Genomic DNA, 57,671 nt, shown 5'->3' with positions numbered 1-57,671 from the left:
TTGTTCTTTTTGATCACCATGTTTATACTTGAAATGTGCGGCATATCCCTTTTCAGCAATCTCATGCATGCGCTCACTTCTAATTTGAACTTCAACCCATTTTCCTTTGGGTCCCATCACAGTAATATGCAAGGCTTCATAGCCAGTAGATTTAGGAGAGGATATCCAATCTCTTAAACGCACTGGGTTAGGAGTGAAGTGATCGGTTACAATGGAATATATTTTCCAAGCAAGAAACTTTTCATTTTGTGTGTCGGATTTATAAATAATTCTGATAGCGAACTTATCATAGATTTCCTCGAAGGTTACATTCTGGGCAATCATTTTTCTTCTCATTGAGAAAATAGATTTCATTCTGCCTTTTAGAATATAATTAAGTCCTTCTTTATTTAATGAATTGTCAATGGTGGCGGCAAAAGCATCAATATAAGCTTGCTGCTCTTCTTTGCTTTCTTCAATTTTATCCTTTATTGAATTATACACTTCGGGCTCGGTATATTTTAAGCTGAGGTCTTCTAGCTCGCTTTTAATATTGTAGAGTCCAATTCTATGTGCTAAAGGAGCGTAGATGTATAATGTTTCAGATGAAATTTTAACCTGTTTATGCTCTGGCATGGAATCCATAGTGAGCATATTATGGTACCGATCTGCAATCTTAATTATAATAACGCGTACGTCATCATTTAAGGTAAGAAGCATTTTCCTGAAATTCTCCGCCTGCTGGGAGATGTTCATATCCTTCTTTAAATGGGATATTTTTGTAAGGCCATCAACAATACGTGCAACGGTTTCACCAAAAATGCGATCAATATCGTCTAAGGTGTATTCGGTGTCTTCAACGACATCATGTAGTAGTGCAGAGGCTATAGAAACAGCATCAAGGCCAATTTCAGAGGCTACAATTTTTGCTACTGCAATAGGATGAAATATATAGGCCTCACCAGATTTTCTTCGTTGGTTCTTATGGGCATCTACTGCTACTTCAAAGGCACTTCGTATTAGCTTCTTGTCCTCATCCGTTAGGGTTTGGTAACTAATACGCAATAGTTCCTTATATTCACGGGCTATAAGCTTATTTTCCTCTTCAATTGCTGTCTGTGTCATACTAGATTAAAAATAAGGTAATCTTTAACGATGAACAACAAAAATTAAGCCTTTAAATTTCGAATGCGATCGATAAGTGGCGGGTGAGAATAATGCATGAATACATATGCCGGATGCGGAGTCAAATTACTAAGACTATTTTTGGAAAGTTTTTTTAAGGAAGTTACCAAAGGCATTGCTGCATAAGTGTCTTTTGCATAATCATCGGCTTGATATTCGAATTTTCTAGAAAAGTGGTTCATTAATAAACCGGTAATCTCAGAAACCGGACTATATAATATACCAAATCCGATTAATGCAGCGTGGAAACTAGGCCTATCAACTCCTATAGCTAGTGAAACCTCTGGATGGTTAATGAAAAGGGATAAAAGTAGCAGCATAAATCCCGTAAGTAAAATAGATGTTGCCAGATTGAAAATTATATGCTTGCGCTTATAATGTCCGATTTCATGAGCTAAAACAGCAACGATTTCTTCTTCTTCCAGATCATTGATGAGTGTATCATAAAGCGTTACCCTCTTTTCTTTTCCAAAACCAGAAAAATAGGCATTGGCTTTTGTTGACCGTTTAGAACCGTTAATTACAAAAATGTGCTGTAAGTCAAAACCAACATTGGTAGCATAGTGTTCGATTTTTTCTTTTAAACTTCCAGACTCCAATGGTTCTTGTTTATTGAATAAAGGAACTATTAGTTTGCTGTAGAATAAGTTCATGAATAAAGTAAAAAGTATAACTAGAGCCCATGTATACAGCCAGAAATTAGCACCCGCCCATTGAAAGAATAATATTACCAATGATAAAATTCCACCACCGATAACAACGGTCATAGCCCATTGCTTTAACTTATCTACTAAAAATGTTTTACGTGTGGTTTTATTGAAACCAAATTTTTCTTCGATAACAAAGGTCTGGTAATAGGAAAATGGAATATTGAAAATGTCACTCCCAATCATTATTATTCCGAAAAAAATCAATGCCTGTATAATTATATTATCAGTCATATTTTGTGCCACTTGATCAACCCAAGCAAATCCACCGAAAATTAAAAATACTAGAATCAGAACTAAAGAAAATACGGAAGTTAGTATACCGAATTTGTAATTGGTATGTTTATAAGCCTGTGACTTTTTATACTCTTCTACATTATACACATCATCAAGGTCTTTTGGAATAGGGTCTTTGAATCGTTTGGCGTTGAGGTAATTTAATACGGTAGCAAGAATGAATTCACTAAAGAGAATAATAAGGATACAATAAAATACAAGTGTTTTATCCATATATAATTTTAAAAATATAATCTTTTAAATTGATTATTAGTTTGTTAAGCCTTTAAGCTTCGCTGTCTTTTGGCTTCAAAGATAAGTATTGCAGCGGATACCGAAACGTTCATAGAATCTATTTCACCTTCCATAGGTATGATGATATTCTGGGTTGAATTATTGAGCCATTCTTCACTCAGTCCAGAATTTTCGGTTCCAACAACAATAGCTGTTGGTCCATTAAAATCTACTGTCGTATATGGTTTTGAAGCAGATAGGGAAGCACAGTATAACTGAAATCCGTCTTTTTTTAAAAATGCTATTATTTCCTTGGAACTGCCAACTTTAACATTTCTAGAAAAAACACAACCAACACTCGACCGTATAATGTTGGGGTTATACAGATCTGTTTTTGGATTTGCAATAAATACAGCATCTAGGTTGGCGGCATCTGCTGTTCTTAATAAGGCGCCAATATTACCTGGTTTCTCAGGAGCTTCCGCAATAAGAACTAAAGGATTTGGCCCATTAAACTTGAAAGAAGAAAGTTCATGTTCTTTACTTTTGGCAATTGCCAATACCCCTTCAGTACTATCTCGGTGGGCTATTTTTTTGTAAACCTCGGTACTTACCGAAATTAATTTATCTGCAGAAAAGGACTGTAAAAGGGTGTTGTTCTGGGCATCTTTCAAAATAGTATCACAATAGAAAATTGTGAGTATTTCGTATTGAGCACGATTTGCAATTTGTAGTTCGCGCATACCTTCTAAAAGAAAGAGTCCGGTTTTCTTTCGCTCCCTAGATTTGTCTTTTAGCAACAAAGCCTTTTTAATTAAAGGGTTGTGTGCGCTGCTGATGTGTTTTTTTGAATGCATGAGTTACAAAAGTAATCTAATCTGTTAAGTACACCTTAACTTATCGACTAACGGGTTTCTACAAAATCAACAAACTAAAGATTTCCATATATGAATAAAGTGCTAATTGCAGCAACGACCTTTCTCGTCTTCGCTTGTAAAGAAGAACCAAAGAAACAAATTAAGATGGATTTTTCTGAGGAAACGGAACAGGAAACAACCCAGAATAAATACCCTGAAAATCTTTTTAAGGTATTTGAAGCGCACGGCGGATTGGATAAATGGAAGGCGTATAAAACGCTAAGTTTTGATATAATGAAACCAGAATTTACTGAAAATCAAATTATAGATCTTTATCGGAGAACTGATAAAATTTCAACTCCTACTTATAGTTTAGGATATGATGGTGATAATGTGTGGTTATTAGATATAGCGGGTACGTATGAAGGGAAGCCTAAGTTCTACCATAACCTTATGTTCTATTTTTACGCTATGCCCTATGTTTTTGCTGATGCGGGACTTAATTATGAAGAAATACCTTCGCTTGAAGTTGAAGGTGTAACGTATCCTGGGTATAAAATTTCTTATAATTCTGGTATTGGAGCTTCTTCAAAAGACGAATATTATTTGCATTATGATGCTGATACGTTTCAAATGAAATGGCTGGGCTATACGGTGACTTACTTTAGTAAGGAACCTTCAGATAAAATAAGCTGGGTCAATTATGGTGATTGGTTGAAAGTCAATGAAATATTACTTCCACAAGCTATAACGTGGCATGTCGTAGAAAACGGTGAAATAAAAGAGCCTGCAAAAATGGTTGATTTTGAAAATGCCAGTTTGTCAAAAGTAGCAAGACCAAAAGATTTTTATACGAATCCAGAAAATGCAAAATTAATTGTGGATTAGTATCCTATGAATATTTTTATTTAGTTAAATAAGGTGTCATTTTTATGGCACCTTATTTTTTATAAGTAACTTGAAATTCATCAAATTTAGAATGAAAATGAATGTGCTTTTTTTTGGAATAGCTAAAGACATTGTAGGTAATTCAGAACTTATATTTTCGGAAGAGCTGAACAAACCTAGAACGGTCGCGGCCTTAAAAAAACAACTAGTAGACTCCTATCCAGAGTTTTCAAAATTAAACGCATTGGCAGTAGCTGTAAATAGCGAATATGCAACCGATGATGTAACTTTGAATGGTAGTGAAGAAATTGCAATTATACCACCCGTAAGTGGAGGCTAATGAAAAAGATAATAGAAATAGTTGACACGATAGAAACAGCCCAAGTGTATGCTGAATTAAGCGACGCAAAAAGTGGCGGTATCTGTGTTTTTGTGGGTACTGTACGTGAGTTTACCAATGAAGAAGAAGTGGTTGCTTTAGAATTTGAAACCTATAAAACCATGGCCTTGAAGGAAATGGAGAAAATAGCGGATAGGGCCATAGAAAAATGGAACCTAAACAAAGTTGTATTGCGACATGCTGTAGGGGAAAAAGGAGTGGCGGAGCCTGTAGTAGTAGTAGGAGCTTCTTCTGCTCATAGAGATGCATGTTTTGAGGCTTGTCGGTTTCTGATTGATACGCTTAAGGAAACCGTACCTATTTGGAAAAAGGAGAAATTCAAGAATAAATCGGTATGGGTTTCAGCACATCCATAAGTTGGGTGGGCTGCAGGTAAAAAGTGGTAATGTAGTACAATAAATGTTGGATGCATATTAAAAATCAAATAGCACTAATAATTCTGTTTGAACTTGAACTTAATTTTTGAATAATATAAATGCTAGTAGATAATCATAATAGAACCATTAATTACCTAAGGTTGGCCGTAACAGATCGTTGCAACCTGCGTTGTAATTATTGTATGCCAGAGGAAGGAATCAGTTTTGCTAAAAATGACAACCTGTTCACTATTGATGAACTTGTTAAATTAAGTGAGATTGTAATTTCTCAGGGTATTGATAAAATACGAATTACCGGTGGTGAGCCATTTGTAAGAAAAGATTTAATGGTATTATTTCGTAGGTTGTCAGAATTGGAAGGTCTAAAAGATATTTCAGTAACTACGAACGCTACCTTGATAGGTCCACATATTGATGAATTGAAGGAGTTGGGTATCAAGAATATCAATGTGAGTATGGATGCCATAAATCGCGAAGCTTTTGAGCGTATTACCCGTCGTAATCAATATGATGTGGTCTATAATAATATGATTCGCTTAATTACTGAAGGGTTCAATGTTCGTATTAATTTCATAGCGTTAGAGGGTCAGAATACGGATGATATTCTACCAATGTTAGAACTGACTAAACACTATAATGTGTCGGTTCGGTTTTTAGAGGAAATGCCATTTAATGGTGGGTCTAAAGAATTTCAAACTATAAAATGGGATTTCAAAGCTATATTGGAACATATCAAAGAAGCCCATCCAACATATTATAAATTAGAATCGCCAAAAACATCTACTTCTATAAATTATAAGATTCCAGGTTTTAAAGGAACATTTGGTGTTATACCTTCCTTTAGTAGAACATTTTGTGGAAGCTGTAATCGTTTGCGAATTACGGCAACAGGTGATGTCATTACTTGTTTGTATGCTAAGGCAAGCGCTAATTTAAGAGATATTATGAGAGCTGAAGGTGTGGATGAAAATATTAAATCAGCCATTTTGAAGGCTGTGGGCAGCAGAGCTAAAACTGGTTTTGAAGCCCAAGAAAAGTATAAGGACGTTTTTAGTAACTCAATGACTTCTATAGGTGGATGATGGAGAAAAAATTGTCACACATAGATGAATCTGGTAATGCAACCATGGTCGATGTTTCCCAGAAGGAAGCATCGGTTCGAACTGCAATAGCAACGGGAACGGTACATTTTCCTGCAGAAGTTTTTAAATCTTTAACGGACCAAGATTTTGTAGGTAAAAAGGGAAGTATCGTACAAACAGCTGTAATTGCAGGTATTCAAGGTGTAAAGAAAACCGCAGAATTAATTCCTTTATGTCATCAAATCAATCTTTCTAAAATTAATGTTGAAATAGAGCCAAATATTAATCAGTTTAAGATTTCCTGTACAGTAAAATGTAACGAAAAGACCGGTGTAGAAATGGAAGCATTGACAGGAGTGTCTGTAGCAGCGCTTACCATTTACGATATGTGTAAAGCACTTTCGCAAGATATAATTATAGGGAACATTCAATTAGAACAAAAAACAGGAGGCAAAAATGATTTCAAACGCTAAACTATACGGATTGGTGCTTTCCGGTGGGAAAAGCACTAGAATGGGAGAGGATAAAGGATTGATAACCTATCACAAACTGCCGCAAAGAGAGCATTTATATCATTTGTTGAAAGGGGTCTGTAATCGAACATTTATAAGTGTTCGAAGTGATCAAGAAAAGGGAATCTCGCAAGAGTTTGAAACCATGATCGATAAGGACGAATATCGTGGTCCTTATAATGGATTGTTATCTGCGCATGCAGAACATCCAGAAGTTGCTTGGTTGGTATTGGCTTGCGATTTGCCATTGGTGGATAAAGATGCATTACAACAATTGATTGATGGAAGAAATTTGAATAAAATAGCCAGTGCATTCGCCGACGTTGAAAATCCATTACCAGAACCATTGTGTGCTATTTGGGAACCCGAATCTCTCAAACAATCTGTAACTTATTTAAATTCAGGTAATGGTTCATGCCCTAGAAAATTTTTAATAAATGCCGATGTGAATTTGGTGTTTCCAAAAAACAAGGAGGTGCTTTTAAATGCAAATTCGAGGGTAGAATATGAGCAAGCACTACAAAAATTAGCATTATGAATCAGGATAGATATCAACGACAAACAACGCTAAAAGGTTTCGGTCCTGAAGGGCAACAAAAACTTAAATCGGCCAAAGTTTTGGTTGTTGGTGCTGGTGGTCTAGGTGTTCCTGTAATGACCTATTTAAATGCTATGGGAGTTGGAACACTAGGTATTGTCGATGCTGATGTAGTTTCACTATCAAATTTACATCGTCAAGTTCTTTACACTGAAAAGATGGTTGGTGTGCCGAAAGTAGTAGCGGCTAAAACTCAATTGTTAGCACAGAATTCAGATACTAATATTGAGCTATATCAAACTTTTTTAACCATTTCGAACGCACTTGAGATTATAGCTAAATACGATATAGTGGTTGATGCTACAGATAATTTTCCCACAAGATATTTAATAAATGATGCCTGCGTACTTTTAAACAAACCATTTATTTACGGAGCGTTGCATGGGTTTGAGGGGCAAGTCAGCGTGTTTAATTATAAGGGCGGCCCAACCTATCGTTGTTTATTTCCAGAAATGCCAAATGCCGATGCTGTACCGAATTGTAATGAACATGGAGTTCTTGGAATTCTTCCTGGGATAATTGGAAACTTACAAGCCTTGGAAACCATCAAAATACTTACTGAAATTGGCGATGTGCTGTCTGGTGTTTTAGTATTGTTCGATGGACTCACGCAGCGTTTTCAACGAATGAAACTAAGTTTAAATCTAGAAAATCAAAAAATCAAAAACTTAGCAACTAGCTATGACTTTGATTGTGAACTACCAATACAATCAGTAGAAGCGAAAGACTTTCAAAGTCTTTATACTGATGGGAAGATTGAATTGATTGATGTTAGAACAAGTAAAGAGTATGTGAGAAACCATTTAGAGGGTTCTAAACATATTCCTATAAATGAACTTATAGAACGGGTTGATGAGGTAGATATGAAATCACCAGTTTATGTTATATGTCAATCTGGAATTCGAAGTAAAAAAGCAATACTTCAGTTAAACGAGCTCTTCCCTCAAAATAAATTTATCAATGTTGCGGGCGGTATGAACCATATAGTTACCTATGCTCATACCAATTGAACAATTAGCGCTACTATGTGTTGGTTTTTTTATCATTGCCACGCTTTATTCTTCCGTAGGTTTTGGAGGTGGCTCTAGTTATTTAGCATTATTGACGCTTTTTTTAACTAGTTTTTTTGCCATACGTTCTATTGCCTTGGTCTGTAACGTAGTAGTAGTATCGGTTAGTACTTATTTATACTTTAAGAACGGCCATGCTAAATTGAAGGATTTTCTGCCCTTTGTTATTGCAAGTATTCCGTTGGCGTTTATTGGGGCATCTTTTCGATTAAAAGAAGAAGTTTTCTTTATGTTTTTAGGAAGTTCTCTTATACTTTCGGCCGTTTTTTTGGTATCACAAACGTTTACTTTAAAGAGTAACCACAAAGAAACTAAGGAATATTCTAGTTATTTAAGCTATGTATTAGGTGCGGGTATTGGTTTCTTATCAGGATTAGTAGGTATTGGTGGAGGTATATTTTTAGCGCCAGTCTTAAATCATTTACGGTGGAACAAGGCAATTAAAATAGCCGCCTTGGCCAGCTTTTTTATATTGGTCAATTCGATTTCTGGATTATTTGGACTAATGACTAGTGACTCTTTAGTGCTTCCATGGAGGGAGACCCTTTGTTTGGTTGTTGCGGTGTTACTCGGCGGTCAATTAGGAATTCGAATCAGCTTAAAAAAATTATCTGCAAACGGTATCAAAAGGGTTACGGCACTTCTTGTATTTATGGTAGGAATAAGAGTGCTTTTGTTAAATGGATTGGGTGTTTTTTAATTTTTTAGGATTAGTCCTGTACGTATCTAACTTTTTTTCAAGTTAGTTTTATCTTTATCAACATGATCACATTCAAGGAAGCATATCAAAAAGTAATGGATTATCCTTTAGACTTAGGAACAGATGTTGTTCCTCTTATGAAAAGTTTGAATAGAATTTTGGCGGAGGATATTTGTGCGGATCGTGATTTTCCTCCTTTCAATCGTGCTACTAAAGACGGTATTGCTGTCAGCTTTTCAGAACTATTAAATACAGGACATAAGTTTAAAATTGAAGGAGAAGCTGCGGCAGGTGTTCCGCAACAAATTTTAAAAAATACCGGTAACTGTTTAGAAGTGATGACCGGTGCAGTTGTACCAGAAAATACAGATACGGTTATCATGTACGAGCACATAACCATTGCAAATGGTGAGGTGACATTAAACGAGAAAGTTACCAAGGGTCAAAATATTCATTACCAAGGTAGTGATGAAAAAAAAGGAACTATTATTCTTGCTGCCGGTACTAGAATTACTCCTGCTGAAATAGGTGTTATGGCGTCGGTTGGGAACTCACTGGTAACAGTAAAAGGTAATCCAAAAATATGTACAATAGCTACGGGTAATGAATTGGTTGAGGTTGATGCTTTTCCGTTACCGCATCAAATTCGAAAATCCAATACAATTACCTTAGAAGCAGCTTTGTCAGTCGCAGCAATTGAGGCTACTTCACTTCATTTAATTGACGAAAAGGAAATCATTCATCGTGAACTTAAAAACGCTTTAATTAAAAATGATGTACTATTATTGAGTGGTGGAGTCTCTAAAGGAAAGTTTGATTTTATTCCAGAAGTGATGGAATCTTTAGGAGTAGAAAAGGTGTTTCATAGGGTGGCTCAACGACCAGGAAAACCATTTTGGTTCGGAATTCATAAAGAGCTAAAGACAGTGGTTTTTTCCTTTCCAGGCAATCCCGTTTCTACGTTTGCTAATTATCATCTATACTTTTTGCCATGGCTTACTACTTCATGGGGTTTACCCGTGACTGAACATAATATTAAACTTGCTGCCGAATTACAAATAACACCTCCATTGACACGATTTATTCAAGTTAAAACAACATGGAAAGAAGGAACTTTATGGGCAAGTTCTGTTACTGAAAATGGTTCAGGAGACCTTACAAGTTTGGCTAAGGCAGATGGGTTTATTTGTTTAGAACCTAGAGATGAAATCTATAGGGTAGGGGAGTTGGTTAACTTTATTAAAACGAAATAATTAACCCTTAAATAAATTTATATGAAGCCTATTCTAAAAAATATTTTGGCCATCGTTGCCGGATTAGTTGTGGGAAGTATTATTAATATGGGCATCGTAAGGATAAGTGGATTCGTAATTACACCACCGGAGAGAGGGGATATTACTACTATGGAAGGTTTGAAAGCTACTATGCACCTATTTGAACCTAAGCATTTTTTTTTCCATTTTTAGCACATGCAATGGGTACGCTGGTTGGAGCTTTTGTTGCAGCGAAAATAGCGAGTACTAACAAGATGCTTATGGCGTTAAGCGTTGGATTATTATTTTTGATTGGCGGAACGATTAATATTACACTGTTAGGAGGACCAATGTGGTTCAATGCCCTTGATTTGATTGTTGCATATATACCAATGGCCTACCTAGGTTGGAAATTGGCTAAGTGATATTAAATAAACATTGTTTAGTCGAACAAAAAATACTGATCGTTAGCCAATATCAATTATAATGAGTGCTCATCTATTGAATATTTAAGCTAGTACAACTAATAATATTACTTATTCACTCCCTCACTGGCACTATCATTATCTTACTTACCGCTACCGAATCAATTTTAGTCTTGGAATAGTACACCGGAAAGTATTCGTCCTTAGCCCATGGTTCAAAAAGATTATCATAAAATGGACTATTTGGATTGCCGGATTGCCCAGGGCCATTGGTGGCAATGGCAGCATCCCAGTCCCCTGTATTTACAATCATCCTAAATGAGGCACCACTAGTTTGTCTTAGATTTCCACCGGTAGAACCAACCGTATATCCATTCCCGCCTCTAGCTATAGGGCCTAGGTCTAGGTTGGATCTTGTGTCCTGATTTACTACGCCACTTAGAGCATGTTCCATATAAGTGTGTTTATTATTTTTTTGACCATATTGCCATTGGTTGATATCCGATCCAAGTCTAGTTTCCAAATTAGTTACGGCGGTATTAAATGCTTTGCTCAAGAAATCATTCCTGCTCAAAATTGGGGTTGATCCAAATTTAGAATTAGGATGTAGTAGCCAATCAAGAACTGTTTTCATTTGAAGATCAGGTACAAGGCCTTTTCCTTCCTGTGGTACAAATTTTTCATGTGCGTTATCTAAAATTTGGTTTTCCCATTCTACATAAATGGTAGCTGAAATAGAATTGGCTTCAAGATGATAGTCCCACTTTTCTAACTTTTCTTTGGCTAACGAGGCCTTTTTCTCAAATGCTATGCCATCAAGCATGGGTACTAATGTACGGGCAGGAATAGAAAAATAATCTGTCTGAAGTGCCTTCATGTCTTCCATGGTCATCTTTTTAGCTCTTTCTAAGACCTCTGCTATACGCTCACCACGATAAGGGTCTGCCCAAGAGAATCCTATTGCATCCCAGTTTGTATAATCTGTAGGGGTTACATTTTGATTGGCTGTGGCCAAAAATCCTTTTTCAGGATTTACATCATTGGGTTTTTCTATAATGGGTAAATACCCGTCCCATTCAAAGCGACCATCGCCGGGCACAGGAACAAGTCCGCTAAAATTTTTGCGAATGGGAGCAATTCCAACTGCCTGCCACCCAATGGTACCCGTTGTATCTGCCCAAACCATATTTTCCCCAGGGATATGACTATAATTGCAAGCCTCCCTGAATTCTTCCCAAGTACTTGCCTGATCCATGCGTAAAGAAGCCAAATATGGAGATCCTCCTGGTTCTAGCCAGGCACAACGTACAGCATAGGCAACATTATTCTCCAAATCGGTAAAGGTAACAGGCCCATGATGCGTAAAAGAAAGATCTACAATACTATCCTTTTGACCTTTAATTTTTATGGTTTCCTTAATATGGGTCATATCTTTCCACTGGCCAAGGTGCTTATATTGATTCGAATTTTCAGGATTTAGTTCATATACATAAAGATCTTCACCGTCCGTTTTAAAAACGGTAAGGCCCCATGATCCAAATTGGTTGTGACCTATGGAAATACCAGGTATTTCTGGTTCTCCACCTCCTATAACGTTCCATCCAGGTGCTACTAGATGGGTCATATATCGTAGAGAAGGAATAGCAATGGTTCTATGAGGGTCATTGGCCATATAAGTATTTCCATCTTCGGTAAGACTTCCATTTACCACCCAATTGTTACTGCCAATACCTAAAGAATCAGATTTGGTTTCTGATAGTGATAATAAGGCTGTTTCTTCTTTGGTGTTTTTATATGCAGAACTGATATCCTCAGTTTTAAATTTTACGTTTTTACGATAGGCATTATAGAGCTCGAGTATATCATCATCGAATAATGTGGTGTCAATAATTGGGTCTATTGCTAAGGATGGGTCTTTTGGATGCAACCAAAATAAATCCTTTACGGTTTTTGCCCCCAATTTTGCCACCGATCGACCTATTTGTAGTTCGTCTCCAATATTGCCCAATAGGCCTTGGTGTCTTGAAATCACAACCTCTGGCGTCCATTTTTCTGGCTGTATATTTAATATTTTAAATTCGACAGGCAAGAGTTCTGGAGTTTTTAAAATTTCTTCTATGTAGGCATTGACCCCATTTGTATAAGCTGTAATGATTTCCGCTCCATCTTTATGATAGTGATTCATTTCTGTGGTCATGTCCCCTCTAAACTTAAAAAGTCGGGTGCCAATATCACGCTTAAGTTCCCGTTCCCCTAATATTTCGGCCACGGTTCCTGTAGCTTGTCGTCGCCATATTTCAAATTGAAAAAGTCGGTCTTGCGCTGCAGCATAACCTTGTGCAAAAAATAAATCATGTTGATTTTTCGCATAAATGTGGTTGATACCCCATTTATCCCTTGTGATTTCAACAGGTTCTTGAAGTCCCTCCAAGGTTATCTCAGGCGAAGTTTTTGTATTTGATTCCTTGCATGAAAATGTAATGACTAGTAGACTTAATAGGATTAATTGCTTCATGGTTATTAATATTTGGTTGGTCATAAAAAAAGGCCCGATAGCGAACCGGACCTTTTTTAGTTTGTAGCATTCTATAAACTTTTGATTTAAGCCAGTACGTATCAGCTTAAAAGTACAGTTTTATAGTTGTATTAATAAATCAATTTTATTTTCCTTCATATTTACCCATATACCTTTTCCAAAGTTCGGTTTGGTGAGTTTCCAAGGAAATGTCCCTACCGTCGATGAAAGCACGGGTCAATTGATTTCCCGCCATATCCAAAGCATCACCTTCCGAGATGAAAAGGGTCGCACTCTTTCCATTTTCTAAAGTACCATAAAGGTCATCAATACCTAATATTTTAGCGGTATTTCCAGTCAAAAGCTGCACTGCAGTTTCTTTATCTAGCCCTTGCTGAACTACCTGCCCCGCATAGAAAGGTAAATTTCTAGTTTGAAAGTTCGATTCATCGGAATTCTGAATTGCTACTAATAAACCTGCATCTACCAATAATTTTGGAAGTTTATAAGGTAGGTCATAATCATCATCATCAAAAACAGGTAAGTTGTGGGTGTACTGAACCAAAACAGGAATATTGTTACTTTTTAAGAACTCTGTAATTTTATAGGCATGATATCCACCTACCAATACGATTTCCTTCGTGCCGTTTGCTTTTAGAGTATTAATTGCATCAATAATTTCCTTTTCACCATCTGCATAAACATATAGTTTTTGTGTACCATCAAAAATACCTTTCATTGCAGCAAAAGTAGGATTCACTTCTTTAGATGCGGCATTGCCGTAAGCCATTGCATTTTTTAAAAAGGCAATTACGTTTTGTGTCTGTTTGGTATATTCCTTATTCGGTTGGTAGCCTCTCTCTTCACCAGCCCACGAGCGACCTTGCCTAAAGGTATTTGGCCAGTTTAAATGTACACCATCATCAACTTTAATCGCTGCATCTTCCCAGTTCCAAGCATCAAATTGAACGATAGATGAGGTTCCTGAAATCAGCCCTCCTGTGGGTGCTATTTGCCCTAATAACACTCCGTTGGGGCGCATACTTTCCACAACTTTAGATTCAGCATTATACGCTATTAAACTTCGTACATGCGGAATTAAATCTCCAATTTCGTCATCATCGTTTGTAGCTCTTACGGCGTCAATTTCAACTAATCCCAAAGTTTTTGCAGGAGCAATAAAACCTGGATATACATGCTTTCCAGTAGCATCGATTATCTTTCCTCTACGGGCAATTTTCATTTTAGAATCTCCAACGAAAGTTAGTTTACCATCTTCGAACATGATTAACGAGCTTTCTATAACTTCCCCGTTTCCCAAGTGGGCAGTTGCACCTTCAATGGTAATCGCTTCCGTTTGTTTAGGCGCTGGTGTTTGTTGTGCTATGACTTGCATGACAAAACCGAAGGCAATGAATAAGGTTATATATTTTTTCATTTTAATTGTTTTAATTTTTGTGATACTTCGCATCTGTTACGCTGATTATAGACTTTCGCAGGTGAAGTTTCTTTTTACACTTTGCTTTGGTTCTTGCGTTTTCTTGCCACCACTTTTTTCTTTTAACATCATGGTGACTAATTCATTTCTCTCTTTTTTAATAGTTTCACGGTTTTTTTTATCTACTTCTATATCAAAATAAGTAGTTCCTTCAATGATAGTTTTCTCCGCTTTTGAATATACTGAAAGCGGATTTCCTGACCATAAGACTATATCAGCATCTTTGCCTTCCTTTATGCTTCCTACGCGATTATCTATATGCAATAACTTAGCAGGGTTGAGAGTTACCATTTTCCAAGCTTCCAATTCGGTCATGCCACCGTATTTGATGGTTTTAGCAGCTTCTTGGTTTAATCGTCGAATCATCTCTCTGTCATCACTGTTAATTGCCGTAACAACACCTTGTTTTTGCATTATAGCGGCATTGTAAGGGATTGCATCATTTACTTCATATTTGTACGCCCACCAATCACTAAACGTGCCGGCTCCAGCTCCATGCTCTGCCATTTTATCTGCGACCTTATATCCTTCTAGAATATGTGTAAACGTATTTATTCTAAAGCCAAAATGTTCAGCAACTTTCATCATCATATTAATTTCGCTCTGCACATACGAGTGACATGATATGAAACGTTCACCGTTTATGATTTCTGCCAAAACTTCCATTTCCTCATCATAACGATACGGCTCACCACTTTTCTTTTTAGTGTCGTACTCTTTTGCTCGTTGAAAATAGTTCATGTAAAGTTGTTCAACACCCATACGAGTTTGTGGGAAACGTGAAAAGCTTTGCCAGTTACTTTGCTTTACATTTTCACCTAAGGCGAACTTGATGAACTTTGGCGAATTGTCGTAAATCAATCCGTCAGCTTCTTCACCCCATTTCAATTTTAAAATAGCAGACCTACCACCAATTGGGTTAGCGGAACCATGTAATAACTGTAATGAAGTGACACCTCCTGCAAGTGAACGATAAATACCCATATGTTCTGGGTCAACTACATCTTCCATTTTTACTTCAGCGGTACTATTCTGTCCTGATTCGTTTACGGCTAATGCTGCAATATGACTGTGTTCATCGATAATTCCCGCAGTTAAATGCTTGCCTGTGGCATCAACAACCTTTGCACCACCGGCGCTTAAATTGGTTCCAATTTTAGCAATCTTACCATTTTTGATTAGGACATCGGTGTTTTCTAAAATTCCCGCATCTTCACTCGTCCATACCGTAGCATTTTTAAATAAAATATTTTTTTGCTTTGGTTTTTCAGCAAAACCATAACCTACATTTGGGTAGGTGACAGGCATCACTTTTGGAGTTTCGATGGATTTGTCATTATTGTCCCCTTTCGGCTCAAATGCTTTAGATTTTGTAGCCATAAATTGTGATTCGGTACCGTCGGGTAATACCAATCGACCTGTAAGATTATCAGTTATATCGGTGATTGCACCGGTCATTCTATACGTTTTCTCATTTTCTTTTGTTGCAAATGAGAAAGTGACCCAATCATTGTCATAAGTCAATTTAGATGTTAGTTTCGTTGTGTCTTGCTTTACCTCTAATTTGGGTTTTGAAACTTCACCGGTAATTGACATATCATATGTTGTACCCAGTAATGAAATGTTGTAATCTCCACGAATATCTTTAGTATCCATAGGGTTGATTACACTTTTAGTACCCTGTACCCAATTTTCATAAAGTGTGGTGGAGCTGTCGAATAAATCTCCAGATGTGATTAAGAAGTTTGCAAGGGTGCCATTCTGTAAAGAACCTATTTCATTTGATTTTCCTAAGATTTGAGCAGGAACAGTAGTCAATGCCTCTAAAGCTTTGGTTTTATTTAGCCCGTACTCAATAGCCTTCATAAGTTTTTCCTTAAAATTTGAGGGCGATTTTAAGTCATAGGTAGTCAATGAAAACTGAACTCCATTTTCTGCCAGAACTTTTGGGTTGGTAGGGGCTTGGTTCCAAAATCTCATATCTTGCAAAGAGACATAGCCTTCAGCATACGGGTCAGAAACATCATAAGCTTCTGGAAAATTTATGGGGATAATAAATTTTGCATTGGTAGCCTTGATTTCCTCAATGCGTTCAAATTCATTTCCGCCACCCAGAATCGTGTATTGTATACCATATGTATCTCCAATTTTATCCGCTCGTAAATCATGTCCTTTGTCTTTAGCTTCAAAAATCTGTACCAAACCTTTGTTAGCGTTTAAAGCTTCTAAAGATAAATCGGTAGTGGTTGAGTTACCTTTTGAATACCAAGCAGCATCGCTATACATTTGTCGTAATAATGCCAATGTTCCCATTATGGAACTTGGGTATGACTGCTCTTTAATAATACTATTGTCCATTGAAAAGTATTGTGCGGATTGGTCATCTAGGATACGATTGGCATCTGTTCCTTGACCATTTAATGCAATTAATATTCCAGAACCTCTGGCAATACCATCTTGAATATGCGAGTTTACGACACCAAAACCTGCTTCACGCAAAGTTTTAGCCTCTTTGTCATCATATTTAAATTTGGTAATAGCCCTGTTTTCTGGCATAATATGATCGTTCCAGTAATAGCCTTCTCTAGATGGTTCGTATTGTGCAGATCTACCACTACCTGGTTTCTTTTTAGGCTGTTCTACCCCAAATTTGGAATAAACATCTATAAAGGATGGATAAATTGATTTTCCATCCAAATCGATAACTATAGTGTTTTTTGGTAGGTTGATCGTGCTTGAAGCATTTACTATTTTATCATTTTGAATTAATAAGGTTCCCTTATTTATTATCTGTGTAGGAGTTACATAGATTTTTGCATTTGTGAAAGCTGTGTAATTATTATTATTCGCTTTGACTCCAGCATTTTCCGGAAAATACTCTTGTGCAGTTAAAAATGAACCACATAAAAGTAGGCATAGTACAAAAATTAGTTTTTTCATTGTTTTTAGTTTGAATTAGTATTTTAAAAATACAGGGAATGAACAGTATCTTCGGCCTATTTCACTTTTGTTTAACACAAAGTTTAACCTAAAATGGGAATACGTAATTAATTGATAAAATCTCTAAATTAGAGTTGCTGTAATGGATTCTAATTTTGGAATTTACAGTTGGAAATTCAATATTACAGATAAGGATTTTGACTTAGTAAATCATTAAACTGTAACTAGGCTTTCTGTATAAAAAAAAGTAATTTTCTGAAATCGGTTTATAAGGGATATTGTTTGTGATAGGCTACCAAAAGCGATACCACGGCGTTGTAACTCTTGATGCCTTCAGGTTGATTATTTGCCTTTAAAAAAGAATTGAAAATAGATTTAAAAACGGGTTCCATCGGGTTCTTATACGAATTCCAGAAAATAGCCATTTCCTGAAAATTACTTTTTACACCTGGGTTTAAGGAGGGAATTAAACGGTCAAAAACTTCTTGATCTCCGCGTCTTATGTCATTTAAACAATACCCCAACGCATACGCATAGGCAGCATATTGAAAATACGCATCTTTATTTTTTGCAGTAACCAAGTACCCGATAAAGTTTGTTTCGTTCTCTGCAGAATAGCCCAGTTGATGACCAATTTCATGACCTACAACCACCGGGAACCTAAAATTGGGGAGAATGCCATTTGTTTGCGCTTCATTTGTAAAAGGATTTAGGTAACCGGCATAACCCATATAGGTTAATCCTGTACTGAATAGCGACGTCTTTACGCTGGGAGTGGTATACATTAAAAATGGATGTATTATTTCTAGGTTGTTATATCCGGCAACGGTCATATTAAAAATTTCGTTTTGTGTATAGGGGATAACTACAGCCAAGCTAGAATCCTTGGTTATTTTTAATTGCGCTTCATTTGTTTTTGTAATCAACTTTTGAGTGAAATCGACCAATTCTTGATAGTCTTTGGTTTCTATCAATTTCAGTTTAATTGCCAATGGTTCTCGGTAATAGTTTAGTCCCCACATCATATGGAACGTGAAATAGGTTACTGATAATACCATAGCAATGTCTCTCAGAAATATAAGTTTGTGTTGCCAAATAGATTTTCTTTGGGTTATCAAATAAATAAGAGCACTTAGTATTAGTGCGAAATAAAGTAGATCACCAACAGAAAAAGGAACCCAACCGAATAGAAATCTGAAAAATTTTGAAATAAATGGATATAATCCATTACTATAATAATCTTCTACTAAAGCCGCATGCTGCCCGAGCCATTTCACTAGAATGATTTGGGGAACCAATGAAAGTGCGACGGCATTTTTTAATGATATCTTCATTATCTCAAAAATAGCGAAATCCTTTTTCTATCAGTATTTTTGGCAACATTAACTATGAAATAATGCTATGAAGATTAATCAATTAGAACCTAAGTCGGTTTGGAATAATTTTTCGAAATTAAATGAGGTGCCTAGAGCTTCTAAAAAAGAGGAAAGGGTAATTGCCTTTATGATGGATTTTGGCAACAAACTTGGCTTGGAAACTTTTTCTGATGATACAGGGAATGTCATAATCAGGAAGCCTGCCACAAAAGGTATGGAGTCTAAAAAAATGGTTACACTGCAGAGTCATTTAGATATGGTGCATCAAAAAAATGGTGATACTCAATTTAATTTTGATACACAAGGAATAGAAATGTTCGTTGATGGCGATTGGGTTAAAGCTAAAGGAACCACATTAGGGGCCGATAACGGAATGGGAGTCGCAGCTATAATGGCTTTGTTAGAGAGTGATTCTGTTCCGCATCCGGCGCTTGAAGCATTGTTTACAATTGATGAAGAAACGGGTATGACAGGTGCTTTTGGATTAAAAGGAGGAGTTTTAAAAGGAGAAATACTTTTAAATCTAGATACCGAAGAAGACGATGAAATTGATATAGGATGCGCTGGTGGTGTCGATGTTACCGCCAAACGCACGTATAATGAAAAGTCTTGTGTACATGGTGATGCGGGACTTCAAATTACTGTGAAAGGATTGAAGGGTGGCCACAGCGGTATGGATATTTATAAGGGGCAGGGCAATGCCAACAAAATTATGAACCGTTTGCTTTATTTAGGGCTTGACTTTAACATGCGTATTAGTTCTTTGAAGGGTGGTAGTTTACGAAATGCAATCCCTAGAGAAAGTCTTTGCCAATTGAATATTGGTAGAAAGCAGGTAGAGGAATTCACGAATAAATTCAATGAATTGTCTGATGCCATCAAGACGGAATTAAAAATACAAGAACCTAATGTTATCATTAGCCTATCTGAAATAGAACCGGCGAAAAAAGTCATGGGTTTAGGTGCTCAAGGAAAATTGATAAAATCCATCTACGCTGCTCATAATGGAGTATATGCAATGAGTGCTGCTATTAAAAATTTAGTTGAAACGTCTAATAACGTAGCAAAAATAGTAGTTAAAGACGGTAAGATTATTATTGGCTGTCTTACGCGTTCATCCGTTGATTCTGCAAAATTAGATTTAGCCAATGCGTTGCGTTCGGTTTTTGAATTGGGAGGATTCGAAGTGGACCTTTCAGGTGATTACCCGGGTTGGAGTCCAAATCCGGATTCTGAAATCCTATCTATTACCAAGCATACATATATTAAATTGTTCAAAGAAGAGCCAAAGGTAATTGCATGCCATGCGGGTTTAGAATGTGGTATATTAGGTCAGAATTACCCACAAATCGATATGGTAAGTTTCGGACCTACAATATTAGGAGCGCACTCGCCAGACGAGCGTGTCAGTATATCTTCAGTACAGAAGTTTTGGAAATTTCTTATTGCAATACTAGCAGTTACACCAGAAAAATAAAAGCATAAAAAAACCCGTTAGAATGAACTAACGGGTTTTTTATAGTACACAATAATTATTGTACTATTCCTGTAATTTCTAAATCAAATACTAAATCAGCATCTGCTGGAATCGGGCCTCCGCCTTGTGCACCGTATCCTAAATGCGATGGTATGAATAAGCGAACTTTATCACCCACCTTCATTGTCAATAAACCTTCTCTAAATCCGGCAATTAAACGTGATTCAGGAGTATAGTCCATTGGGACAGGCATGTATCCCATCGCTTGTTCTCTGTTCAAATCAAAAGTACCGTACTTTTTTGCCACCTCTGCATAATTACTATCGAACAAGGTACCGTCCATTAAGTAGCCAGCGTACATAACATCAACCTTTTGGCCAATTGTTGGTTTTTCACCTGTTCCGCTTTCTAAGGTTAAAACTTTAAGTCCAGAAGGTAAAGCTATTGCTTTTGCTTTTTGGGATTTAATTTCTGCTAAAAATTCGGTTTTAATTTTCTGTACTTCAGCTAGTTTTTTAGCTTTTTCTTTTTCAATTACAGCCAACCTTTCTTCTTCTTTATCGAAATATTCCGTCATTACTTTGACCGCATCAAATTTACGAGCCTCTTTTCCATTGCGAATAATCTCAACAGTATTCATTATAACGGGTTCAATAGGTTTACTTCCCGCTCCAACGGGTACATTAGCAATAGAATCTACAACATCCATACCTTCAATTACTTCACCAAAAACAGTATGCTTGTTGTTTAACCATGGTGTAGCTTTATGTGTAATGAAAAATTGACTTCCATTGGTGGTAGGTCCTGAGTTTGCCATTGATAAAATACCTTTTTTATCATGCACCAAAGAGTCATTGAATTCATCCATGAATTTGTACCCTGGATTACCTGATCCTTGTCCTAAAGGATCTCCCCCTTGAATCATAAAATCTTTAATAATTCTATGAAATACAATACTGTCATAAAACTTTTTATCTTTGTACTCTTCACTAACAAATGGATTTGTTCCTTCTGCTAAAGACACAAAGTTGGCAACGGTAATAGGGGTTATGTCTTGCTCCAAACGAACGATAATATCGCCCATAGAGGTTTTTATATCTGCAAACAAACCATCGCCTAAATCGGCTCTTTTGCTAGTTTTACAGCTCGCCATAAGTAGACCTATAACTGCTAGTAAGTACATTTTTTTAATCATAATAGTCATTTTAATTTACTTAGTTTTTTATTGTTTTTCAATCTGTAAAATGGTGATGGTAGATTTTAAGGGAGTATTACTACCAATTTTATTTTCATCACCGTGATACCCAAATGCCAATGAAGACGGGAATAAGAACGTAGCACGTTCATGTACTTTTAATAATTTAACAGCATCTCGAAGGCCTTGAAAAAGTTCTTGTTTGTCTACTTTGTAAGTGACAACACCAATGTCTTTTTTGGAATAGATGGTGTCATTATTTAATGTTAATATGTCATAATTAAATACCACTAAATCATCTGTTTTCGGGGTGTATTCTGTTGTGTCATTAACGGCTAAGTAGTGATACCACGAACCGGAAGCACTATGGGAATAATGCTTTAAGGAGTCTAATTTTATGATATTTTGAATTTTACCTTCTTCGTCTTCTAATAATTTTTGGCTCCTTTCAATAGAGGCTTTGAAAAAACTGCCGCTTTTTGTCTGTACGGGCTTTCTCGGTTTTGGTCCGCCACAGCTACTGAAAATAATCATAAGAAATATAACAGAAACTAATCTCATGATTGTAATTGATTCATATATTGAGGTAATAACGATGTGAAATAAAGGATAGTATCTTCTATAGAGTCATCACTTTTTCCACCTGCGGCATTGGTATGACCTCCTCCATTAAAGTGCTTTCTTGCAAAATCATTTACCGAAAAATCACCTACTGACCTGAAAGAAATTTTTAAAATCCCTTCTTCTTTATTTTCAATAAATATAACAGCAAAACGTATTCCATCTAACGTTAGACCGTAATTGACGAAACCTTCTGTATCACCTTTTTGGTACTTGTACCTGTCTAATTCTTCTTGGCTAAGCGTAATGTATGCCGTTTGTTGCTCTTGCAGAATAACCATATTCTTTAGAGCACAACCTAATAAATGTAATCTGCTAGGTGAATTGGTGTCGTAAATGCGATGATGAATTTCTGTGCCTTCTGCACCTTTATCCATAAGTTCTGCTACAACTCTATGTGTGTTGCTGGTGGTTGCTGCGAACTTGAAGGACCCAGTATCTGTCATTATTCCTGTATAAATACAGTTGGCCATTTCTGAAGTAATACTATGGGTATCACCTAATTTACGAAGTAAGCTGTAGACCATTTCACATGTAGAACTCATGGTCACATCAGAATACATAATTTCTGCATAATCAGATGGTTCTTGGTGATGATCGATCATAACAAATGTAGCATTCGCTGATTCTAATATTCCACTCATTTGGCCCACTCGCCCTAAGTGATTGAAATCTAGCGTGAATATCACATCTGCATTATTGATGCATGATTTTGATTGTGTATTTTCCTTTTCGAAATTTAATATTTGATCCGCACCTGGCATCCATTTTAAAAACTTAGGAAAATCGTTAGGCGAGACAATACTTGCGTTATGGCCACCATTAATAAGATAATGCCAAAGTGCCAACGTTGAGCCAATAGCATCACCATCAGGATTTTTATGTGGAATAATCGCTATTTTCTTTGAAGAAGAAAGTAGCTCTTTAAGCGCATTTAGGTGCTCTAAATTCATGGCGGCAAAGATACAATTTAATAATATAGGCTTTAAATCGAATACCTTAATTTTGTTAAGACTTAATTATTTTACATGAAAATTTCTTTGATTTCTCTTTTGTTTACATGCTTATCCTGCACAACAACAAAAACGGCTTTAGGTGATGCAATTGAAACTGCCGATTTTGTACTGGCATTTGGTTCTTGTAATAGAACCGATTTACCTAATCTTTTATGGGACGACATTTTAAAAACAAAGCCAGATGTTTGGGTGTGGGGTGGTGATAATATTTACGCGGATACTGATGATATGCAGGTTTTAAGTGAAATGTATTCCAAGCAAAAGCAGGTAGAAGGGTACGCGAAATTAGTAGAGACTATTGATATTATTGGTACATGGGATGATCATGATTACGGTTTGAATGATGGAGGAGTGGAGTATATGGCAAAAGACGAAAGTCAACAGGAATTTTTAAATTTCATGAATGTCTCTCTTGATAGTCCATTACGAAAACAAGAAGGGGTGTATATGTCGAAAGAATATGTAGTAAAAGACGGAACTATACATGTGATTGTTTTAGATACACGTTATTTTAGAACGCCCCTAACGCCAGATACCGAAACTAATATGCGTATTAAGCCTAACGACTATGGTGTAGGCACCGTTTTGGGTGAGATACAATGGTTGTGGTTGGAAAATGAATTAAGCAATTCAGAAGCCGATTTCAACGTGATTGTCAGTAGTATTCAATACTTATCGAATGAGCATGGTTTTGAAACTTGGGGTAATTTCCCTCATGAGGTTAATCGCTTAGAGCGATTAATTGTAAAATCAAAGGCAAAGGGGGTAATTATATTGTCTGGAGATCGGCATATTTCTGAGTTCTCAAGAACCAAATTCAAAGGCATGAACTATCCTTTGATTGACTTTACAAGTAGCGGACTTACACATGCTTACAAAGGATTTTCAGGAGAGCCGAACCCATACCGAGTAGGGGAGGTTATTTCTATGGAAAGTTTTGGGGTTTTAGAATTTGATTTTAGCGCTAAGAAGGTTGATTTTGAAATCATTGGGGATAATGGGGTCGTTCTAGAAAAGTTAGAACAAGTCTTTGAATAGTTGTCAGTTATAGGGAAAAATGTATTTTTGCGCAAAAATTAAGATATGAGTACGAATAGAACATTTACCATGATTAAGCCAGATGCCGTTGAGAATGGGCATATAGGTGCTATATTAGAAAAGATTACAGCTTCTGGATTTAAAATAGTGGCTATGAAATATACACAACTTAGCTTAAGGGATGCACAAGAATTTTATGGAGTACACAGAGAGCGTCCTTTCTTTGGGGAATTGGTTGAGTTTATGACAAGAGGAACTATTGTTGCTGCAATTCTAGAAAAAGAAAATGCAGTAGAAGATTTTAGAGCGCTAATCGGTGCAACTAATCCTGCAGATGCTGCTGAAGGTACCATTCGTAAGTTATTCGCTACTGATATTTCAGCAAACGCAGTTCATGGTTCTGATAGTGATGAGAATGCTGCTATTGAAGGCTCATTTCATTTCTCAGGTAGAGAAATTTACTAAATATGAAAAACATAATACAGTAAAAAACCAGCCCTAGGGCTGGTTTTTTACTGTATCTATCCCGCTTTTAAAGAGAAATAGAATACGTATACAGGTTTGTTAAATCAACAACTAGCGTAGTACTAATTTTTTCACTAAATCTTTGCCGATTTCTTCATTAATCATCGAGATGATTTTCGATTTGCCCAAACTTAATTCTTCTCGAAGTACAGAAGAAGAAAGAGAGATAAAGAGGGTGTCGTTTCTTAGTTCTATGTCGGTAGTATAATTGTTGACACCATTTCCCATCAATCTAGCCCAAGCCTCTCTGGCATTTACCTTATTCATTCCTTTTTCCAATTTATTTTTTTGAATGAATGCAGATAGGGCATCTTTCATTGATAAATTGTCGTTCTCTCGTCTCGGCATTATGGCGTTATATTAATAGGTTCAAATCTTTTGTAATGATAAATAATTCCTTGGTCGTTCTTAACGGAGAAGTTACTTTGATTAAGGGATAGTAAAACTTCTTTCCAAGTGGTTAGATTGTTTTTATATTCCATAAAAATGGAATCATTTTCAATACGGATATACAAGGGTTCTGCATCATCAGAAGTTTCATATGTACCATTAAATTTAGGATTCACTTTTTTGCGAAAGCCTTTAAGGGAATCTAACATTATATAGTCAACTGTGCTATTAATTTTATATTCTTTCTTGGTGCCATCAGAAAACCGCACCTCTTTTATTTCCCAATAACCATTTAACAAATGTAACTGCTCCTTTTCTACCGAAGTAGTGCATGAGGTAATAAATAGCAAACTAAATAAACTTATGTATTTCATCATTATAACTTAAATATTTTGTAGGACTGATGAATTTTTTTCACCACATCTTCTGTTCGTTTTGCATGGGTGTCGCTAATGAATATTTGACCAAAATTTTCATTATTTACCAATGTGATTATATGTGATACTCGGTGTTCATCTAATTTATCAAAAATATCATCCAAAATTAAAATAGGGGTTACTTCACTTTGAGATTTCATAAAGTGAAATTGGGCAAATTTCAACGCAATCAAAAATGATTTCTGTTGTCCTTGGCTACCGAATTTTTTTATAGGAAATCCACTAATTTCAAAGTTGAGGTCATCTTTATGAATGCCTACACTGGTGTATTGCAAGGCACGGTCTTTATCAAGATTTTTCTCTAATAAACCAAGAAGCCCATCGTCTACTAATTTACTATCATAGGTAAGCCTTACATTTTCGGTGTTTCCGGTTATTGCTTTATATTGTTCTTGGAAAATAGGGATAAAGGCATCTATAAATGAATTCCTTTTTTTAAATATTTCGGTTCCGTAGGTATTCAATTGTTCATTGTAAACGGCCAAAGTGTCTTTGTTAAAGGTTCGGTTGGCTGCGAAATATTTTAAGAGTGCGTTTCGTTGAGATAGCACTTTGTTGTAGTTGATGAGGTGTTGTAAATAGATTTTATCCGATTGTGAGATAACCCCATCAATAAATTTTCTACGGGTTTCACTACCTTCAATTATAAGGTCTCGATCTGCTGGTGAAATCATTACCAAGGGCAGAAAGCCAATATGATCTGCAAAACGGTCATACGCTTTGCCATTTCTCTTGATAATTTTTTTATTGTTCTTTTTTAGACTACAGACTACTTTTTCGTCCCGATTGTCTTTTTCAAAAGTTCCATCAATTACAAAAAAATCAGACCCATGTCGTATGTTCTGAGAAGAAATAGGATTAAAATAGCTTTTTCCGAAGGATATATGGTATATGGAATCTAGAATGTTGGTTTTTCCAACCCCATTATCACCAACAAAACAATTTATTTTAGAATCGAATACAAGTTCTTTGGACTCAAAATTTTTATAATTAATTAATGATAATTGTCTCAGCAGCATTAAAATTCTTGAATTTTGGGATTTGATAAGCGAAAACTACCTTATAATATCCAAAAATAACGAATAAATACACCATAGGATTTCAATAAAAACTTTATTTTTGCGCGACCAATAAATATAGATATGGCTACATATAAGAAAAGAGGATATAAACCCGAAACTAAAGCTGAAAAGCAAGAATTCGATGAACAGGAAAGTACTACAGCAGAAGTATTTAGTTCGTTGGATGAAGGAGCTTCTAGATCAGAGGAGTGGGTTTCTAAAAATCAGAATTACATATTGGGTGCCATTGGAGTTGTAGCTATTAGCGTTTTAGGTTATTTAGCCTACAGCCAATTTGTGGTTAAACCTAAGGAGGCAAGTGCAGCGAATGAAATGTACTATCCACAACAATATTTTGATCAAGCCTTGGCTAGTACTACAGCTAAAGATTCGTTATTTACATTGGCTTTGGAAGGTGCTGAAGGTAAATACGGTTTTAAAGATATTATTGAAGAATACAGAGGTACCCAGGCTGCAAATTTAGCTAACTATAGTGCGGGTATGTCATATTTGAATATGAATAAATACCAAGAAGCAATTACTTATTTAGAGGATTTTAGCTCTGAAGACGCTGTTCTAGGTGCTTTAGCGAAAGGTGGATTGGGAGATGCTTTCATGCAATTAGGCCAACCCTCTGACGCTTTAGGGTACTATGAAGCTGCCGTTGCGCACAGCAAAAATGATTATACTACACCTAAATTTTTATATAAAGCTGGTGTAACAGCGTTGGAAATGGGTGAAAAGGATAAGGCCTTTGGCTTCTTTCAAAGAATTAAGGACGAGTATCCAAAATCTGAAAATGCAAATTCTATAAATGCTTTTATAGGAATGGCTAAAAGTGGAGCATAATGGCTACAATTAATAAAAATTTATCAGTTTACGATAAAACAACAATCCCAAATGCGAAAGGTCTTCGGTTTGGGATTGTTGTTTCAGAATGGAATGCTGAAATTACCGAAGGACTTTACTCTGGTGCTGAAGAAGCATTATTAGATTGTGGGGTCGAAAAGCAAGATATAACAAGATGGAATGTTCCCGGAAGTTTTGAATTAACTTTTGGCTCCAAGAAAATGATAAATACCCAAAATGTTGATGCCGTTATAGCAGTAGGTAGTGTTATACAAGGAGAGACTAAACATTTTGATTTTGTTTGTGATGCCACCGCACAAGGGATAAAAGATTTAAATATTATTATGGATGTTCCCGTAATATTTTGTGTGCTCACGGATAATAATATGCAACAAGCCATAGACCGTAGTGGAGGTAAGCACGGTAATAAGGGTGCTGAAGCAGCAATCGCAGCAATTAAAATGGCTGTTCTTGGCAGCTAGTTTTCTATTATTTTGACTTCATCTTGTTTTGCGTTCTAATTTTAACTCCCTACTTAGGCTTCATTGCTGTTAACAAATTTTAGCATTCCGAATAGCCCCTATTTTTCAATTTTAAGTAACTTTGGTATTATGGGGATGTTTAGTAAAATAACTAGGTTACAAAAAAACAGACAATTTGATTACAATCCTAGATTTTATGATAATAAGGATAAAGCTAATCCGTATAAAATAGAGCCAAAGTTTGACCAATTTCGAAGTACTCTCCAAACATCACGTGGATTAAAGAATAAAATCAATAGTGCTTTTGACGATACCAAACGAAAAGGTGATCGTAATATCAAAATTAGGATGGCCGTAATCTTAGCTATTCTAGTGTTTGTTTTTCTTTTTATTATTGATTTTGACCTCTCAATTTTCTTTTCTAAATAATGGCCGATATCATTAGACTATTACCGGATCATGTAGCCAATCAGATAGCTGCAGGTGAGGTGGTTCAGCGTCCATCTTCAGTAGTTAAGGAATTAATGGAAAATGCTATAGATGCAGAAGCAACTGAAATTCAACTTATTGTCAAGGATGGAGGTAAGACATTGATCCAAATAGTAGATAACGGCAAGGGTATGAGTGGTACTGATGCTCGTTTGAGTTTTGAACGGCATGCCACTTCCAAAATTCAAAAGGCTGAAGATTTATTTAATTTGCATACCAAAGGTTTTAGAGGTGAGGCACTTGCCTCTATTGCAGCGATAGCACATGTTGAAATGGTTACGAAGACTGAAGATGATGAAATTGGTACGCGAATAAAGATTGAGGGTAGTAAAGTAGTAACACAAGAAGTGGTGGTTGCCCCAAAAGGTACTTCGATGCTTGTTAAAAATTTGTTTTTCAATATTCCTGCGAGACGAAATTTTTTAAAATCGGACCAGGTAGAGTATCGACATATCACTGATGAATTTCATAGAATTTCGTTGGCGCACCCTCAAGTTGCATTTAGTTTTTACAACAATGGGAGTGATGTTTTTCAGTTGCCGGCCAATGATTTTAGAAAACGTATAGTTCATATTTTTGGAAGAAAGACAGACGAGAAATTGGTGCCTGTTGAAGAGGAAACTCAAGTAGTAAAAATATCAGGGTATATTCAAAAACCTGAATTTGCCAAAAAGAGTAGGGGAGAGCAATTTTTCTTTGCCAACAATCGCTTTATAAAAAGTCCATATTTACATCATGCTATATTAGGAGCTTTCGAAGGATTAATACGCCCAGGAACACACCCAGGTTATTTTATTAATTTAGAGGTAGCCCCTAGTACCATAGATATAAATATTCATCCTACTAAAACAGAGGTGAAATTCGATGATGAACATACTTTATACGCTATACTTAAATCTACGGTTAAGCATAGTTTAGGGCAGTTCAATGTAATACCTGCATTAGATTTTGACCAAAATCAGAATTTAGAAACACCTTATGGTGATCAAAGAAAGCAAGTTGGGATACCACAAGTGGTTGTAGATTCCTCATTTAATCCATTCGAAGACGTTAAACCTATAAAAGGTAGTTCAGCAGGTAATTATTCAAAGCCGAGTGTTAAAGGGTGGGAGAATTTGTATGCTGGTTTAGATGCAGGTGTTGAAGGTACTAACCATAGTACGATAGAATTTGAGTCTGAAGTGGTAAATAGTAGTATTTTTGATGGCGAGAATGAAGCTGTCGATCATATCACTACTACGTTTCAATTACGTAAAAAATACATAATCACCACCATAAAATCTGGTATGGTAGTCATCAATCAGAGTAGGGCGCATCAACGTGTGCTTTATGAAAAATTTTTAAAGAATATTACTATAAAAGAAGCTGTGAGCCAGCAACTATTGTTTCCACTTACATTATCATTTTCACCTAGTGAAATAAGTATCCTAAAGGAAATAAAAGAAAATTTATGTACAGTAGGTTTTGTTTTTGGAGCGATAGATGAGGATGGAGTTGAAATTAAGGGTGTGCCTGTTTTGGTAGCAGAAAGCGAAGTTCAAATGATAATGGAACAGCTGATGTCAGATTTTCAGCAAGAAGTGCCCGGTGATAGTTTTTCGCAAAGCGATATGCTTGCTAAAACACTTGCGAAGACATTATCTGTAAAGACAGGAGAAACGTTAGATGAGGTTTCTCAGGTTAAATTAGTCAATGACCTGTTTGCCTGTAAGGAAACAACATTGAGTCCGTTTAACAAGAAAGTATATATTATGATAACCGAGAATGATATTGAACGAAAATTTATTTAAATGGGTAGACTAACTGAAACAATCAAACACTTACTTATAATTAACGTACTGTTTTTTATAGCCACTCAAATGTTTGGCGAACAGATGTATGAGTGGTTCTCGCTTTACTTTCCCAAGAATGAGCATTTTCAGCTTTGGCAAATCTTAACGCATATGTTTATGCACGGTGGGTTTATGCACATATTATTCAATATGTATGCATTGTGGGCCTTCGGTACTCCTTTAGAACGTATGTGGGGGAGAAATAAGTTCTTGTTCTTCTACATATCGGCTGGTCTTGGAGCTGCATTGATTCATATAGGGGTTAACTATTATTATTACAATGCGGGAATGAGTGCATTAATCAACTCAGGATTAACCGAAAGCTATATATTGGAGATTATTAATAATGGACAATACAATACAGAATGGTACAGCATTGCGGGTAAATCAACTATCGACAATTTTCTAGGTGCTTTTAATACGCCTGTAGTTGGTGCTTCGGGTGCCATTTATGGTGTATTGGTAGCCTTCGGAATGTCTTTTCCTAATAGTGAGCTTTTCCTTATGTTTATACCAGTACCTATAAAAGCAAAATTCTTTATTCCTGTTCTTATTGCGCTAGACTTATTCTCAGGTGTTACAGGCTATAGTTTATTCGGACAAGGTATCGCACATTTCGCGCATGTAGGTGGAGCCTTATTTGGATTTTTGATGATGTGGTATTGGAAAAAAAATGAATTTAATAATAAGAGGTGGAACTAAGTTATGTCGCAACCCGATTTAAAATATCAGTATAGCAGGTTAAATATAGCTGAAAAGCTAATAGCAATAAACGTTTTAGTTTTTATCGTTAACGGGTTGGTGCCTTTTCTTTTGGGGATTCCAAAAAATAGTTTTGTGCAGTGGTTTGAATTGCCGAATGATATAGTAGGTATTGCATTTCAGCCATGGTCAATCGTCACATATTCCTTTTTTCACAGTGGTTTTGGGCACCTGTTTTGGAATATGTTGCTTGTTTATTTTGTAGGCCGCATATTTCTTAATCTGTTTGATGCAAAACGTTTCTTAAACGTGTATATACTGGGTGTCATTTTAGGTGGTTTGTTTTTTGTTTTAGGTTATAACATTTTCCCTGCTTTTTTTAATACCAATGCGTATCTAATTGGTGCATCGGCAGGTGCAAGTGCTGTGCTTATTTTTGTTTGTACCTATTTGCCCAATCAAGAAGTACGGGTTGTCTTTTTTAATGTTAAACTATGGTACATAGGTGCATTTGTTGTTCTTACAGATTTGATACAATTACCTTTAAGTAATTCTGGGGGCCATCTGGCACATTTAGGAGGGGCATTTTTGGGTTACTTGTACGCTAGTCAATTGTTAAAGGGAAAAGATATAGGATCCGGTTTTTCAAAATTCATGGACGCTTTTGTAAACGTATTCAAGAGGACAGAAAAAAAAGCACCAATGAAAACTGTTTACAAGAATAAACGAACTAGTAATAGTTCTTCTTCAACCGTGGATTATGATAAAAAGACGCATCAAAAAAAGATAGACGCCATTCTTGATAAAATAAGTAAGTCTGGTTATGAAAGCCTTTCTAAAATAGAAAAGGATTTTTTATTTAAGGTAGGTAAAGAGAATTGATCACTATGAAAGAAGTTTCTTTTTTTCATAAGCTGATGTTTCTAGTAAATATGTTGTTTTCTTTTTGCCTTTTACTCGCTTGCATAGTGCCATATACCTCTTCTGCTAGTTTGGCTTTTATAAGTTTAGCGGTTCCCTTATTAGTACTGGTCAATATGTTATTTTTTTTATTTTGGTTGGTACAGAATAAATTTTTAATGCTACTGCCACTTTCTATATTGGTCTACGGGTACTTTGCGTTAGGTACTTTTATTGGGTTTAATAGCACTACCACGTCTGATAAAAATGAAGATATAGTGTCTATTATGAGTTTTAATAGTTTAGGCTTTAAGGGGAAGAAAGATGAATGGGAAAGTACTGCTGGTGATACTATTGTTCAGTTTATCAAAAATGAAAATCCAGACATTATATGTTTTCAAGAGTTTGATTATCGAAAAGTAAGGTCTCATTATTTTGAAGAGTATCCTTATAAATATGTGGATTTTGACTCAGATAGAGAACGTGTCATACAAGCAGTATATTCTAAGTATAAGATTATAAAAAAAGACCTTTTAGAATTCCCGAAGTCCTCTAATAGTGCTATTTATGTCGATGTTAAATTTAAAACGGATACATTGCGTATCTATAACCTGCATTTAGAATCCCTAAATATTAGACCGAATAATATTAAAAGAGAACGTTCTGATAGATTATTAGCTAGATTAAGAAATTCATTCCAAAAACAGCAAGAACAGTCAGAAATTGTTCAGCAGCATATGGATAAGAGTCCTTTTCCAAATATCGTATGTGGAGACTTTAATAACAATCAATTTTCAAGGGTCTATTTCAATATAAAAGGTGATTTAAAGGATAGTTTTTTAGAGAAAGGACATGGATATGGTCAAACAATCAACTTTTGGAAATTCCCATTTAGAATCGATTTTATTCTAGCCGATACATCATTTCAAATCCTATCTCATAAGAATTATAATATTGATCTTTCAGATCATGAGCCAATTATGGCGACTATTAAAATTCAGAATGAATAAATAGGCAATCTACTATATCTGCAAGTATATGAAGCAGAAAAGCCAAGCCGAAAACTCTTGTTTTCTTAATAGAAAAAAGTACTATATATAATGCTATAGCCCAATAGTTATGTAATGGATGAAAATTTATACTACACCGATTAGGGTCAAACATCGGATTTGCTAAGATATGGTCCACGTCAATAAGTATGCCCGACAATAGAATGATTGCAACCCAAACTCGATTGTCTTTGTAAAAGTAAAATGTGATTAAAATGGGAACAATAAAATGTATCCCATAATGAGCTAAAAACCTAATCATTTTCTTTAGGTGGTATGAATTCTTGATTTAGGTAGTTCACGGCATTAGGGCCTACATTGAACAGGAGGTCTAAAATGCTTAAATTGTTTAGAAACCCATGGCGATCACCAAATACCTGAACATAAGGTTCTATAGATAATTGATGTTTAAATTTCGCACTAGCTAAAGATCTAAAATCTTTTTTATTGGCTGGTATTTCTTCAAAAATTTCTGAAGTTGTTTTAGGCATCTCTAATTGAAGACAATCAAAAATTATTTCTATGGTCTTTAAATTGAAATCCAATAATCGTTCAAAAGTTTGCGTATACAACGTTTTAATTTCATCCTCATAGAATTCAAAAAACGGTGAAGTTCTGTAGGCCGTTTCTAATGTACGCCAATGTTGTCGTTGCCAAGGGTATGAATTATCTATTATTACATCCTTATATTTCTTTCGCCCATTGGCTTTGCCTGCATGAACAATAGGGATACTCATAATATGTTTACCTCTATCAGTAGATATATAGGTTCTATTTCTAAAGGTCTGTTTTTGGTAATTGTCTTCTACTTCCCAACATATAGAATGATGCATGATATAACTGAACGTGAGTATGTTCGGAAAATAGGTAGGATGAATTAATTTCATCTGTTTAGTTTTATTTTTTAGTAGTCATATCTAATGTTCAATTAAGAAGCATCAATTCATCTCAATACTACTTAATACCATTATTATAGAGTCAATTAGTTTTTCTACGTTTCCAGAACCAATTTCCTACGAAATATGCCGCCAATAATCCTAAGAAATATTTAAAGTATGATTGCGGTTCACCTTCACCATTTACTGTTGTAAAAATACGGTCCCATCTTGGTTTCCAATTGCTAATTCCCTGTGTGAAATTATCAAAGCTCATCCAAATGAAAATAGGGGTGCCTACAATATGGTTTTCTGGAACATAGCCCCACGCTCTGCTATCTTCAGAGTGATCTCTATTATCACCCATCATCCAATAATAATCTTGCTTAAAAGTATAGCTGGTTGCGGGTTTACCGTTAATATTTATTTGATTACCAGAAACTGAAATTTCATTTCCTTCATATTCTCTAATGATTTTTTTATAAAGCGGTAAAACTTTAAGATTCAAAGCAACTGTAGCTCCTTGTTCTGGAATGTAAATAGCTCCCATCTGACTATAATTCCACGGATAGTCTGGACTTTGAGGAAATAAATTGATGCCCCTTCTTCCTTTCAAAGAGACATTTTGAACAACTGAGTCGATAGTAGAATCATTTCTAAGTATTTCAACCATATTAGCTGTTAAGGGTACAAGCCGCTCACGGTCGGTTACTTCTTTTAATGATAATCTATATTTTGATATAACATTGGCGGGTATACCAGTGCTTTCGGTATAGAGTTCGATTTGTCCGTTTGCTGACTGATTATAACCGATGAGATAACTTCTAAGACTATTAACTTGCTCTTGGTTTAGAGGGTCTGAAAGATACTTTCTTGTATAACCTGTCATGTCGAGTTTCTCAAACAATCGAGATGAAACCCCTTTTGAGCTATATATATTATAATCAAATTGTGGTTTTGCACTGCCAGGGAGCTCCAATTGTTGGCCGTTTATAAAAACATAACCATTGCGCACCTCCAAAGAATCTCCTGGAACACCTACGCATCGCTTTACGTAGTTCGACTTTTTATCTATAGGTTTGTTTACCCCTTTTTCTTTTTTAAAGAATACACGAACGGTATCGGCTGGCCAACTGAAAACCACTATATCATTCCTTTTTACCTTAGTAAATCCTGGAAGTCTAAAATAAGGTAATTGTGGTTTTTTTAAATAGGAAGGTATTCCTAAACCAGGTAAAGTGTCATGAACCATGGGTGCGGCAACTGTTGTCATTGGGGTTCGTGCACCATAATGAAATTTACTTACGAAAAGAAAATCACCTACCCTTAAAGTGCGCTCGAGAGACCCCGTTGGTATTACGTAAGGTTGTATGAAATAAGTATGTACCAAGGTCGCTGCAATAATGGCAAACAAAATGGAGCTCACCCATTCACCCATCGCTGTTTTGGGTTGCAGACTTCTATCATTAATGTATATGATATCTAAAGAATAATTCACATAATAAATGTAAAATCCACATGTGAATACTACTAACCAGGTTTCCAACCTGCTGTTTCTGCCAAAACTTCTAATGGTTTCCACCCAAATAATAGGAAACATCAATAAGTTGATTATAGGGATGAACAAAAGAATTACCCACCACTTTGGTCGATTGATAATTTGCATTAGTACAATGGCGTTGTAAACAGGGATAGCAGCTTCCCATGCCTTTCTGCCAGCTTTAACATATAATTTCCAAGTACCTAAAAAATGTATTACTTGTACAATGAGTATGAAAATAATCCATTGGGTAGCGTTCATGAGTTTTGTTTTTTATAAAAATAAAATGAATTTTATGTACTGCTATTTGATAACATCAATGCCCCATCAGTCTTCTTGTTTGACTATTGTTACGTTAATTAACCAAGGTTTAACACATCGCGCATAGAGAAGACACCTGTTTTGCCAATTATCCATTCGGCTGCGGTTACGGCACCCAAAGCAAAGCCTTGTCTATTATGAGCGGTATGTTTGATTTCGATGCTGTCAACAGTGTTGTTGTAGGTGACTGTATGAGTGCCTGGGGTATTGCTAATTCTTTTAGAGACTATGGGTAATGAACCATTGGTGTCTTCATCTAATTTCCATTGCTCGTAAGCTGAATTCGCAATAACACCTTTAGCCAAGGTTATTGCCGTACCACTCGGAGCATCTAATTTTTGCGTATGATGAATTTCCTCTAAAGTTGCTTTATATTCGGGTAGCTTCTGCATCATTTTGGCTAAATAATTATTTAGCTCAAAAAAAATATTTACCCCAAGGCTGAAATTTGATGCATAAATAAAAGCACCATTCTTTTCCTTACAAAGCGAAATGGCATCGTCATACTGATCTAACCAGCCTGTTGTTCCAGAAATAATTGGAATAGTATTATGTAAACAATTAGTAATGTTGCCATAAGCGGCTTCGGGCATGCTGAAATCTATAGCTACATCTATAGTGTTGAAATCAATATTCTGGGATTCTTTATCTATTCTGGCTACAATTTTATGACCACGTTCCAAGGCAACTTGCTCTATCATTTTACCCATTTTTCCGTATCCAAAAAGTGCGATTCTCATTTTTAAAATTTTATGGTTACGACCATACCGTAATTGGGACTATTGGTCACTTGATTTAAATCAAAATAAGGTTCGAAATCTATACTTAGGTCATCATCAATATTAAATTGCTTTAAATGCGCATCCACATTTGCATCAACAATATTAAACGCATACATACCTATTGCAACAACTAGCCAAAGATCACGATCGCGTTGAAAGCGTTCTTGTTGATACTCAAGATCGTCAAGATCTAAATCTGGATCAGCGCCAACGGTATTGTCCCCGTTTATATCATAAAATTGATCGTCGGTAAAACCGGCTTGTCTTCTTTTAAAAGCAGTTCTAAAGTTTTGATAATTGTCATTGTTATAGGTGTACATATAAATACTACCACCTATTGCGCCAAAGACTAAAGGGACTTTCCAATATCTTTTATTATAAATCTGTCCAAGACCAGGGAATAAAGCAGATAAGAAGGCCGCTTTGCTAGGAGCAAGCGGATTAAATTCTTTCTTACTCTTGATAAACGAAACTGAATCTTGAATAACCATATCTTGTTCGGCAAGAGCGGTTTGAATACTATCTGTTTCTTTGGTAGGTACAGTCTCCTGTTCTTCTTGGGAAAAGCAGAAATTAATAAAAAATAGCAGAATAATAAATAGTATTGATTTGTTAAGCACCTGTAATCAATTTTTTGATACGATCAAATTCTTCCTGAGATTTAAAAGGAATGGTGATTTTCCCTTGAGATTTATCCGAGGCTTTTATATCTACCTTTACAGAAAGGGCATCTGTAAGTTCTTTAATACCTTTTCGAACAAAGACCGCTGGGTCATTTTTAAGTGTTTTTTTTGTCTCTTTCGGAGATTCTTCAGTATGATAAGCTTTTACGGCGCTTTCTGTATCCCTAACGGAAAGGTTATTGCTTATGATTTTTTCATAAAGTGTAATTTGGTCTTGCTTATTTTGAATATTGACCAAAGTTCTTCCGTGTCCCATGCTTAAAAACCCATCGCGCATTCCTGTTTGAATGATAGGGTCTAATTTTAATAAGCGTAAGTAATTAGCAATAGTCGATCTCTTTTTACCAACTCTATCGCTTAATTTTTCTTGAGTAAGATTAATTTCATCAATAAGACGTTGGTAGGATAGCGCAATTTCAATAGGGTCTAAATCTTGACGCTGAATATTTTCCACAAGAGCCATTTCTAAAGACTCTTGGTCATTTGCAATACGTATATACGCTGGTATAGTATCTAATCCTAATAACTTGGATGCGCGAAACCTTCTTTCCCCAGAAACCAATTGATATTCGTTAAACCCTAACTTACGGACAGTAATAGGTTGAATCACCCCTAGTTCTCTAATAGAAGTGGCCAATTCTTTTATAGATTCATCATTGAAATTAGAACGCGGCTGAAATGGGTTTACCTCAATATGTTCTAAATCAAGTTCGATTATATTCCCTACTACCTTGTCTGCGTTTTTGTCAGTTGCAGATTTTATATCATTTTCCGGATCTTTTAGAAGTGCCGAAAGTCCTCTACCTAAAGCTTGTTTCTTTGTCGCTTTTGCCATACTAAACCGTCTGCTTATTTTTTTTGACTATTTCATCAGCCATATTTAAATAATTGGTCGCTCCTTTGCTTGAAGCATCATATTTGATAATACTTTCTCCATAACTAGGAGCCTCACTTAAGCGTACATTTCGTTGAATAACCGTTTCAAAAACCATATCACCAAAATGTTTTCTAACTTCGTCTACCACTTGATTAGATAAGCGTAACCTAGAATCATACATAGTCAATAACATGCCTTCAATGTCCAAATCTGGATTGTGCAGGCGTTGAACACTTTTAATTGTGTTTAAAAGTTTGCCAAGACCTTCAAGTGCAAAATATTCACATTGTATCGGTATGATAACTGAATCGGCTGCGGTTAATGCATTAAGCGTCAATAGCCCTAATGATGGAGCACAATCTATCAAAATATAATCGTAGTCTTTCTTGAGGTGAATAATGGCCTTTTTCATCATATATTCTCGCTCCTCCTTATCAACCAATTCAATTTCAATGGCAACAAGGTCGATATGAGCGGGAATGAGATCAACATTTGGAGAGGTTGTCTGTATAATAGTTTCCTTGGCACTTTTTGTGTGCTCTAAAAGTTGATAAGAACCTAGTTCTACACTATCCACGTCAATTCCAAGACCAGAAGTGGCATTGGCCTGTGGATCGGCATCTATCAACAACACCCTTTTTTCCAATACACCTAGCGATGCAGCTAAGTTCACCGTAGTGGTAGTTTTACCTACTCCTCCTTTTTGATTGGCTATAGCAATTATCTTGCCCATATGTAAAGTAAGTTAGACGGTAAAAATACGATTATTTGTGAGGTTAATGACAGGATTTTGTTAACACTAAGTGAATAACGAAAGCCATTTCACTAAAAAAACGTTAAATTATTAAGTATGAAATGGTTAAGCATACTGATTTAAGGCAGTACAACTTTATATTAAAAACTTATTAAGTTGAATACTAGTTATTCGTTATCTTTTTGTTTTAAGCTGTCCTCATATTCAATGAGATAGATTTCTTCGTTCTTTTTCTTGAGGTAATATTCTTCTCTAGCAAATCTTTCAAGTTCACCTTCAGATGATAATTTTTCAATGATTATTTTGTCTTTTGAAATCTCTTTTTTTAGGAAGTCTTGGGTTTTTTCCAACTTCTTGATTTCGTGTCTTAATTCAAGATGAATAAGCAATGAATTTGTATCAAAAAACAGCATCCAAACGACAAAAAAAGACAATACTAATACATACATATTAGTCATGATCTTGAACCATTTTTTTTGTTTTAAATCTTTTAACGACATTACGATTGCATTAGTTTTTCATTGATAATACTTCTTACGATTTCAACTGCAACTGTATTGTATTTATTATTGGGTATTATAATATCTGCATATTCTTTAGTGGGTTCGATGAATTGTTCATGCATTGGTTTAATGATAGACTGATACTTTTCTAAAGTTTCATCTAAATTCCAGCCACGTTCGTTAACGTCCCTTTTTAGCCTTCTAATAAGTCGCTCGTCGGTATCGGCATGCACAAATATTTTAATATCGAACATTTTACGAATCGCTGGGTTTGTCATAATTAATATTCCTTCAACAATTATAACTTTGGTAGGATGCGTAAGTATTGTTTTCGCTGTTCTATTGCATTCTAAAAATGAATAAACCGGTTGCTCTATCGATTTTCCGTTTTTTAGAGCAATCAAATGTTGTTCTAAAAGAGCAAAGTCAATGGAATTTGGATGGTCAAAATTAGTTTTCCGTCTTTCTTCCAATGATAAGTGAGATAAATCGTTGTAATAGGAGTCTTGGGAAATTACACATACCTCCTCATTAGGTAATTCATTTATAATTTGATTTACCACCGTAGTTTTTCCACAACCGGTTCCACCAGCTATCCCTATAATCAACATACCTATAACTTTAGGGTAAAAGTACATATTTGAACTCCAAAACTCCACAAAACTTAAAATTCAACTTTTATTAACATGGCTTGTATTTCTAAGGCTTATTTTTGCACGATGCAAAATGAACAGGTAAAACCTAATTTTGAGTTTGTAGCTTTAATGGCCTCATTAATGTCTATTGTGGCTTTGGCAATTGATGCAATATTACCTGCTATAACTGAAATTGGCCTATCTATTCATAGTTTGGATCCTACTAGAAATCAGCTACTGGTAACCATGATATTTTTGGGTTTAGGGGTAGGTCAATTATTTTTTGGTCCGCTGTCCGATAGCTTGGGAAGAAAGCCCATTGTTTATTTTGGATTTACTGTTTTTTTAGTGGCTAGTATCATTTGTTTATTGGCACCTAATCTTGAAATCATGCTCATAGGGCGTGTTTTGCAAGGCGTAGGACTTTCAGCACCAAGAACAATCAGTATTTCTATTATTCGTGATACGTATCGAGGTGATTATATGGCCAAAATCATGTCATTTGTAACTGCTTTCTTTATTTTGGTGCCTATAGTTGCACCTGCCATAGGGAAAACAATTATGGACGTGATGGGTTGGGAAGGTATTTTCTATATGCAATTGTTTTTTGCATTATTGGTGGGTGTTTGGTTTTGGAAACGACAGAAAGAAACCTTGAATCCGAATTTTATGGTACCGTTTTCGCTATCAGTTTTTGTAAGAGGAACTAAAGAAATTTTAAGGTACAAGGAGACTGTTTCTTGTACTATAATTTCAGGATTAATAACAGGCTCATTTTTGGTGTATTTAAGCTCTGCTCAACATGTATTTGAAGAACTGTACGGCCTAACGGAAACCTTTCCCTATGTTTTTGCAGGCTTGGCTTTTTCTGTAGGTTTTTCCACATTAATGAACGGTACATTGGTGTTGCGTTTTGGTATGCGTAACCTTTCTTTTTTGGCATTGGTAATCTTTACGATGATTGCTCTAGGGTATAGCCTTTTATTTTGGAATTCTGAAGATCCAAGTTTAACTATTTTATTGGTGTTTCTATCACTATTGTTCTTGTGTTTGGGCTTTATTTGGGGGAATATGCGTTCTATTGCTATGGAGCCAATTGGTCATATTGCGGGTATAGGTGCGGCTATAACCGGGTTTATTTCTACAATACTGTCTATCCCTATTTCAATTTTTGTGGGGAGTTTTATAAAAGATTCTGTCTGGGCACTTTTTGCAGGTTTAGGTGTATGTGGATTATTGTCCGTTCTACTGTTTTTAGCATTTAAGACGCGTCCGTTGTTTGCTAATAATCATGCGTTTACCAACTAAACCAGGTTGCCTTAAATACTTTTAAACTTTATTCTGTGGTAACTCGCTTACTATCATAAACAGTTAGGTGAGCAATTCATACGTATTTCATGACTATGGACACGTTAAATATCTAAAAAACAGCATAATAGTCATAAATTGAAGTTGTTCAATAGATATGGAATTTTGCAGGATACTAGTTTGGGAAGAATTAAAAAATCAAAAATAATATACATTAGCTTAGGGATACTACTAATATTTTTTCAGGGTGCAAAAATAAGCAACAGATTCAAGACATAGCTTCTTTAAATCTTTTGAGAGGTGAACTACAATTATGTTGGAATGGTCAATTTGGGGAGGTGAATTTTTCTGAATCGTGTAGTTATGAAACAAGAGCGACTTTTAACCTTGCGATTTCATTACTCCATTCTTTCGAATATATTGAAGCTGAGAAAGCTTTTGTTCAAGTTATTGATATTGATCCCGATTGCGCAATGGCCTATTGGGGTGTCGCTATGAGTATTTACCACGGATTATGGGCACCTCCTAAACCTTCTGTTTTGAAGAAGGGTATGAAGCTACTTATATTAGCGGAAAAACTACCTAAATCAGAAAAGGCAACCCACTATATAAATGCAATAGGAGCTTTTTACAAAAATCGGGAAACGATTGATAATCAAACAAGAAAGGAACGCTATGCTCAAAAGATGGAAAGCATGTATCATGAGTATAGTGATGATACAGAAGTCGCTATCTTTTATGCATTGGCTCTTCGTGCTTCGGCCGTTCCAACAGATAAAAGTTATTCGAAACAGCGTAATGCCGGCAAAATTTTGGATGATTTGTTTAAAAATGAGCCTAACCATCCGGGTATTGCACATTATGTTATACACTCTTATGATTATCCCGAATTGGCAAAACTGGGACTTAGTACGGCAAGGAGGTATGCAGATATAGCTCCGAATTCTGCACATGCACAACATATGCCTTCCCATATATTCACAAGATTAGGACTATGGAATGAATCGATTAAAACGAATATTAATTCGGCATCATCTGCCGTTTGCTATGCTGAAAGCGTCTCCACAGGTGCACATTGGGATGAAGAGGTGCATGCTATGGGGTATTTGGTATATGCTTATCTCCAAACTGGAGAAAATAGGAAAGCTGAGGAGCAATATGATTATTTAAAATCATTTAAAAAAATATTCCCCCCAAACTTTAAAATCGCCTATACCGCTGCCGCTATTCCAGAACGCATTGCTGTAGAGAACAAAAACTGGGAAGAAGCTTCAATGTTAGAATTATCACAAATACCTGGATTGGAATGGCATAAATTTCCTTGGCAAAAATCATTACTTCATTTCGCAAAGGCATTGGGAGCAATTCATACAAATAATCTAAAAGCCACTAAACAGGAGTTAGGGTTATTGAAATTTTTTAAAGCAGAATTAACAACTTTAGGGGATACCTATAAAGCAAATCAAGTAGCTATTCAGGTTCAAACTATAGAAGCTTGGCTCGAATTTATAAAGGGCAATAAGGAGGAGGCTTTAAGCCAAATGAGGTATGCAGTGGCTATGGAAAGCAGGACTTCGAAACATCCAGTTACACCAGGTGAAATCTTACCAGCAGATGAACTTTTAGCAGATATGCTATTGAAATCAAATAAGCCTAATGAAGCTTTAGATGCCTATGAGTTAAACCTTCAAAGGCGACCGAATAGGTTTAGTGGTCTATATGGTGCGGCATTAGCAACAAAACATTCTGACAATATAGAGAAGGCCAAATTTTATTTTGAAGCATTGCTTGATCTTACTCAAGATTCTCAAAGTATGCAACCTGAATTGAAAGAAGCTAAAAAATATCTTCAACAAAATGTAGCATCATGAAATGTAGATGGTCATTCTTGATTGTTGGGTTAATTAGTACATGCACAAGCGCATGTAATAGAAATACCAGTAAGATATTACCTATTTATAATCCTTCAGATTTTAATATGGAATTAGTGGATGTTAGTTTACAGTCCAAACATGATAACCACACTGTCTCAGCTTTTGAACTAATAAATCAAAATGGAAAAATAATTACACAAGAAGATTATAAGGATAAGGTATATGTCGTTGATTTCTTCTTTACGAAATGTCCAAGTATCTGTCCAATTATGATAGATAATATGGTTAAAATTCAAAAATGAGTTTATAAATAGTAAAAATTTCATGTTATTATCTGTTTCGGTGACACCTGAAATTGATAGTGTTACAATACTACGAAAATATGCAACTGATAAAGTAGCGATAGATTCAAAATGGAACATAACCACTGGGAGTAAGAAGCATATTTATGAATTGGCTCGTAAAAGTTATTTTGCTGTTGTTGAGCAAGGTGATGGAGGACAGCAAGATTTTATACATACCCCAAATTTTATATTGGTTGATAAGAAACGCCAAATAAGAGGTGTTTATGATGGTACTAAAGATGAAGAAATACTTCGTTTGTTTCGAGACTTAAGAATTCTTGTAGACTCATAATAAATACATTAAATTTTAGTTTGTACTAATTCGAAAATCACTCCTTAAAAGTAGAATAAAGTACTGGCTAAATTATGTCTGAAAATTAAATCCTTCACCAAACCCGATTTTTATTTCGGTTTGATGAAGGATAAGTTTGTGTAATTAGACGCTACAGGTAATGGCCTGAAAACAAATTTTAGAGGGCACTATCCATAATCTCTTTCACCACTTCTGGATTTAAAAGTGTGCTTGTATCACCTAAATTGCTCGTATCCTTACTTGCGATTTTACGTAAAATTCGACGCATGATTTTACCACTACGGGTTTTAGGTAACCCAGATACAAACTGAATTTTATCTAATTTAGCGATAGGTCCTATAAGTTCGGTTATCTGTTGATTTATCTCTTTCCTAAGATTATCCCGGTCTCTGCTTTCACCTATTTCTTTAAGGATAACATACCCATAAAGTGCATTTCCTTTTACATCATGCGGGAAGCCAACAATAGCAGATTCTGCTACAGCTGGATGCTCATTTATTGAATCTTCAATCGGCGCAGTGCCTAAATTATGACCTGAAACAATAATAACATCATCAACTCGGCCTGTGATTCGGTAATAACCCACGGCATCCCTAAGGGCGCCATCACCTGTGAAATACATATTTTCGTAGGCTGAAAAATAGGTTTCTCTATATCGATCGTGATTTCCCCAAATGGTTCTAGCGATTGAAGGCCATGGAAATTTTATGCAAAGACGACCATCTTCTTGATTTCCTTTAATTTCCTTACCATTCTCATCCATAAGTACGGGCTGAATACCAATGAAGGGAAGTGTTGCATAAGTTGGTGTCGTTGGTGTCACATACGGTATTGGCGTAATCATAATGCCACCAGTTTCTGTTTGCCACCATGTATCTACAATAGGGCTATTTTTCTTACCAATGTTATTGTTATACCAATGCCATGCTTCCTCGTTGATAGGTTCACCAACAGACCCTAAAACTTTAAGACTTGATAGGTCATGCTTTTCAACATATTCCAATTTCTCTTTAGCCAAGGCCCTAATGGCCGTAGGTGCGGTATAAAATTGATTTACCTTATGTTTTTGAATTACGTCCCAAAAGCGACCATAATCTGGATAGGAGGGAACTCCTTCAAACATTAGTGTGGTTGCACCATTGGCTAATGGGCCATATAAGATGTAAGAATGCCCAGTAATCCAGCCTATATCTGCGGTACACCAATAGACATCGTTTTCTCCATATTGAAATACGTTTTTAAAAGTATATGCCGTATACACCATATAGCCAGCGGTGGTATGAACCATTCCTTTCGGTTTGCCTGTTGAACCAGAAGTATATAGTATGAATAATGGGTCTTCTGCGTCCATAATCTCAGCAACACAGTCAGCATAAGCATCATCCAATAAAGGTTGCAACCATTTATCTCTACCCTTTTCCATATGAATTTCGGAGCCTGTTCGTTTTACTACCAAAACATTTTTCACTCCCGGACTTTCTTCTAACGCTTTATCAACTATTCCTTTTAAATCAATTGATTTAGTCCCTCTGAAAGAACCATCTGAAGTAAGTACCATTTTACAATCAGAATCATTGATTCTAGTAGATAAAGCATTTGCAGAAAACCCTGCGAACACTACAGAATGTATTGCGCCTATTCGTGCACAAGCCAATAGTGCAACAGAAAGCTCAGGTATCATGGGTAGGTAAATACAAACACGATCACCTTTTTTCACTCCATGATCCAACAATACATTGGCCATACGGCAAACCCTTTCGTGCAATTGCCTATAAGTGATATGAATCGCTTCCTCTTTCGGGTCGTTTGGTTCGAATATTATTGCAGTTTTATTTCCTCTAGTTGGTAAATGACGATCAATACAGTTTTCGGTTATGTTCAATTTCGCGCCTTCGAACCATTTAATCTCGGGCTTTTTAAAATCCCAACTCAATACATTATCCCAGCGCTTACGCCATACAAAATGTTCTTCTGCAATTTCTTCCCAGAAAGCTTCAGGGTTGCCAACTGATTTACGATATACTTGAAAATATTCCTCTAAATGCTTTATGTGATAATTACTCATTCTACAACTTGATTTTTATATGCTTTAGTGCTGTGAACACCTATTTGATTTTTAAAATGCAATTTGATTTAGTGTAACTAATGTCCTGTCGCTTCACCGGCTCCACTAGGTATTCTAATATTCTCTACAATTTCTTGTACGTATTCTGGTGGTTCAGGTGTAAATTGTAAAACGACAATCGATACTATAAAGTTAGCAATCATAGCAATACTACCGAAGCCTTCGGGTGAAATACCAAGCCACCAGTCAGCTTGAGTTCCGCCACCAAACCAACCGAACTTAAATTTGGTCATATAGAAAAGCATTAGCAAAATACCGACAATCATACCGCTAATAGCTCCTTCTTTATTCATTTTCTTATAAAAAATACCGAGTACTATTGCCGGAAAAAATGAAGCTGCTGCCAAACCAAAAGCTAGTGCCACAACGGCTGCCACAAAACCAGGCGGATTGATACCGAAATAACCTGCAATAACAACGGCGACTGTAGCTGAACCTCTAGCAACCCATAATTCTGCTTTATCCGATATATTAGGATTAAATACTTTTTTTACCAAGTCATGCGAAACTGATGCTGATATCACCAGTAAAAGACCGGCTGCTGTTGAAAGTGCAGCGGCAAGAGCCCCGGCCGCTACTAAAGCAATTACCCATGCAGGTAAATTTGCAATTTCAGGATTAGCCAACACCATGATGTCATTGTCTATGGTAAGTTCGTTTTTTTGTTTATCGGCTACATATTGAATTTTACCGTCAGCATTTTTATCGTCAAAAGCCAATAGTCCGGTTTCTTCCCAGTTTTTAAACCAAACGGGCATATTTGAATATTCTTTCTCACTGACTGTATTGATTAAGTTCGTTCTTGCAAATACGGATACAGCAGGTGCAGTTGTAAATAAAATAGCAATTAAAAGAAGAGCTAAACCTGCAGATTTACGTGCGTCCTTCACTTTTTTTACTGTAAAAAACCGTACGATTACGTGGGGTAAACCTGCAGTACCAACCATTAATGCCAGGGTAATTGCAAATACATCGGTCAATGATTTAGAGCCATTGGTATATTTATTAAACCCCAGTTCGGTTGAGAGTCCGTCTAATTTGTCAAGTAAAAAGGTTCCTGAACCATCATTCAGAGTAGAACCCATGCCCAATTGTGGAATTGGGTTTCCTGTCATCTGTATCGAAATAAAAATAGCAGGTACCATAAAAGCAAAAATCAAAACACAATACTGTGCTACCTGTGTATAGGTGATACCTTTCATGCCGCCTAAAACGGCATAAAATAAAACAATGACCATTCCTATAATTACGCCAGTGTCGATATCTACTTGAAGAAATCTAGAGAAAACCACACCTACACCTCGCATTTGGCCGGCGACATACGTAAACGAAACTATTAGCGCACAGATAACTGCAACGATACGTGCCGTTTTAGAATAGTATCGATCACCAATAAAATCGGGAACCGTAAATTTTCCGAACTTACGTAAATAAGGAGCCAATAATAGTGCCAATAAAACATACCCACCAGTCCATCCCATTAGGTATACGGAGCCATCATATCCAGCAAAGGAAATAATACCTGCCATAGAAATAAATGAGGCGGCCGACATCCAATCTGCGGCAGTAGCCATTCCGTTGGCAAGTGGAGATACTCCGCCACCGGCAACATAAAAGTCCTTTGTTGAACTGGCTCTAGAATATATTGCGATTCCGATATAAAGGGTAAAGGTAACCCCTACTAAAATATACGTCCAAGTTTGAACACTCATTTTATGGTTTTTTGGTGGTTGATTTTATGTTGGTCTATTCGTTGTAGTTGTATTTTTTATCCAATTTGTTCATTAACCGCACATAAACAAATATGAGGATTACGAAAACATAGATTGAGCCTTGTTGGGCAAACCAGAAGCCTAATTTAAAACCGCCAATTTTTATGGTATCCAAGGCATCTTTAAATAATATGGCAGCACCGAAGGAAACTATAAACCATATTGATAATAGTATAAATAGATACTTCGCGTTCTCTTTCCAATACGCTGATGCTTTCTTTTGTTTTTCTGACATTTCAATTCAAATTACAATGCAGTAAATTAGGTAAAAAAGTTTAATTAGGTAGGTAAACTACGCCACTAGAAGAATCTTTTTTTGCACCTGTAACAGAAGAGAGAACATTTGTTTGTTGTTCAGCCCGTAATACACCCATTAAAGCAAAGACCAGTGCTTCCTTAAATTCAATAATAATTTTTTCTGGTATGATTACTTTAGTAGCTTCACCCAATTTGTTTTGTAAGGTTTCTATTAAGAAAGAATTTAAAGCACCTCCACCAGTTACTAGCAATCGTTGTTTTTCATGGTTAGCGTTTAATTTAACCTGTTGTGCTATTTTATCACAAATATGGTGAATACTGGTGTGTAGTAAATTCTCAATAGCATCTATAGTATCTTCTACTATAGGTACAACCTCTTCTAAAAACCATTCATAACCAATAGATTTTGGATGGGGTAGCAGGTAGTATTTAAGGTCGTTCAATCGATTCAACATACCCTCATTTACGTTGCCACTTCTTGCTAATTTACCATCCTCATCATAATCTAAATTAACCTTTCTGGTGATGTAGTTTAAAATCATATTTGCCAAACCGATATCATACGCAATTCGTTTGTCTTTGACTTCAAACGATATATTGCTAATTCCACCAAGGTTAAGACAGAAATCATATTCGTTAAAGAATATACGGTCCCCAATGGGTACTAATGGTGCTCCCTGTCCGCCAAGGGCTACATCATTTGTTCGAAAATCATTGATTACCGTATGGCCACTGGCGTTTGCTAAATGCTGACCTGATCCTACCTGAAAAGTAACACCCATTTCAGGCCTGTGGTGCGTAGTATGCCCATGACTTGCTATATAATCGACTTCCAGCTCATTATCATTAATAAATGCTAATGCCTGTTCGCCCAACCACGTACCATATCTATTATGTAATTCAATTAATTTTTCTGCGGATAAATCAATTGCATCCTTAAGCGAATTCAGGTTTTCTGAACTGTAGGATACACTTTTGGTTTTCTTTATATCGAATTCCCATGTGCTATTTTTCTCCCAAATATGGCAATAGGCTAGGTCTAAACCGTCTAAAGAAGTGCCGGACATTAGACCAATGATTTTATATACTTTCATTTTCAATATTTTTTTTGATGACTATCGTGTTGATACCATAGGCTAATATCCAATTAACTCAGGGATACTGGTAGTTTGCCTTTCGCTTTTAATGTTCCCAAAAAATGTTCGGTGGCCACATCTTGAAACTCCTTAAAATTTTGATAGGCAATAACGGTAGCAACTGTTTTAACGGTATTAAAAAACTTTAGCGCATACGGATTTCCAAAATGATACAGAACTACTTTCTTCGTTTGTATGAGGTGATTGACAAAATCGATTTCCTCTTGTAGGAACCCAAAATTATTCGTGGGTTTAATCTGCGGGGGAGTCAGAAGTAAAAGAACCTCAGTTTCATTGGTGATTTCATGTTTCATCTCCTTTATAGCTGCTAAGATTTCCTCTTCAGTTTGATTGGTGCTATAGCGTTTTATGGTGATTGTACAATGATTGGTTTTTCTAAATTGTTCAATAGCATACGAGGTGCCTACCTGTAGAGTGAGTGACTGCTTAGCAATTTTACGATTTAGCACACTTGGATCTGTTAAACTTCCTTTCAAGCCTGTGTTTTGAAAAGCCTTTACTTTTAGTTTCCAGATGCGTTCAATGCTTTTATTAATTTGAGTTTCGGAAGCATTTTCTAGAATCATCTGTATTCCCTTTTCTATATGTTCGGCAAAACATAATACGTCATTTCCGGCATCAAATGCCAGCCATTCCAATTCACCGGGAACGGGATAATTTTTTGAAACTGCATGCATGTTCAAGGCGTCGGATATCACCACACCTTCAAACCCCATTTCGTTTCTAAGGACCCCAGTAATGATATCTTTATTGATGCTAGAAGGTTGATTTGTGTCTGTAGTCAATGCGGGAACGGACAAATGTCCGACCATTACTGAATCCACGCCTTCATTTATGAGTTTTTGAAAAGGATATAGCTCATTCTGCACAAGCTCAACTTTTGTTTTGTCAATTACCGGTAATCCTAAATGAGAATCTGTCGCCGTATCTCCATGCCCAGGAAAATGTTTTATACTCGTTAGCACACCTTCACTTTGTGTTCCTTTTATATATGCCTTTGCTAAGGAAACTACATTTTCCTTAGTATCGCCAAAAGAACGATAACCAATAACAGGATTATCTGGATTCGTGTTAATATCAACTACAGGAGAAAGATTCCAATGAATCCCAACTGCTTTACAGTCTTTGGCAATTTGTTTCCCTACCTCAAAAGTCAGGTCTACATTATTAACATTCGCGCCTAAGGTGATAGCGTACGGGTATTGAGGCGTGTTTTCTATACGCATAGCAAGTCCCCATTCGGCATCAATAGCTATTAATAGGGGATAAGTGGCCGCTTTTTGATATCTGATGATGAGGTTTTTTAATACCTCAAAACTATTTTCATTTTGCACTACTTTTTTCTTTCCTTCGAAATTAGTAGCTGCACTTGCTCTAGAATGAAAGAAACAAAGTCCGCCAACGTGGTACTTTGAAATTAGTTTTTCAAGGCGTACTATTTCTTCTTCTGTATCATTAATGAAAGCTGCAGGCATAAATAGTTGACCTACTTTTTCAGGAGTAGAAAGGTTGTCAAGAGCTTCTGAAGTTGATATGATCTTATTCATTGGGAACTGTGGTTTTTTTACCGAAATCTGCGGGATAGGAAATGAATTTTATTAAGAAAAGAGCAGGTAAAGCTGCAAGTACAACCCATATAAAAAAGCCGTCATACCCTAACCATTGCTGTATGTAGCCGCTAATCATACCAGGCAGCATCATGCCTAATGCCATAAAACCCGTTGCTATGGCGTAATGTGATGTTTTTGATTTGCCGTCTGAAATATAAATGAGATACATGAGGAAGGCTGCAAAACCGAATCCATACCCGAATTTTTCAAAAATAACGGTTGCGGTGACTGCATAAATATTAGTCGTATTGGTTACGGCCAATATTGCATATAAGATATTAGGAAGGTTAAGGGACAATACCATAGGCAACATCCATTTCTTTAGACCATCTTTTGAAATTAATATCCCACCAAGAATTCCTCCGATAGAAAGAAAAATAACTCCTGCCGTACCAAAGATGGTTCCAAGCTGTTCTGTTGAGTAGCCCAAGCCTCCTTTGTCAGGGGTGTCCAAAAGAAAAGGTGAAGCCATTTTTACCAATTGTGATTCACCTAAACGATAGGTTAAAATAAAAGCTAACGCAATACCAATACCCGGTTTTTTGAAGAAGGATGAAAACACTTCTAAAAATCCTTGAGGTTTTTCCTTTACTTCTGCATTTTCCGATTCATATTTTGGAGTGACAAAAAAGTTTGCGACAGTCATAATCAACATTAAAAAAGCTGCTGCCGACATGGTTATGCTCCATGCCTTTGTATTATCACCATATTTGTTTTCTAGGAATCCGGCTAAAACCACAATCAACCCTTCACCGGTTACCATTGCTAATCTGTAAAAAGTACTTCGCATACCTACAAAAAAAGACTGTTTCTTTTCAGTAAGCCCAAGCATATAATAACCATCTGAAGCAATATCATTGGTAGCTGAAGCAAATGCGGCCATCCAGAAACAGGCCAATGAAGAAATGAAAAACATATTGGTCGGTAGAGTCAATCCAACTCCTAAAAGCGCAACTGCAATTGTGAGTTGCATTGCTAAAAACCATTTTCGCTTGGTACTTTTTAAGTCTACAAAAGGACTCCATAATGGTTTCAATACCCATGGTAAATACAATAAACTGGTATAAAGCCCAATATCTTCATTGCTTACACCTAATTTTTTATACATGATTACCGAGACGGTTACCACTAGTACATATGGTAAACCTTGTGTGAAATATAGAACAGGTACCCATGCCCATGCTCCTTTATCTTTTTGTACCATATTATTTCGTGAGTCTTTTAAGATTTATTAGCATAGGTTCTGTTTCAACACCATACACATCTATAAAACTGAGCCCTATAAAGTTGCTTGAGATTTGCTCTTTTGGAATGTGAACCTTATTAGAAATACCATTTGTAAATATCTTTGAAATTAGTTTTTTAATCGGATAGTCTTCTTTTTGGTTACGACCAGATTTATAAATTAAGACGTAACGCATACCAATTGTGTCATCAAAATGAAGGATAAAATCTCTTTCCGTTTGTTCGGTGTCTATCAGAAGGGGAGCTTTTACTTCTCTGTTTTTTGAAAATGGGAAAGCCGGATTTAGCGCTGGCATTTTATAAAATTTCTTATGGATATATTCAACCACATCTTCTTTATTGGTCATGAGCGATTTTGCACTAAACATTATATTTCCAGATATCTGAGGTGTTTCACGCGCTAGTGCCAATTGTTTAGGTAATTCTTTTATATCATTCCAAGCGGCATCAGTGTTATTCCTAATTTTATATGCGCCGTTGCCAATGTATAAATTAGTATTGTAATTATTTTTCGACCACCAATCAACAATAGTACTATGAGAAGCGACCGATAAGTTCATGCTCCAATACACTTGTGGTGCCAAGTAATCTATCCAGCCCTTTTCCATCCAAAGTAATGGGTCGGCATATAAATCTTCGTAGGTAGTTTGGCCTGCTTTGGTATTTGACCCTCTAGGGTCGGTAGAATTATTTTTCCAAACCCCGAACGGACTTACACCGAACTGAACCCATGGTTTTATAGATTTTATAGTATTGTGTGTTTGTTTTACTAAAGAATCAATATTGCTTCGTCTCCAGTCATCTATATTCTGATTTGGTTTAGCATAGGTTTTAAATGCAACGGAATCATTAAAAATGGCATCCTTAATTTTATACGGATAAAAATAATCATCAAAATGAATGGCATCTACATCATAACTAGACACAATTTCGGCAACAATTTTTGAAAACTGATTTCTAACTTCTGGTAATCCCGGATTGTAATAATTCTTTTTACCATAATGTACTATCCATTCGGGATGGGTACAGTAATCATGGGATTCAGCAAGAACCTCAAAATTTTCATCGAATGTGGCCCTGTATGGATTTAACCATGCGTGAAATTCCATTCCTCTTTTGTGCGCCTCCAGCACCATCCATTCGAGTACATCAGTATTCCAGTCTGGAGCTTCGCCCTCTTCGCCTGATAAGAATCTAGACCATGGAGCATATTTAGAATCATAAAAAGCGTCGCCTGCGGCACGCACCTGTACAATGACTGCATTGTAATTTTCCTTTTGGTAAAAATCTAGAATTTTAAGGTAATCTTCTTTTTGCTTTTTAGTAGTGTCATTGCCATTTTTCGGCCAATCAATATTTACGACCGTTGCAATCCAAACACCTCTAAATTCTGTTTTTGGATTTTTTTTATAGGTGTTGAAAATTCCACAGGAATTCAATAAAAGAATACTAAGAAGTACGGTTATATATTTTGACATAATAGTAATAAAAAAGGCCCATTTTAGAACTAAAATAGGCCTTTTTAATCAATTTAAATGTTAATCGAATTTATGCCGTACAAAGGCTTCCATCGCAGCATATGATGACAAACCTAATGCTTTATATTTATTGGCCGTATTACGATTGCGTTCTTCAGCTCGCATCCAAAATTCTCTCGAATCATCGCCTTGAAACATAACCCCATCTTTTTGGGTTTGATGACAGAAAATAGCATTTCTCTTCTTAAGTACTTGACCCGGACTCATAGGCACTGCCATTTCAATTTCATTGATATCCCATTCATGCCATGCACCTCTATATAACCACAACCAGCAATCTTTCATGAAAGATGCTGCTTTTAACTCTATACACGCTGCAAAAACAGCATCTAAACAAACTTTGTGTGTGCCATGTGGGTCAGCCAAATCTCCTGCTGCATAAATTTGATGTGGTTTTATTTGGGTAATAATATCTACCATTATAGCTGTATCCTCTTCAGATAGATTTTTCTTCTTTATGGTTCCTGTTTCATAAAAAGGGAGATCTAAAAAGTGTACGTGTCCATCATTTAAGCCCATATATCTGGTAGCGGCATAAGATTCACCGCGTCTTATTTTACCTTTCAAATTACGTACTTCGGCCGAATCTATTTTAGTCTCGTTCTTTTCGGTAATCGATTTAATGATTTTTTTAGCCTCTTCTGACGGATTGATTTGCAAAGCTATCTCTGCATACTTTCTTGCATCGGCATCAGATACGGCAATGTTTCCAGAAGTTTGATAGACGATATGTACCTCATGCCCTTGTTCTAGCAACCTATCAAATGTGCCTCCCATTGATATAACATCATCATCTGGGTGAGGGCTGAATATTATAACTCGCTTTTTTGCAGGTGTGGCACGTTCTGGTCTATTCGTATCATCGGCATTTGGTTTACCTCCTGGCCAACCAGTAATGGTATGCTGTAATTTGTTGAACATTTTAATGTTGAGGTCGTAGGCATTTTCCAAAGCTAAAAGGTCTGCCATCCCATTATCATTATAATCTTTATCGGTTAAACTTAAAATAGTTTTACCGGTAGTTTCACAAAGCCATACCATTGCCTTAGCCTTTAGTTCATCTGTCCATGTGCAAGCATCAACCAACCATGGGGTTTTATTTCTTGTAAGTTCACTACCTGCGCCAGTGTCTAAGACAAACGTACAGTTGTCATGAAGTTGCAGATAGGTGGCAGGTACATGAGATGAAATCTCACCTTCAATAGTCTTTTTAATTATACCGGCTTTATTCTGGCCCCATCCTAAAAGAATGATGCGCTTAGCATTTCTTACGGTTGAAATACCCATGGTAATCGCTTTTCTGGGTACATTATCTATTCCCAAAAAAGAAGGTGCTGCATCGACACGGGTTATATGATCTAGGGTAATTACCCTGGTGCCAGAGTTTGAATGTGATCCCGGTTCATTAAAACCAATATGACCTGTTCTTCCTATACCTAATAATTGAAAATCTAGTCCGCCATGCTCTTTAATTTTTCGTTCGTATGAAAGACAGTATGCAGTGGTTTCCTCATTACTTACCGTTCCGTCTGGAATATGAATATTCGCTTCAGGTATGTCTACATGGTTAAAGAGATGCTCATGCATGAAGTAAAAATAACTTTGAATGTTGTTGGGTTCCATAGGTAGGTACTCATCTAAATTGAACGTAACTACATTCTTAAAACTTAAACCTTCCTCTTTGTGTATACGCACCAATTCTTCGTATACTCCAATTGGAGATGAACCGGTCGCTAAACCTAGAACACAGTTTCTTTTTTGACCTTGTCTCTTCTTAATTAGACTAGCAATTTCTTGCGCAACTTGAATAGAGGCTAGATCAGAATCTTGGAATATTACATTGTGGATTTTTTCAAATCGTGTTTCCTCAAATTGCCCAACTGGTTGGTGGGCAATGTCAATTTTACTGTCTTTAAGGGTACTTTTCATATGATTACGATGAAGTTTTAGGTTTTAAAATCATGCAAATATATGCGTTAATTTTATTGTATGCTGTTTTTTGCGATAATATATGCTGTTTGTTGCGGTTAGTTGCTTTTTTTATGGTGTTTAAATTACATTAGCGACATAAAACGGCAAATCAATTAAATTGCTATCTTTGCTTTAATTATTGGAAAATAAGTCGCTATTAAATGCTTAAAGAAGAACGTCAACAAACCATTTTAAATGAAGTAGATCTTCACAACAGAATCTTAAATACCGATATAGCTGAAGCTCTAGATGTGTCAATCGATACGGTAAGGCGAGATGTTAAAGAACTTGATGCAGATAATAAATTACGGAAAGTGCATGGCGGTGCTATCTCTTTGGGATCCATGAATAATAGCGCTAGAAATACAAATATTTATAAGTTAGAGCATAAGGTAGCTATTGCGACCAAAGCAGTGAGTCTTTTGCGGGATGGTGGAGTTATTTTTCTAGATGGTGGTACTACGTGTATGGAGCTAGCTAGAATTATTCCAGAAAATTTAAACCTTACTTGTTTTACGATTAGTCTTCCGGTTGCTATGGAATTATCTAATAAGGCGAACCTTAATTTAATTTCTATTGGAGGGCAGATTTCCAAGGAGGCACAGATAGCTATAGGCGCAAATGCAATTCATCATTTATCAGAAATTCGATTTGATTATAGTTTTATAGGTACGGGTTATGTTGATGCTATTTACGGACTAACCGAATTTGATTGGGATATTGTTCAGATTAAAAAGGCCGTCATCAAGGCTTCCAAAAAAACGGTTCTATTATCCATTTCAGAAAAATTAAATTCTCAACATCGGTATAAAACCTGCGATATCAATTCTATAAATACGATGATAACGGAACTGAATCCCGAAAATAAATTACTAAATGCCTTCAAAAATCACGACATAAAAATCATATAAGTGTATGGACTATAAAAAGATTACTGAAACCCCATCTAATCACGAAAATTTGGAGTTGATGGATACGGAGACCATTTTGAAAAAAATTAATGAAGAGGATAAAAAGGTTGCTTTGGCGGTAGAGGAGACCATACCGCAAGTCACCAAATTGGTTGACGCATTAGCAGAACGTTTTCAAAAGGGAGGTAGATTATTTTACATTGGTGCTGGTACTAGTGGACGTCTTGGTATTTTGGATGCCTCTGAAATTCCACCAACTTTTGGAATGCCCCATGAACGTGTAATCGGATTAATTGCTGGTGGTGATATAGCCATAAGAAAGGCAGTGGAAAATGCGGAAGATGCTACGAATCAAGCGTGGGTAGATTTAGAAATGCACGATATTAATAATACCGATGTTGTCGTTGGTATTGCCGCTTCCGGCAGCACGCCTTATGTTATTGGCGGATTGGAAGAAGCAAAACGGAACGGTATTCTTACCGCTGCAATAACGAATAACCCTGGTGCACCAATAGCTAGAATAGCAGATATTCCTATTGAGATTAATGTCGGACCTGAGTTTCTTACGGGCAGTACCAGAATGAAAAGTGGTACTTCTCAGAAATTGGTTTTGAACATGATATCTACTGCTTTAATGATTAGAATAGGTAGAGTTAAGGGAAATAAGATGGTGAACATGCAACTAAGCAATGACAAATTGGTTGATCGTGGTATCCGCTATATTATGGAAGATTTAGGGGTTGATTATTCAGAAGCTGAAAAACTGCTCAAAAAGCATGGTTCAGTTAAATTGGCCGTGGAGGCGGGTAGGGAATAATACTTCTATTAAATATAAAAATTATTTTTCAATAGCACTGACTTCTTTTTCGGTAACCATTTTAGTTTGCGTGTTTCCCCAAGAGTTCATTATAAAATTCATGACATTTGCAATCTCCTCATCTTCTAGTCCTAATGAGGTCATTGTGTTGTTATAAGTAAGCCCATTTACTATTATCTCTCCCTGTAAACCAAATTTTACAGCATGTATGGATGCTTCTCTGGTTTTTTCTAAATAGTCAGATTTTGCCAACGGAGGGTACGTGAATGGAACCCCTTTACCATTGTCTAAATGGCAGTTCACACAGAAATCGGTATAAATTTCACTGCCTTTTTTAATACTTTCTTTAAGACCGGATTCTTGATACAATAAAAATCCCAAAGTAAATACGGTTAAGACATATAGTGGAAGTATCAATTTCATTTTGTAATTATTTTATGGGAATTAATTTATAAATACCTTTTCCTTCGACTGCAACATATATCAACTCATCTGGTCCTTCTTGTACTGCGCGTACCCTTCC

General features: G+C 36.1%; 59 protein-coding genes (2 of these 59 cut by a window edge). 27 read left to right on the top strand and 32 right to left on the bottom strand.

Annotated features, from left to right (window positions below; translation table 11 throughout):
* The 3 genes in view from ES765_RS07530 to ES765_RS07520 are tightly spaced (at most 44 nt apart) and all read right to left on the bottom strand, a layout consistent with a single transcriptional unit that may run on beyond the window.
* Positions 1-1,104 carry the 5' portion of a RelA/SpoT family protein gene (locus tag ES765_RS07530; protein ID WP_138112820.1) on the bottom strand. 1,101 nt of this gene lie to the left of the window's left edge, so the window shows 1,104 of its 2,205 coding nt (coding positions 1-1,104); its start codon is at positions 1,102-1,104; the stop codon falls past the left edge of the window.
* Positions 1,105-1,148: 44 nt separating this feature from the next.
* Positions 1,149-2,381 carry a M48 family metallopeptidase gene (locus tag ES765_RS07525; RefSeq protein ID WP_138112818.1) on the bottom strand — a complete coding sequence of 411 codons (1,233 nt, stop codon included), beginning with the start codon at positions 2,379-2,381 and terminating at the stop codon, positions 1,149-1,151.
* A 44-nt stretch (positions 2,382-2,425) separates the two neighbouring features.
* Positions 2,426-3,238: a TrmH family RNA methyltransferase gene (locus tag ES765_RS07520; protein WP_138112816.1), complete on the bottom strand. Its 813-nt coding sequence runs from the start codon at positions 3,236-3,238 to the stop codon at positions 2,426-2,428.
* Positions 3,239-3,328: 90 nt separating this feature from the next.
* On the opposite strand from ES765_RS07520, the gene ES765_RS07515 reads away from it, so the two are divergent.
* The 11 genes from ES765_RS07515 to ES765_RS22675 all read left to right on the top strand — a co-directional run bounded on the left by ES765_RS07515 (position 3,329) and on the right by ES765_RS22675 (position 10,543).
* Positions 3,329-4,126, top strand: coding sequence for a hypothetical protein (locus ES765_RS07515; protein WP_138112814.1), 798 nt, complete (start codon positions 3,329-3,331; stop codon positions 4,124-4,126).
* Between the two features lie 97 nt (positions 4,127-4,223).
* Entirely contained in the window at positions 4,224-4,466 is a 243-nt protein-coding gene (locus ES765_RS07510) for a MoaD/ThiS family protein (RefSeq protein WP_138112812.1), read from the top strand.
* Positions 4,466-4,882: a molybdenum cofactor biosynthesis protein MoaE gene (locus ES765_RS07505; RefSeq protein WP_138112810.1), complete on the top strand. Its 417-nt coding sequence runs from the start codon at positions 4,466-4,468 to the stop codon at positions 4,880-4,882. The genes ES765_RS07510 and ES765_RS07505 overlap by 1 nt, the downstream gene beginning before the upstream one ends.
* Before the next feature lie 119 nt (positions 4,883-5,001).
* Positions 5,002-5,985, top strand: coding sequence for a GTP 3',8-cyclase MoaA (gene moaA / locus ES765_RS07500; protein WP_138112808.1), 984 nt, complete (start codon positions 5,002-5,004; stop codon positions 5,983-5,985).
* Positions 5,982-6,458 carry a cyclic pyranopterin monophosphate synthase MoaC gene (moaC, locus tag ES765_RS07495; RefSeq protein WP_317131401.1) on the top strand — a complete coding sequence of 159 codons (477 nt, stop codon included), beginning with the start codon at positions 5,982-5,984 and terminating at the stop codon, positions 6,456-6,458. The genes moaA and moaC overlap by 4 nt, the downstream gene beginning before the upstream one ends.
* Positions 6,442-7,035 carry an NTP transferase domain-containing protein gene (locus ES765_RS07490; RefSeq protein WP_138112806.1) on the top strand — a complete coding sequence of 198 codons (594 nt, stop codon included), beginning with the start codon at positions 6,442-6,444 and terminating at the stop codon, positions 7,033-7,035. Before moaC ends, ES765_RS07490 begins: the two co-directional genes overlap by 17 nt.
* Positions 7,032-8,105, top strand: a complete 1,074-nt coding sequence (moeB, locus tag ES765_RS07485; RefSeq protein ID WP_138112804.1) for a HesA/MoeB/ThiF family protein — start codon at positions 7,032-7,034, stop codon at positions 8,103-8,105. Before ES765_RS07490 ends, moeB begins: the two co-directional genes overlap by 4 nt.
* Entirely contained in the window at positions 8,089-8,865 is a 777-nt protein-coding gene (locus ES765_RS07480; RefSeq protein WP_138112802.1) for a sulfite exporter TauE/SafE family protein, read from the top strand. The genes moeB and ES765_RS07480 overlap by 17 nt, the downstream gene beginning before the upstream one ends.
* Positions 8,866-8,927: 62 nt before the next feature.
* Positions 8,928-10,118 (top strand): molybdopterin molybdotransferase MoeA, encoded by a 1,191-nt coding sequence (locus ES765_RS07475; RefSeq protein ID WP_138112800.1) that lies wholly within the window; start codon positions 8,928-8,930, stop codon positions 10,116-10,118.
* Positions 10,119-10,139: 21 nt separating this feature from the next.
* Positions 10,140-10,331 (top strand): hypothetical protein, encoded by a 192-nt coding sequence (locus tag ES765_RS22680; RefSeq protein WP_317131400.1) that lies wholly within the window; start codon positions 10,140-10,142, stop codon positions 10,329-10,331.
* An 8-nt stretch (positions 10,332-10,339) separates the two neighbouring features.
* Positions 10,340-10,543, top strand: a complete 204-nt coding sequence (locus ES765_RS22675) for a hypothetical protein (protein WP_317131399.1) — start codon at positions 10,340-10,342, stop codon at positions 10,541-10,543.
* A gap of 115 nt (positions 10,544-10,658) precedes the next feature.
* Here the strand turns inward: ES765_RS22675 and ES765_RS07465 are convergent, their stop codons facing one another.
* The 4 genes from ES765_RS07465 to ES765_RS07450 all read right to left on the bottom strand — a co-directional run bounded on the left by ES765_RS07465 (position 10,659) and on the right by ES765_RS07450 (position 18,830).
* Entirely contained in the window at positions 10,659-13,058 is a 2,400-nt protein-coding gene (locus ES765_RS07465; protein ID WP_138112798.1) for a penicillin acylase family protein, read from the bottom strand.
* Between the two features lie 145 nt (positions 13,059-13,203).
* Entirely contained in the window at positions 13,204-14,496 is a 1,293-nt protein-coding gene (locus ES765_RS07460) for an amidohydrolase family protein (protein ID WP_138112796.1), read from the bottom strand.
* Between the two features lie 45 nt (positions 14,497-14,541).
* Positions 14,542-17,496: an amidohydrolase family protein gene (locus tag ES765_RS07455; RefSeq protein WP_138112794.1), complete on the bottom strand. Its 2,955-nt coding sequence runs from the start codon at positions 17,494-17,496 to the stop codon at positions 14,542-14,544.
* 266 nt (positions 17,497-17,762) lie between these two features.
* On the bottom strand, positions 17,763-18,830 hold the full coding sequence (locus ES765_RS07450; protein ID WP_138112792.1) for a DUF3810 domain-containing protein: 1,068 nt from the start codon (positions 18,828-18,830) through the stop codon (positions 17,763-17,765).
* Positions 18,831-18,897: 67 nt separating this feature from the next.
* Here ES765_RS07450 and ES765_RS07445 point away from each other — a divergent pair, with 67 nt between their 5' ends.
* Complete coding sequence (locus ES765_RS07445; RefSeq protein ID WP_138112790.1) at positions 18,898-20,349, top strand: aminoacyl-histidine dipeptidase; 1,452 nt, start codon at positions 18,898-18,900, stop codon at positions 20,347-20,349.
* Positions 20,350-20,404: 55 nt separating this feature from the next.
* Here the strand turns inward: ES765_RS07445 and ES765_RS07440 are convergent, their stop codons facing one another.
* Genes ES765_RS07440 through ES765_RS07430 form a run of 3 tightly spaced genes read right to left on the bottom strand, consistent with a single transcriptional unit; the run spans position 20,405 to position 23,118 of the window.
* On the bottom strand, positions 20,405-21,544 hold the full coding sequence (locus ES765_RS07440) for a peptidylprolyl isomerase (RefSeq protein WP_138112788.1): 1,140 nt from the start codon (positions 21,542-21,544) through the stop codon (positions 20,405-20,407).
* A 27-nt stretch (positions 21,545-21,571) separates the two neighbouring features.
* Entirely contained in the window at positions 21,572-22,105 is a 534-nt protein-coding gene (gldI, locus tag ES765_RS07435) for a gliding motility-associated peptidyl-prolyl isomerase GldI (RefSeq protein WP_138112786.1), read from the bottom strand.
* Positions 22,102-23,118: a DHH family phosphoesterase gene (locus tag ES765_RS07430; RefSeq protein ID WP_138112784.1), complete on the bottom strand. Its 1,017-nt coding sequence runs from the start codon at positions 23,116-23,118 to the stop codon at positions 22,102-22,104. Before ES765_RS07430 ends, gldI begins: the two co-directional genes overlap by 4 nt.
* Before the next feature lie 75 nt (positions 23,119-23,193).
* Between ES765_RS07430 and ES765_RS07425 the strand changes: the two genes are divergently transcribed.
* Positions 23,194-24,219 carry an alkaline phosphatase D family protein gene (locus ES765_RS07425; protein ID WP_138112782.1) on the top strand — a complete coding sequence of 342 codons (1,026 nt, stop codon included), beginning with the start codon at positions 23,194-23,196 and terminating at the stop codon, positions 24,217-24,219.
* 45 nt (positions 24,220-24,264) lie between these two features.
* Complete coding sequence (locus ES765_RS07420) at positions 24,265-24,684, top strand: nucleoside-diphosphate kinase (protein ID WP_138112780.1); 420 nt, start codon at positions 24,265-24,267, stop codon at positions 24,682-24,684.
* 111 nt (positions 24,685-24,795) lie between these two features.
* Here ES765_RS07420 and ES765_RS07415 read toward each other — a convergent pair whose 3' ends face one another.
* From ES765_RS07415 to recF, 3 genes are read right to left on the bottom strand one after another with little or no spacing between them, the layout of a single operon-like run.
* Positions 24,796-25,092 carry a DUF721 domain-containing protein gene (locus tag ES765_RS07415; protein ID WP_138112778.1) on the bottom strand — a complete coding sequence of 99 codons (297 nt, stop codon included), beginning with the start codon at positions 25,090-25,092 and terminating at the stop codon, positions 24,796-24,798.
* Positions 25,092-25,511, bottom strand: a complete 420-nt coding sequence (locus ES765_RS07410; RefSeq protein ID WP_138112776.1) for a hypothetical protein — start codon at positions 25,509-25,511, stop codon at positions 25,092-25,094. Before ES765_RS07410 ends, ES765_RS07415 begins: the two co-directional genes overlap by 1 nt.
* Positions 25,511-26,590 carry a DNA replication/repair protein RecF gene (recF, locus tag ES765_RS07405; RefSeq protein ID WP_138112774.1) on the bottom strand — a complete coding sequence of 360 codons (1,080 nt, stop codon included), beginning with the start codon at positions 26,588-26,590 and terminating at the stop codon, positions 25,511-25,513. Before recF ends, ES765_RS07410 begins: the two co-directional genes overlap by 1 nt.
* Positions 26,591-26,713: 123 nt before the next feature.
* Between recF and ES765_RS07400 the strand changes: the two genes are divergently transcribed.
* From ES765_RS07400 to ES765_RS07370, 7 genes are all read left to right on the top strand, one after another.
* The gene (locus tag ES765_RS07400; protein ID WP_138112772.1) at positions 26,714-27,481 is read left to right on the top strand and encodes a tetratricopeptide repeat protein; all 768 of its coding nucleotides are present in this window, start codon (positions 26,714-26,716) and stop codon (positions 27,479-27,481) included.
* Positions 27,481-27,963, top strand: coding sequence for a 6,7-dimethyl-8-ribityllumazine synthase (gene ribH / locus ES765_RS07395; protein ID WP_138112770.1), 483 nt, complete (start codon positions 27,481-27,483; stop codon positions 27,961-27,963). The genes ES765_RS07400 and ribH overlap by 1 nt, the downstream gene beginning before the upstream one ends.
* Positions 27,964-28,092: 129 nt before the next feature.
* Positions 28,093-28,392, top strand: coding sequence for a riboflavin synthase subunit beta (locus tag ES765_RS07390; RefSeq protein ID WP_138112768.1), 300 nt, complete (start codon positions 28,093-28,095; stop codon positions 28,390-28,392).
* Positions 28,392-30,242, top strand: a complete 1,851-nt coding sequence (gene mutL, locus ES765_RS07385) for a DNA mismatch repair endonuclease MutL (RefSeq protein ID WP_138112766.1) — start codon at positions 28,392-28,394, stop codon at positions 30,240-30,242. Before ES765_RS07390 ends, mutL begins: the two co-directional genes overlap by 1 nt.
* Entirely contained in the window at positions 30,243-30,986 is a 744-nt protein-coding gene (locus tag ES765_RS07380; RefSeq protein ID WP_138112764.1) for a rhomboid family intramembrane serine protease, read from the top strand.
* Positions 30,987-30,989: 3 nt separating this feature from the next.
* On the top strand, positions 30,990-31,868 hold the full coding sequence (locus ES765_RS07375; protein ID WP_138112762.1) for a rhomboid family intramembrane serine protease: 879 nt from the start codon (positions 30,990-30,992) through the stop codon (positions 31,866-31,868).
* A gap of 197 nt (positions 31,869-32,065) precedes the next feature.
* Positions 32,066-32,896 (top strand): endonuclease/exonuclease/phosphatase family protein, encoded by an 831-nt coding sequence (locus ES765_RS07370; RefSeq protein ID WP_171017255.1) that lies wholly within the window; start codon positions 32,066-32,068, stop codon positions 32,894-32,896.
* Here the strand turns inward: ES765_RS07370 and ES765_RS22255 are convergent.
* The 9 genes from ES765_RS22255 to udk all read right to left on the bottom strand — a co-directional run bounded on the left by ES765_RS22255 (position 32,877) and on the right by udk (position 39,881).
* Complete coding sequence (locus tag ES765_RS22255; protein WP_138112758.1) at positions 32,877-33,197, bottom strand: DUF6122 family protein; 321 nt, start codon at positions 33,195-33,197, stop codon at positions 32,877-32,879. The genes ES765_RS07370 and ES765_RS22255 overlap by 20 nt on opposite strands.
* Entirely contained in the window at positions 33,190-33,822 is a 633-nt protein-coding gene (locus ES765_RS07360) for a WbqC family protein (RefSeq protein ID WP_138112756.1), read from the bottom strand. Before ES765_RS07360 ends, ES765_RS22255 begins: the two co-directional genes overlap by 8 nt.
* Before the next feature lie 91 nt (positions 33,823-33,913).
* Positions 33,914-35,611, bottom strand: a complete 1,698-nt coding sequence (gene lepB / locus ES765_RS07355; RefSeq protein WP_138112754.1) for a signal peptidase I — start codon at positions 35,609-35,611, stop codon at positions 33,914-33,916.
* 98 nt (positions 35,612-35,709) lie between these two features.
* Positions 35,710-36,411 (bottom strand): 4-hydroxy-tetrahydrodipicolinate reductase, encoded by a 702-nt coding sequence (gene dapB, locus ES765_RS07350; protein ID WP_138112752.1) that lies wholly within the window; start codon positions 36,409-36,411, stop codon positions 35,710-35,712.
* A 2-nt stretch (positions 36,412-36,413) separates the two neighbouring features.
* Positions 36,414-37,073 (bottom strand): DUF5683 domain-containing protein, encoded by a 660-nt coding sequence (locus tag ES765_RS07345; RefSeq protein ID WP_171017254.1) that lies wholly within the window; start codon positions 37,071-37,073, stop codon positions 36,414-36,416.
* The gene (locus ES765_RS07340) at positions 37,066-37,971 is read right to left on the bottom strand and encodes a ParB/RepB/Spo0J family partition protein (protein ID WP_138112750.1); all 906 of its coding nucleotides are present in this window, start codon (positions 37,969-37,971) and stop codon (positions 37,066-37,068) included. The genes ES765_RS07345 and ES765_RS07340 overlap by 8 nt, the downstream gene beginning before the upstream one ends.
* A gap of 1 nt (position 37,972) precedes the next feature.
* Complete coding sequence (locus tag ES765_RS07335) at positions 37,973-38,746, bottom strand: ParA family protein (RefSeq protein ID WP_138112748.1); 774 nt, start codon at positions 38,744-38,746, stop codon at positions 37,973-37,975.
* 188 nt (positions 38,747-38,934) lie between these two features.
* A complete protein-coding gene (locus tag ES765_RS07330) occupies positions 38,935-39,267 on the bottom strand; it encodes an FtsB family cell division protein (RefSeq protein ID WP_138112746.1) in 333 nt (110 codons plus the stop codon).
* Positions 39,267-39,881, bottom strand: coding sequence for a uridine kinase (gene udk, locus ES765_RS07325; protein ID WP_138112895.1), 615 nt, complete (start codon positions 39,879-39,881; stop codon positions 39,267-39,269). The genes ES765_RS07330 and udk overlap by 1 nt, the downstream gene beginning before the upstream one ends.
* A 108-nt stretch (positions 39,882-39,989) precedes the next feature.
* On the opposite strand from udk, the gene ES765_RS07320 reads away from it, so the two are divergent.
* The 4 genes from ES765_RS07320 (at position 39,990) to ES765_RS22565 (ending at position 43,723) form a co-directional block, all read left to right on the top strand.
* Positions 39,990-41,213, top strand: coding sequence for a multidrug effflux MFS transporter (locus ES765_RS07320; RefSeq protein WP_138112744.1), 1,224 nt, complete (start codon positions 39,990-39,992; stop codon positions 41,211-41,213).
* Between the two features lie 293 nt (positions 41,214-41,506).
* Positions 41,507-43,084, top strand: a complete 1,578-nt coding sequence (locus tag ES765_RS07315) for a tetratricopeptide repeat protein (protein ID WP_249356271.1) — start codon at positions 41,507-41,509, stop codon at positions 43,082-43,084.
* Entirely contained in the window at positions 43,081-43,389 is a 309-nt protein-coding gene (locus ES765_RS22570; protein ID WP_262710676.1) for an SCO family protein, read from the top strand. Before ES765_RS07315 ends, ES765_RS22570 begins: the two co-directional genes overlap by 4 nt.
* 22 nt (positions 43,390-43,411) lie before the next feature.
* Positions 43,412-43,723, top strand: coding sequence for an SCO family protein (locus ES765_RS22565; RefSeq protein ID WP_262710675.1), 312 nt, complete (start codon positions 43,412-43,414; stop codon positions 43,721-43,723).
* A 178-nt stretch (positions 43,724-43,901) separates the two neighbouring features.
* On the opposite strand, the gene acs is transcribed toward ES765_RS22565, so the two are convergent.
* The 8 genes from acs to nagB form a co-directional block, all read right to left on the bottom strand.
* The gene (acs, locus tag ES765_RS07305) at positions 43,902-45,809 is read right to left on the bottom strand and encodes an acetate--CoA ligase (RefSeq protein ID WP_138112740.1); all 1,908 of its coding nucleotides are present in this window, start codon (positions 45,807-45,809) and stop codon (positions 43,902-43,904) included.
* A gap of 77 nt (positions 45,810-45,886) precedes the next feature.
* Positions 45,887-47,581: a sodium:solute symporter family protein gene (locus tag ES765_RS07300; protein WP_138112738.1), complete on the bottom strand. Its 1,695-nt coding sequence runs from the start codon at positions 47,579-47,581 to the stop codon at positions 45,887-45,889.
* Between the two features lie 34 nt (positions 47,582-47,615).
* Positions 47,616-47,876 (bottom strand): DUF4212 domain-containing protein, encoded by a 261-nt coding sequence (locus ES765_RS07295; RefSeq protein WP_138112736.1) that lies wholly within the window; start codon positions 47,874-47,876, stop codon positions 47,616-47,618.
* A gap of 40 nt (positions 47,877-47,916) precedes the next feature.
* Complete coding sequence (locus tag ES765_RS07290) at positions 47,917-48,993, bottom strand: anhydro-N-acetylmuramic acid kinase (protein WP_138112734.1); 1,077 nt, start codon at positions 48,991-48,993, stop codon at positions 47,917-47,919.
* Positions 48,994-49,046: 53 nt separating this feature from the next.
* Positions 49,047-50,603, bottom strand: coding sequence for a glycoside hydrolase family 3 protein (locus ES765_RS07285; RefSeq protein ID WP_138112732.1), 1,557 nt, complete (start codon positions 50,601-50,603; stop codon positions 49,047-49,049).
* Positions 50,596-51,870, bottom strand: coding sequence for an MFS transporter (locus tag ES765_RS07280; RefSeq protein WP_138112730.1), 1,275 nt, complete (start codon positions 51,868-51,870; stop codon positions 50,596-50,598). Before ES765_RS07280 ends, ES765_RS07285 begins: the two co-directional genes overlap by 8 nt.
* 1 nt (position 51,871) lies before the next feature.
* On the bottom strand, positions 51,872-53,389 hold the full coding sequence (locus ES765_RS07275) for a glycoside hydrolase family 10 protein (RefSeq protein ID WP_138112728.1): 1,518 nt from the start codon (positions 53,387-53,389) through the stop codon (positions 51,872-51,874).
* A gap of 60 nt (positions 53,390-53,449) precedes the next feature.
* Positions 53,450-55,378 (bottom strand): glucosamine-6-phosphate deaminase, encoded by a 1,929-nt coding sequence (nagB, locus tag ES765_RS07270; protein ID WP_138112726.1) that lies wholly within the window; start codon positions 55,376-55,378, stop codon positions 53,450-53,452.
* Between the two features lie 203 nt (positions 55,379-55,581).
* Between nagB and ES765_RS07265 the strand changes: the two genes are divergently transcribed.
* Positions 55,582-56,331 carry a DeoR/GlpR family DNA-binding transcription regulator gene (locus tag ES765_RS07265; protein WP_138112724.1) on the top strand — a complete coding sequence of 250 codons (750 nt, stop codon included), beginning with the start codon at positions 55,582-55,584 and terminating at the stop codon, positions 56,329-56,331.
* A gap of 4 nt (positions 56,332-56,335) precedes the next feature.
* Positions 56,336-57,148, top strand: a complete 813-nt coding sequence (gene murQ / locus ES765_RS07260) for an N-acetylmuramic acid 6-phosphate etherase (protein WP_138112722.1) — start codon at positions 56,336-56,338, stop codon at positions 57,146-57,148.
* A 21-nt stretch (positions 57,149-57,169) separates the two neighbouring features.
* Here the strand turns inward: murQ and ES765_RS07255 are convergent, their stop codons facing one another.
* Positions 57,170-57,571: a c-type cytochrome gene (locus ES765_RS07255; protein ID WP_138112720.1), complete on the bottom strand. Its 402-nt coding sequence runs from the start codon at positions 57,569-57,571 to the stop codon at positions 57,170-57,172.
* 7 nt (positions 57,572-57,578) lie between these two features.
* On the bottom strand, positions 57,579-57,671 hold the final stretch of the coding sequence (locus ES765_RS07250) for a PQQ-dependent sugar dehydrogenase (RefSeq protein WP_138112718.1). The gene runs 1,029 nt beyond the window's last position; only the last 93 of its 1,122 coding nucleotides appear in the window; its start codon lies beyond the right edge, outside the window; the stop codon is at positions 57,579-57,581.

The organism is Maribacter sp. ACAM166 (assembly GCF_005771495.1).
Taxonomy (GTDB): domain Bacteria; phylum Bacteroidota; class Bacteroidia; order Flavobacteriales; family Flavobacteriaceae; genus Maribacter.
Note: the sequence above shows the minus strand (reverse complement) of the source record. Positions and strands in the feature narration are given on the sequence as shown.

Coding starts and splice junctions, on each gene's coding strand:
- ES765_RS07480 (WP_138112802.1), top strand. CDS start 8,089: ATGCTCATACCAATTGAACAATTAGCGCTACTATGTGTTGGTTTTTTT.
- ES765_RS07420 (WP_138112780.1), top strand. CDS start 24,265: ATGAGTACGAATAGAACATTTACCATGATTAAGCCAGATGCCGTTGAG.
- moaC (WP_317131401.1), top strand. CDS start 5,982: ATGATGGAGAAAAAATTGTCACACATAGATGAATCTGGTAATGCAACC.
- ES765_RS22565 (WP_262710675.1), top strand. CDS start 43,412: ATGTTATTATCTGTTTCGGTGACACCTGAAATTGATAGTGTTACAATA.
- ES765_RS07440 (WP_138112788.1), bottom strand. CDS start 21,544: ATGATTAAAAAAATGTACTTACTAGCAGTTATAGGTCTACTTATGGCG.
- gldI (WP_138112786.1), bottom strand. CDS start 22,105: ATGAGATTAGTTTCTGTTATATTTCTTATGATTATTTTCAGTAGCTGT.
- ES765_RS07265 (WP_138112724.1), top strand. CDS start 55,582: ATGCTTAAAGAAGAACGTCAACAAACCATTTTAAATGAAGTAGATCTT.
- ES765_RS07380 (WP_138112764.1), top strand. CDS start 30,243: ATGGGTAGACTAACTGAAACAATCAAACACTTACTTATAATTAACGTA.
- ES765_RS07450 (WP_138112792.1), bottom strand. CDS start 18,830: ATGAAGATATCATTAAAAAATGCCGTCGCACTTTCATTGGTTCCCCAA.
- ES765_RS07295 (WP_138112736.1), bottom strand. CDS start 47,876: ATGTCAGAAAAACAAAAGAAAGCATCAGCGTATTGGAAAGAGAACGCG.
- ES765_RS07340 (WP_138112750.1), bottom strand. CDS start 37,971: ATGGCAAAAGCGACAAAGAAACAAGCTTTAGGTAGAGGACTTTCGGCA.
- ES765_RS07375 (WP_138112762.1), top strand. CDS start 30,990: ATGTCGCAACCCGATTTAAAATATCAGTATAGCAGGTTAAATATAGCT.
- ES765_RS07320 (WP_138112744.1), top strand. CDS start 39,990: ATGCAAAATGAACAGGTAAAACCTAATTTTGAGTTTGTAGCTTTAATG.
- moaA (WP_138112808.1), top strand. CDS start 5,002: ATGCTAGTAGATAATCATAATAGAACCATTAATTACCTAAGGTTGGCC.
- ES765_RS07280 (WP_138112730.1), bottom strand. CDS start 51,870: ATGGTACAAAAAGATAAAGGAGCATGGGCATGGGTACCTGTTCTATAT.
- ES765_RS07515 (WP_138112814.1), top strand. CDS start 3,329: ATGAATAAAGTGCTAATTGCAGCAACGACCTTTCTCGTCTTCGCTTGT.
- ES765_RS07275 (WP_138112728.1), bottom strand. CDS start 53,389: ATGTCAAAATATATAACCGTACTTCTTAGTATTCTTTTATTGAATTCC.
- ES765_RS22255 (WP_138112758.1), bottom strand. CDS start 33,197: ATGATTAGGTTTTTAGCTCATTATGGGATACATTTTATTGTTCCCATT.
- mutL (WP_138112766.1), top strand. CDS start 28,392: ATGGCCGATATCATTAGACTATTACCGGATCATGTAGCCAATCAGATA.
- nagB (WP_138112726.1), bottom strand. CDS start 55,378: ATGAAAAGTACCCTTAAAGACAGTAAAATTGACATTGCCCACCAACCA.
- acs (WP_138112740.1), bottom strand. CDS start 45,809: ATGAGTAATTATCACATAAAGCATTTAGAGGAATATTTTCAAGTATAT.
- ES765_RS07415 (WP_138112778.1), bottom strand. CDS start 25,092: ATGCCGAGACGAGAGAACGACAATTTATCAATGAAAGATGCCCTATCT.
- ES765_RS22570 (WP_262710676.1), top strand. CDS start 43,081: ATGAAATGTAGATGGTCATTCTTGATTGTTGGGTTAATTAGTACATGC.
- ES765_RS07510 (WP_138112812.1), top strand. CDS start 4,224: ATGAATGTGCTTTTTTTTGGAATAGCTAAAGACATTGTAGGTAATTCA.
- murQ (WP_138112722.1), top strand. CDS start 56,336: ATGGACTATAAAAAGATTACTGAAACCCCATCTAATCACGAAAATTTG.
- ES765_RS07335 (WP_138112748.1), bottom strand. CDS start 38,746: ATGGGCAAGATAATTGCTATAGCCAATCAAAAAGGAGGAGTAGGTAAA.
- ES765_RS07465 (WP_138112798.1), bottom strand. CDS start 13,058: ATGAAGCAATTAATCCTATTAAGTCTACTAGTCATTACATTTTCATGC.
- ES765_RS07525 (WP_138112818.1), bottom strand. CDS start 2,381: ATGGATAAAACACTTGTATTTTATTGTATCCTTATTATTCTCTTTAGT.
- recF (WP_138112774.1), bottom strand. CDS start 26,590: ATGCTGCTGAGACAATTATCATTAATTAATTATAAAAATTTTGAGTCC.
- ES765_RS22675 (WP_317131399.1), top strand. CDS start 10,340: ATGGGTACGCTGGTTGGAGCTTTTGTTGCAGCGAAAATAGCGAGTACT.
- ES765_RS07520 (WP_138112816.1), bottom strand. CDS start 3,238: ATGCATTCAAAAAAACACATCAGCAGCGCACACAACCCTTTAATTAAA.
- ES765_RS07455 (WP_138112794.1), bottom strand. CDS start 17,496: ATGAAAAAACTAATTTTTGTACTATGCCTACTTTTATGTGGTTCATTT.
- ES765_RS07430 (WP_138112784.1), bottom strand. CDS start 23,118: ATGAATTTAGAGCACCTAAATGCGCTTAAAGAGCTACTTTCTTCTTCA.
- udk (WP_138112895.1), bottom strand. CDS start 39,881: ATGTTGATTATAGGGATAGCTGGTGGAACCGGTTGTGGAAAAACTACG.
- ES765_RS07285 (WP_138112732.1), bottom strand. CDS start 50,603: ATGAATAAGATCATATCAACTTCAGAAGCTCTTGACAACCTTTCTACT.
- ES765_RS07490 (WP_138112806.1), top strand. CDS start 6,442: ATGATTTCAAACGCTAAACTATACGGATTGGTGCTTTCCGGTGGGAAA.
- lepB (WP_138112754.1), bottom strand. CDS start 35,611: ATGAACGCTACCCAATGGATTATTTTCATACTCATTGTACAAGTAATA.
- ES765_RS07425 (WP_138112782.1), top strand. CDS start 23,194: ATGAAAATTTCTTTGATTTCTCTTTTGTTTACATGCTTATCCTGCACA.
- ES765_RS07255 (WP_138112720.1), bottom strand. CDS start 57,571: ATGAAATTGATACTTCCACTATATGTCTTAACCGTATTTACTTTGGGA.
- ES765_RS07300 (WP_138112738.1), bottom strand. CDS start 47,581: ATGAGTGTTCAAACTTGGACGTATATTTTAGTAGGGGTTACCTTTACC.
- ES765_RS07290 (WP_138112734.1), bottom strand. CDS start 48,993: ATGAAAGTATATAAAATCATTGGTCTAATGTCCGGCACTTCTTTAGAC.
- ES765_RS07505 (WP_138112810.1), top strand. CDS start 4,466: ATGAAAAAGATAATAGAAATAGTTGACACGATAGAAACAGCCCAAGTG.
- ES765_RS22680 (WP_317131400.1), top strand. CDS start 10,140: ATGAAGCCTATTCTAAAAAATATTTTGGCCATCGTTGCCGGATTAGTT.
- ES765_RS07390 (WP_138112768.1), top strand. CDS start 28,093: ATGGGGATGTTTAGTAAAATAACTAGGTTACAAAAAAACAGACAATTT.
- ES765_RS07475 (WP_138112800.1), top strand. CDS start 8,928: ATGATCACATTCAAGGAAGCATATCAAAAAGTAATGGATTATCCTTTA.
- ES765_RS07360 (WP_138112756.1), bottom strand. CDS start 33,822: ATGAAATTAATTCATCCTACCTATTTTCCGAACATACTCACGTTCAGT.
- ES765_RS07460 (WP_138112796.1), bottom strand. CDS start 14,496: ATGAAAAAATATATAACCTTATTCATTGCCTTCGGTTTTGTCATGCAA.
- ES765_RS07445 (WP_138112790.1), top strand. CDS start 18,898: ATGAAGATTAATCAATTAGAACCTAAGTCGGTTTGGAATAATTTTTCG.
- ribH (WP_138112770.1), top strand. CDS start 27,481: ATGGCTACAATTAATAAAAATTTATCAGTTTACGATAAAACAACAATC.
- ES765_RS07330 (WP_138112746.1), bottom strand. CDS start 39,267: ATGTCGTTAAAAGATTTAAAACAAAAAAAATGGTTCAAGATCATGACT.
- moeB (WP_138112804.1), top strand. CDS start 7,032: ATGAATCAGGATAGATATCAACGACAAACAACGCTAAAAGGTTTCGGT.
- ES765_RS07400 (WP_138112772.1), top strand. CDS start 26,714: ATGGCTACATATAAGAAAAGAGGATATAAACCCGAAACTAAAGCTGAA.
- ES765_RS07410 (WP_138112776.1), bottom strand. CDS start 25,511: ATGATGAAATACATAAGTTTATTTAGTTTGCTATTTATTACCTCATGC.
- ES765_RS07370 (WP_171017255.1), top strand. CDS start 32,066: ATGCTACTGCCACTTTCTATATTGGTCTACGGGTACTTTGCGTTAGGT.
- dapB (WP_138112752.1), bottom strand. CDS start 36,411: ATGAGAATCGCACTTTTTGGATACGGAAAAATGGGTAAAATGATAGAG.